At 64.5% G+C, this 57,377-nt stretch carries 52 protein-coding genes and 1 pseudogene (1 of these 53 cut by a window edge); 31 read left to right on the top strand and 22 right to left on the bottom strand.

Annotated elements, in window-relative coordinates; genetic code table 11:
- Positions 1-49 precede the first annotated feature (49 nt).
- From AB0H22_RS10865 to AB0H22_RS10840, 6 genes are all read left to right on the top strand, one after another.
- A complete protein-coding gene (locus AB0H22_RS10865; RefSeq protein WP_180752140.1) occupies positions 50-805 on the top strand; it encodes a TIGR00730 family Rossman fold protein in 756 nt (251 codons plus the stop codon).
- Positions 802-1,344 carry a TIGR00730 family Rossman fold protein gene (locus AB0H22_RS10860; protein WP_180752141.1) on the top strand — a complete coding sequence of 181 codons (543 nt, stop codon included), beginning with the start codon at positions 802-804 and terminating at the stop codon, positions 1,342-1,344. Before AB0H22_RS10865 ends, AB0H22_RS10860 begins: the two co-directional genes overlap by 4 nt.
- Before the next feature lie 70 nt (positions 1,345-1,414).
- Positions 1,415-3,205 (top strand): long-chain-acyl-CoA synthetase FadD6, encoded by a 1,791-nt coding sequence (gene fadD6, locus AB0H22_RS10855; RefSeq protein WP_358146593.1) that lies wholly within the window; start codon positions 1,415-1,417, stop codon positions 3,203-3,205.
- Positions 3,206-3,230: 25 nt separating this feature from the next.
- A complete protein-coding gene (locus AB0H22_RS10850) occupies positions 3,231-3,563 on the top strand; it encodes an HNH endonuclease signature motif containing protein (RefSeq protein WP_180752143.1) in 333 nt (110 codons plus the stop codon).
- Between the two features lie 214 nt (positions 3,564-3,777).
- Positions 3,778-4,602, top strand: a complete 825-nt coding sequence (gene folP, locus AB0H22_RS10845; protein WP_219603533.1) for a dihydropteroate synthase — start codon at positions 3,778-3,780, stop codon at positions 4,600-4,602.
- Positions 4,599-5,534 (top strand): glucosyl-3-phosphoglycerate synthase, encoded by a 936-nt coding sequence (locus tag AB0H22_RS10840; protein WP_180752145.1) that lies wholly within the window; start codon positions 4,599-4,601, stop codon positions 5,532-5,534. The genes folP and AB0H22_RS10840 overlap by 4 nt, the downstream gene beginning before the upstream one ends.
- A gap of 8 nt (positions 5,535-5,542) precedes the next feature.
- Here the strand turns inward: AB0H22_RS10840 and AB0H22_RS10835 are convergent, their stop codons facing one another.
- Positions 5,543-6,034, bottom strand: a complete 492-nt coding sequence (locus AB0H22_RS10835; protein WP_358146592.1) for a pyridoxamine 5'-phosphate oxidase family protein — start codon at positions 6,032-6,034, stop codon at positions 5,543-5,545.
- A gap of 47 nt (positions 6,035-6,081) precedes the next feature.
- Here AB0H22_RS10835 and AB0H22_RS10830 point away from each other — a divergent pair, with 47 nt between their 5' ends.
- From AB0H22_RS10830 to AB0H22_RS10820, 3 genes are all read left to right on the top strand, one after another.
- A complete protein-coding gene (locus tag AB0H22_RS10830) occupies positions 6,082-6,387 on the top strand; it encodes a DivIVA domain-containing protein (RefSeq protein WP_180752147.1) in 306 nt (101 codons plus the stop codon).
- Complete coding sequence (locus AB0H22_RS10825; protein WP_358146717.1) at positions 6,377-6,967, top strand: DNA-3-methyladenine glycosylase I; 591 nt, start codon at positions 6,377-6,379, stop codon at positions 6,965-6,967. Before AB0H22_RS10830 ends, AB0H22_RS10825 begins: the two co-directional genes overlap by 11 nt.
- A 121-nt stretch (positions 6,968-7,088) precedes the next feature.
- Positions 7,089-7,256: a DUF3117 domain-containing protein gene (locus AB0H22_RS10820; protein WP_005059648.1), complete on the top strand. Its 168-nt coding sequence runs from the start codon at positions 7,089-7,091 to the stop codon at positions 7,254-7,256.
- A gap of 41 nt (positions 7,257-7,297) precedes the next feature.
- Here the strand turns inward: AB0H22_RS10820 and glgA are convergent, their stop codons facing one another.
- Positions 7,298-8,476 carry a glycogen synthase gene (glgA, locus tag AB0H22_RS10815; RefSeq protein ID WP_180752148.1) on the bottom strand — a complete coding sequence of 393 codons (1,179 nt, stop codon included), beginning with the start codon at positions 8,474-8,476 and terminating at the stop codon, positions 7,298-7,300.
- Positions 8,477-8,567: 91 nt separating this feature from the next.
- On the opposite strand from glgA, the gene glgC reads away from it, so the two are divergent.
- On the top strand, positions 8,568-9,782 hold the full coding sequence (gene glgC / locus AB0H22_RS10810) for a glucose-1-phosphate adenylyltransferase (protein WP_180752149.1): 1,215 nt from the start codon (positions 8,568-8,570) through the stop codon (positions 9,780-9,782).
- Positions 9,783-9,807: 25 nt separating this feature from the next.
- On the opposite strand, the gene AB0H22_RS10805 is transcribed toward glgC, so the two are convergent.
- The 5 genes and pseudogenes from AB0H22_RS10805 to AB0H22_RS10785 all read right to left on the bottom strand — a co-directional run bounded on the left by AB0H22_RS10805 (position 9,808) and on the right by AB0H22_RS10785 (position 14,528).
- Positions 9,808-10,482, bottom strand: a complete 675-nt coding sequence (locus AB0H22_RS10805; RefSeq protein WP_358146591.1) for an isoprenylcysteine carboxylmethyltransferase family protein — start codon at positions 10,480-10,482, stop codon at positions 9,808-9,810.
- A 12-nt stretch (positions 10,483-10,494) separates the two neighbouring features.
- Complete coding sequence (locus AB0H22_RS10800) at positions 10,495-12,117, bottom strand: ABC transporter (RefSeq protein ID WP_180752151.1); 1,623 nt, start codon at positions 12,115-12,117, stop codon at positions 10,495-10,497.
- Entirely contained in the window at positions 12,114-13,019 is a 906-nt protein-coding gene (locus AB0H22_RS10795; RefSeq protein ID WP_358146590.1) for an ABC transporter ATP-binding protein, read from the bottom strand. The genes AB0H22_RS10800 and AB0H22_RS10795 overlap by 4 nt, the downstream gene beginning before the upstream one ends.
- Positions 13,016-13,660 carry a TetR family transcriptional regulator gene (locus AB0H22_RS10790; protein ID WP_358146589.1) on the bottom strand — a complete coding sequence of 215 codons (645 nt, stop codon included), beginning with the start codon at positions 13,658-13,660 and terminating at the stop codon, positions 13,016-13,018. The genes AB0H22_RS10795 and AB0H22_RS10790 overlap by 4 nt, the downstream gene beginning before the upstream one ends.
- Before the next feature lie 159 nt (positions 13,661-13,819).
- Positions 13,820-14,528: pseudogene (locus AB0H22_RS10785) on the bottom strand (O-methyltransferase).
- Positions 14,529-14,641: 113 nt separating this feature from the next.
- On the opposite strand from AB0H22_RS10785, the gene sigE reads away from it, so the two are divergent.
- The 4 genes from sigE to tatB all read left to right on the top strand — a co-directional run bounded on the left by sigE (position 14,642) and on the right by tatB (position 17,852).
- A complete protein-coding gene (sigE, locus tag AB0H22_RS10780) occupies positions 14,642-15,412 on the top strand; it encodes an RNA polymerase sigma factor SigE (RefSeq protein WP_358146588.1) in 771 nt (256 codons plus the stop codon).
- Positions 15,413-15,522: 110 nt separating this feature from the next.
- Entirely contained in the window at positions 15,523-15,954 is a 432-nt protein-coding gene (gene rseA, locus AB0H22_RS10775) for an anti-sigma E factor RseA (protein ID WP_358146587.1), read from the top strand.
- Positions 15,955-15,963: 9 nt separating this feature from the next.
- Positions 15,964-17,442, top strand: coding sequence for a trypsin-like peptidase domain-containing protein (locus AB0H22_RS10770; RefSeq protein WP_180752156.1), 1,479 nt, complete (start codon positions 15,964-15,966; stop codon positions 17,440-17,442).
- A complete protein-coding gene (gene tatB / locus AB0H22_RS10765) occupies positions 17,442-17,852 on the top strand; it encodes a Sec-independent protein translocase protein TatB (protein ID WP_180752157.1) in 411 nt (136 codons plus the stop codon). Before AB0H22_RS10770 ends, tatB begins: the two co-directional genes overlap by 1 nt.
- A 4-nt stretch (positions 17,853-17,856) precedes the next feature.
- Here the strand turns inward: tatB and AB0H22_RS10760 are convergent, their stop codons facing one another.
- The gene (locus AB0H22_RS10760) at positions 17,857-18,993 is read right to left on the bottom strand and encodes a P-loop NTPase (protein ID WP_358146586.1); all 1,137 of its coding nucleotides are present in this window, start codon (positions 18,991-18,993) and stop codon (positions 17,857-17,859) included.
- Between the two features lie 23 nt (positions 18,994-19,016).
- Positions 19,017-20,291 (bottom strand): lytic murein transglycosylase, encoded by a 1,275-nt coding sequence (locus tag AB0H22_RS10755; RefSeq protein WP_180752158.1) that lies wholly within the window; start codon positions 20,289-20,291, stop codon positions 19,017-19,019.
- Positions 20,292-20,622: 331 nt separating this feature from the next.
- On the opposite strand from AB0H22_RS10755, the gene AB0H22_RS10750 reads away from it, so the two are divergent.
- Entirely contained in the window at positions 20,623-21,573 is a 951-nt protein-coding gene (locus tag AB0H22_RS10750) for an oxygenase MpaB family protein (RefSeq protein ID WP_180752159.1), read from the top strand.
- 23 nt (positions 21,574-21,596) lie between these two features.
- Entirely contained in the window at positions 21,597-22,562 is a 966-nt protein-coding gene (locus tag AB0H22_RS10745) for a CoA ester lyase (RefSeq protein WP_358146585.1), read from the top strand.
- On the opposite strand, the gene AB0H22_RS10740 is transcribed toward AB0H22_RS10745, so the two are convergent.
- Entirely contained in the window at positions 22,559-23,239 is a 681-nt protein-coding gene (locus tag AB0H22_RS10740) for a DUF4190 domain-containing protein (protein ID WP_358146584.1), read from the bottom strand. The two genes, AB0H22_RS10745 and AB0H22_RS10740, sit on opposite strands and share 4 nt — an antisense overlap.
- A gap of 158 nt (positions 23,240-23,397) precedes the next feature.
- On the opposite strand from AB0H22_RS10740, the gene AB0H22_RS10735 reads away from it, so the two are divergent.
- The 6 genes from AB0H22_RS10735 to AB0H22_RS10710 all read left to right on the top strand — a co-directional run bounded on the left by AB0H22_RS10735 (position 23,398) and on the right by AB0H22_RS10710 (position 29,060).
- Positions 23,398-23,919: a general stress protein gene (locus AB0H22_RS10735; protein WP_180752162.1), complete on the top strand. Its 522-nt coding sequence runs from the start codon at positions 23,398-23,400 to the stop codon at positions 23,917-23,919.
- Positions 23,920-24,117: 198 nt separating this feature from the next.
- Positions 24,118-25,533: an extracellular solute-binding protein gene (locus AB0H22_RS10730; RefSeq protein WP_358146583.1), complete on the top strand. Its 1,416-nt coding sequence runs from the start codon at positions 24,118-24,120 to the stop codon at positions 25,531-25,533.
- Positions 25,530-26,441: a sugar ABC transporter permease gene (locus tag AB0H22_RS10725; RefSeq protein WP_180752164.1), complete on the top strand. Its 912-nt coding sequence runs from the start codon at positions 25,530-25,532 to the stop codon at positions 26,439-26,441. Before AB0H22_RS10730 ends, AB0H22_RS10725 begins: the two co-directional genes overlap by 4 nt.
- Positions 26,438-27,280, top strand: coding sequence for a carbohydrate ABC transporter permease (locus AB0H22_RS10720; RefSeq protein WP_180752165.1), 843 nt, complete (start codon positions 26,438-26,440; stop codon positions 27,278-27,280). The genes AB0H22_RS10725 and AB0H22_RS10720 overlap by 4 nt, the downstream gene beginning before the upstream one ends.
- Positions 27,281-27,282: 2 nt before the next feature.
- Positions 27,283-28,467 carry a sn-glycerol-3-phosphate ABC transporter ATP-binding protein UgpC gene (gene ugpC / locus AB0H22_RS10715; RefSeq protein ID WP_358146582.1) on the top strand — a complete coding sequence of 395 codons (1,185 nt, stop codon included), beginning with the start codon at positions 27,283-27,285 and terminating at the stop codon, positions 28,465-28,467.
- A complete protein-coding gene (locus tag AB0H22_RS10710) occupies positions 28,464-29,060 on the top strand; it encodes a suppressor of fused domain protein (RefSeq protein ID WP_358146581.1) in 597 nt (198 codons plus the stop codon). Before ugpC ends, AB0H22_RS10710 begins: the two co-directional genes overlap by 4 nt.
- A 12-nt stretch (positions 29,061-29,072) precedes the next feature.
- Here the strand turns inward: AB0H22_RS10710 and corA are convergent, their stop codons facing one another.
- Positions 29,073-30,167: a magnesium/cobalt transporter CorA gene (gene corA, locus AB0H22_RS10705; RefSeq protein ID WP_180752168.1), complete on the bottom strand. Its 1,095-nt coding sequence runs from the start codon at positions 30,165-30,167 to the stop codon at positions 29,073-29,075.
- 96 nt (positions 30,168-30,263) lie between these two features.
- On the opposite strand from corA, the gene AB0H22_RS10700 reads away from it, so the two are divergent.
- The 5 genes from AB0H22_RS10700 to AB0H22_RS10680 all read left to right on the top strand — a co-directional run bounded on the left by AB0H22_RS10700 (position 30,264) and on the right by AB0H22_RS10680 (position 35,748).
- Entirely contained in the window at positions 30,264-30,875 is a 612-nt protein-coding gene (locus tag AB0H22_RS10700) for a MarC family protein (protein ID WP_358146580.1), read from the top strand.
- An 84-nt stretch (positions 30,876-30,959) separates the two neighbouring features.
- A complete protein-coding gene (locus tag AB0H22_RS10695; protein ID WP_180752274.1) occupies positions 30,960-32,102 on the top strand; it encodes an NADP-dependent malic enzyme in 1,143 nt (380 codons plus the stop codon).
- Between the two features lie 27 nt (positions 32,103-32,129).
- Complete coding sequence (locus tag AB0H22_RS10690; RefSeq protein ID WP_358146579.1) at positions 32,130-32,975, top strand: glycine betaine ABC transporter substrate-binding protein; 846 nt, start codon at positions 32,130-32,132, stop codon at positions 32,973-32,975.
- 91 nt (positions 32,976-33,066) lie between these two features.
- Positions 33,067-34,338, top strand: coding sequence for a serine hydrolase domain-containing protein (locus AB0H22_RS10685; protein WP_358146578.1), 1,272 nt, complete (start codon positions 33,067-33,069; stop codon positions 34,336-34,338).
- Between the two features lie 138 nt (positions 34,339-34,476).
- A complete protein-coding gene (locus tag AB0H22_RS10680) occupies positions 34,477-35,748 on the top strand; it encodes a serine hydrolase domain-containing protein (protein ID WP_358146577.1) in 1,272 nt (423 codons plus the stop codon).
- A gap of 6 nt (positions 35,749-35,754) precedes the next feature.
- Here the strand turns inward: AB0H22_RS10680 and AB0H22_RS10675 are convergent, their stop codons facing one another.
- The 3 genes from AB0H22_RS10675 to AB0H22_RS10665 all read right to left on the bottom strand — a co-directional run bounded on the left by AB0H22_RS10675 (position 35,755) and on the right by AB0H22_RS10665 (position 38,205).
- Positions 35,755-36,588 carry an SDR family oxidoreductase gene (locus AB0H22_RS10675; protein WP_180752172.1) on the bottom strand — a complete coding sequence of 278 codons (834 nt, stop codon included), beginning with the start codon at positions 36,586-36,588 and terminating at the stop codon, positions 35,755-35,757.
- A gap of 48 nt (positions 36,589-36,636) precedes the next feature.
- A complete protein-coding gene (locus AB0H22_RS10670; RefSeq protein ID WP_358146576.1) occupies positions 36,637-37,467 on the bottom strand; it encodes an SDR family oxidoreductase in 831 nt (276 codons plus the stop codon).
- Positions 37,468-37,563: 96 nt separating this feature from the next.
- Positions 37,564-38,205 carry a methyltransferase domain-containing protein gene (locus AB0H22_RS10665; RefSeq protein WP_180752174.1) on the bottom strand — a complete coding sequence of 214 codons (642 nt, stop codon included), beginning with the start codon at positions 38,203-38,205 and terminating at the stop codon, positions 37,564-37,566.
- Between the two features lie 244 nt (positions 38,206-38,449).
- Between AB0H22_RS10665 and AB0H22_RS10660 the strand changes: the two genes are divergently transcribed.
- On the top strand, positions 38,450-39,604 hold the full coding sequence (locus AB0H22_RS10660) for a helix-turn-helix domain-containing protein (RefSeq protein WP_180752175.1): 1,155 nt from the start codon (positions 38,450-38,452) through the stop codon (positions 39,602-39,604).
- Between the two features lie 7 nt (positions 39,605-39,611).
- Here AB0H22_RS10660 and AB0H22_RS10655 read toward each other — a convergent pair whose 3' ends face one another.
- The 4 genes from AB0H22_RS10655 to AB0H22_RS10640 form a co-directional block, all read right to left on the bottom strand.
- Positions 39,612-40,928 (bottom strand): lipase family protein, encoded by a 1,317-nt coding sequence (locus AB0H22_RS10655; protein WP_180752176.1) that lies wholly within the window; start codon positions 40,926-40,928, stop codon positions 39,612-39,614.
- A 335-nt stretch (positions 40,929-41,263) separates the two neighbouring features.
- The gene (locus AB0H22_RS10650; RefSeq protein ID WP_358146575.1) at positions 41,264-42,580 is read right to left on the bottom strand and encodes a lipase family protein; all 1,317 of its coding nucleotides are present in this window, start codon (positions 42,578-42,580) and stop codon (positions 41,264-41,266) included.
- Positions 42,581-42,679: 99 nt separating this feature from the next.
- Positions 42,680-46,438, bottom strand: a complete 3,759-nt coding sequence (locus AB0H22_RS10645) for a multifunctional oxoglutarate decarboxylase/oxoglutarate dehydrogenase thiamine pyrophosphate-binding subunit/dihydrolipoyllysine-residue succinyltransferase subunit (RefSeq protein ID WP_358146574.1) — start codon at positions 46,436-46,438, stop codon at positions 42,680-42,682.
- A 163-nt stretch (positions 46,439-46,601) separates the two neighbouring features.
- Positions 46,602-47,357: a hypothetical protein gene (locus tag AB0H22_RS10640; RefSeq protein ID WP_180752179.1), complete on the bottom strand. Its 756-nt coding sequence runs from the start codon at positions 47,355-47,357 to the stop codon at positions 46,602-46,604.
- 359 nt (positions 47,358-47,716) lie between these two features.
- Here AB0H22_RS10640 and AB0H22_RS10635 point away from each other — a divergent pair, with 359 nt between their 5' ends.
- Together AB0H22_RS10635 and AB0H22_RS10630 are read left to right on the top strand one after the other, a co-directional pair.
- The gene (locus AB0H22_RS10635) at positions 47,717-49,000 is read left to right on the top strand and encodes a multidrug effflux MFS transporter (protein ID WP_180752180.1); all 1,284 of its coding nucleotides are present in this window, start codon (positions 47,717-47,719) and stop codon (positions 48,998-49,000) included.
- Positions 49,001-49,021: 21 nt separating this feature from the next.
- Entirely contained in the window at positions 49,022-50,491 is a 1,470-nt protein-coding gene (locus tag AB0H22_RS10630) for a DHA2 family efflux MFS transporter permease subunit (protein ID WP_180752181.1), read from the top strand.
- On the opposite strand, the gene AB0H22_RS10625 is transcribed toward AB0H22_RS10630, so the two are convergent.
- From AB0H22_RS10625 to AB0H22_RS10610, 4 genes are read right to left on the bottom strand one after another with little or no spacing between them, the layout of a single operon-like run.
- Positions 50,441-50,794 carry a nuclear transport factor 2 family protein gene (locus AB0H22_RS10625; RefSeq protein ID WP_180752182.1) on the bottom strand — a complete coding sequence of 118 codons (354 nt, stop codon included), beginning with the start codon at positions 50,792-50,794 and terminating at the stop codon, positions 50,441-50,443. The two genes, AB0H22_RS10630 and AB0H22_RS10625, sit on opposite strands and share 51 nt — an antisense overlap.
- Positions 50,791-52,179, bottom strand: coding sequence for an FAD-binding oxidoreductase (locus AB0H22_RS10620; protein WP_180752183.1), 1,389 nt, complete (start codon positions 52,177-52,179; stop codon positions 50,791-50,793). Before AB0H22_RS10620 ends, AB0H22_RS10625 begins: the two co-directional genes overlap by 4 nt.
- Positions 52,180-52,199: 20 nt before the next feature.
- Complete coding sequence (locus AB0H22_RS10615) at positions 52,200-55,634, bottom strand: TM0106 family RecB-like putative nuclease (RefSeq protein WP_358146716.1); 3,435 nt, start codon at positions 55,632-55,634, stop codon at positions 52,200-52,202.
- Positions 55,635-55,671: 37 nt separating this feature from the next.
- On the bottom strand, positions 55,672-56,223 hold the full coding sequence (locus AB0H22_RS10610) for an LppP/LprE family lipoprotein (RefSeq protein ID WP_358146715.1): 552 nt from the start codon (positions 56,221-56,223) through the stop codon (positions 55,672-55,674).
- A gap of 90 nt (positions 56,224-56,313) precedes the next feature.
- On the opposite strand from AB0H22_RS10610, the gene AB0H22_RS10605 reads away from it, so the two are divergent.
- Positions 56,314-57,377, top strand: partial view of a DEAD/DEAH box helicase gene (locus tag AB0H22_RS10605; protein WP_180752184.1) — the 5' portion only. 736 nt of this gene lie beyond the right edge of the window; 1,064 of the gene's 1,800 nt are visible here — the first part of the coding sequence; its start codon is at positions 56,314-56,316; the stop codon falls past the right edge of the window.

Below are 57,377 nucleotides of genomic sequence, written 5' to 3'. Positions count from 1 at the left end.
GTAAGGCGGCGTGTCGGCGGGGCCGGTCAGCGGCCCCTAGGCTGGCAACGTGCCAGAAAGCCCCGAACCCCAACTGCACGGACCGGTTCAGCTACGCCGTGACCGCTGCGAGAACGTCACCGCCGACCAGCGATTGCTGGATACCCGCGATACGACCACCTGGAACCACACCGATCCGTGGCGGGTGCTGCGCATCCAGGGCGAGTTTGTGGAGGGTTTCGACGCTCTCGCGGAAACCCCCAAGGCGGTAACAGTTTTCGGCTCGGCCAGAACGAAGCCAGATTCACCTGAATACCGGCTCGGTAGCGAGCTAGGCGTTGCCCTTGTCAAGGCCGGATACGCCGTCATCACCGGCGGCGGACCGGGCGCCATGGAGGCCGCCAACCGCGGTGCCAGTGAATCGGGCGGCTACTCGGTGGGCCTGGGCATCGAGCTGCCGTTCGAACAGGGCCTCAACGAATGGGTGGACCTGGGTATCAACTTCCGCTACTTCTTCGTCCGCAAGACGATGTTCGTCAAGTACGCGCAGGCCTTCGTCTGTCTGCCCGGCGGATTCGGCACGCTCGACGAACTCTTCGAGGCGCTCACCCTGGTGCAGACCCGCAAGGTCACGCGTTTCCCGATCATCCTGCTCGGCACCGAGTACTGGTCCGGGCTGCTCGACTGGATCCGCGGCACGCTGCTGCCCGCCGGCAAGGTCGGCGAACAGGACATCGCGCTGCTCTCGGTGACCGACAGCATTGAGGAGGCCATCGAGATCATCGTCAGGGCCGAGGCGGCCAACGGGAATGGAGCACGCTCATGAGCCACTCGGTCTGCGTGTACTGCGCCTCCGGCCCGCGCCACCCCGAACTGCTCGACCTGGCCACCCGCTTGGGCGCCGCCATCGCCGAACGCGGATGGACCTTGGTATCCGGGGGAGGGAACGTCTCGGCCATGGGGGCCGTCGCCCAGGGAGCCCGGGCGTCGGGTGGACGGACCATCGGCGTCATCCCGAAGACACTCGTGCACCGCGAGGTTGCCGATACCGACGCCGACGAACTCATCGTCACCACCACCATGCGCGAACGCAAGCAGATCATGGAGGACAGGTCCGACGCCTTCATCACGTTGCCCGGCGGAATCGGCACCCTCGAAGAGATCTTTGAGACCTGGACGGCCGGCTATCTGGGATTACATGAGAAGCCGGTGGTACTGCTTGACCCCGACGGTCACTACACCGGGCTGCTGCGCTGGCTCGACGAACTTCAGGACAAGGGCTACGTGTCAGCTCCTGCCCGGGACCGGCTGCTGGTGCACACCGATATCGCGTCTGCCCTCGACGCGTGCAAACCGATGGATTGACGAGGACAGGTCGTTCGTCAACAATGCGGTGAGCCATTTCCTACTGGGCGGTAAGAACAGGGAGAACTAGATGTCCGCACGCAGCGCTATTCCGTCGAACGCCCGCGAGCGGGTCCGACTGACCGAAGTGCTCGCGCAGCTTCCGGGTATGGCCCTCGATCTGCCGATCCTGGTGCGTGGCGTCCTCAGCGGTATCAAGTACAACCCCAAGGCGCGCTGGTCGATCGGTGCCTTGTTCGCCGATCGAGCCGCCAAGCACGCCGACCGGGTGTTCCTACGCTTCGAGGGCAACGACATCACCTACGCCCAAGCCAACGCCACCGCCAACCGGTACGCCGCCACGCTGGCCTCCCACGGTGTCGGCCGGGGCGATGTGGTGGGCATCATGCTGCGCAACTCCCCGCAGACCGTGCTTCTGATGCTGGCCACCGTGAAGCTCGGTGCCATCGCGGGCATGCTCAACTACAACCAGCGCGGACATGTACTCGCGCACAGCATCGGATTGCTCGACTCCAAGATGCTCGTCACCGAGGCCGAATTCGTGGATGCCGTCGGCGAATCCGGCGCCAACGTGGTCTCCCAATTGACCGCCGATGAGCTCGACCGGCTGTCGGTCCTGGCGCCTACTACCAATCCCGCCGCCACCGATGCGGTGATGACCAAGGACCGGGCGTTCTACATATTCACCTCCGGCACCACCGGACTGCCGAAAGCCAGTGTGATGACGCACTATCGGTGGTTACGCGGCATGTCCGGTGTCGGCGATATGGCGTTGCGCCTACGTCCCAACGATGTGCTGTACAGCTGTCTGCCGCTGTACCACAACAACGCCCTTACCCTTGCGGTTTCCACCACCATCAACGCCGGAGCCACCCTGGCCATCGGACGGTCGTTCTCGGTATCGCGATTCTGGGATGAGGTCATCGCCAGCCGCGCAACGGCTTTCATCTACATCGGCGAACTGTGCCGGTACCTGCTCAACCAGCCGGCCAAGCCGACCGACCGGCAGCACAAGGTGCGCGTCATCATTGGGAACGGCCTACGGCCCGAGCTGTGGGGCGAATTCACCCACCGTTTCGGCATCAAGCGGGTGTGCGAGTTCTACTCGGCCAGCGAGTCCAACACCGCCTTCGTCAATGCGCTCAATATCGACCGGACGGTGGGGATCTGCCCGATGCCCATCGCCTACGTGAAGTACGACGTGGAGACCGGTGAACCGTTGCGCAACGCGAAGGGCTTCCTGACGAAGGTCGGGGCCGGGGAGGCGGGCCTGCTCATCAGCAAGATCACCAGTCTCGCGCCGTTCGACGGATACACCGACCCGACCGCGAGCGAAAAGAAGCTGGTGCACGACGCCTTTAAGAAGGGCGACACCTGGTTCAACACAGGCGATCTGATGCGCAATCTCGGCTGGGGCCATGCGGCGTTCGGCGACCGGCTCGGTGACACCTTCCGGTGGAAGGGTGAGAATGTCGCCACCACCGAGGTGGAGGGCGCGCTCGATCACGACGACTCGATCGAAGAGGCCACGGTGTTCGGGGTGGAGGTGCCGGGCACCGACGGTCGCGCCGGTATGGCCGCCATCAAACTTCATGATGGTGTGGAACTCGATCTAAAGGCCCTGGGCGACAAGGCGTATCAAAATCTGCCTGCCTACGCGCTGCCGCTGTTCATCAGGATCGTGGACAGCCTGGAGCACACCACCACCTTCAAGAGCCGCAAGGTTGAGCTGCGCGACGAGGCCTACGGCGAGGCGGTGACCGATCCGCTGTATGTGCTGGCCGGTCGTGCCGAAGGCTACGTTCCGTTCTATCCCGAGTACGCGGCCGAGGTAGCGGCCGGTCAGCGTCCCAAGGGATAGGCGCTCAAGGGTTTACTGTTCCAGCGTGGGAGTCACCCGTCGGGTACGTGCGGCGCGCCGCCGTCAGCGACGGGTACGGCTTGCCGACAACGACCTGACCGATGCCGAATGGTCGGCGTTGATGGACGCCTGGGGTGGCTGCGCGTACTGCGGTGAAACAGGGGCTCCGCTGCAACGTGATTGCGTTCAGGCGATCTCACGCGGTGGGCGGTACACCCGATCCAATGTGGTGCCCGCCTGCGCATCGTGCAACGCCAGCAAGTGCAATGCGGAAGTGACCAGCTGGATGCGGCGTAAACGGCTCGACGAGACCGCTTTCTTGCGTCGCTACGTGGAGGTCACCCGCGCGCAGGCCTAGGCGGTGTACACGCCGCTCGGGGATGCCGAGCACGTCGGCGCCCCCGCGCTGCAGCGTGCATTTCTTGCGCCGAGCGTGAAGCTATGGCGGGAAATCGGCCGAAATCTCGCCATGACTTCACACTCGGCGCGAGCGTGGAGGGCCTGGCCTGCACAATGAGGGCGTGCAGGAGACGTTCTGTGGACGACCCGTCCGCACCGATCGCGCCCTCATCATGGCGATCGTCAACCGCACACCCGACTCCTTCTACGACCGCGGAGCCACCTTCACCGACGAGGCCGCCCAGGCGGCCGTGCACAAAGCGGTAGCCGATGGCGCGGATGTTGTAGACATCGGTGGAGTCAAGGCCGGCCCGGGGGACAACGTCGACGCTGAGGCCGAGATCGCCCGCGTGGTGCCCTTCATCGAATGGGTGCGGGATACCCATCCAGACCTGCTGATCAGTGTCGACACCTGGCGTGCCGCGGTGGCGGACAAGGCCTGCGCGGCCGGCGCCGACCTGATCAACGACACCTGGGCGGGGACCGATCCCGATCTACCCGGTGTGGCGGCCGCGCGGGGTGCCGGGCTGGTTTGCTCGCATACCGGTGGTGCAGTGCCGCGTACTCGGCCGTTTCGCGTCAACTATGGGTCTGAAGTCGACGGCGTCGTGCGTTCCGTCATCGCCGAAGTGACCACCGCCGCCGAGCGGGCGGTAGCGCTGGGGGTTGCCAGGGATGCGATTCTGATCGATCCGACCCATGATTTCGGCAAAAACACGTTCCACGGGCTCGCTTTGTTGCGCCAGGTAAACGATCTCGTTAATACCGGGTGGCCTGTGTTGATGGCGTTGAGCAACAAGGATTTTATCGGGGAGACTCTTGGTGTGGGACTGACGGAACGACTCGAGGGCACTCTTGCCGCCACCGCGCTGGCGGCGGCGGCGGGTGCCCGGATGTTCCGGGTGCATGAAGTCGGACCCACCCGTCGCACGCTGGAAATGGTGGGCTCCATCGTCGGAACCCGTCCTCCGGCGAGAACTGTAAGGGGGCTGGCATGACCCATCAACTGGCCGAGACTGTTGGAATCGACCCGAGCTGGCTCGACACCCACAGCTGGAACCGGCCTGAGTGGACAATCGAACAGCTCATCGCCGCGAAGAAGGGCCGCACCGTTTCGGTGGTGCTCCCCGCGCTCAACGAGCAGGAGACCGTCGCGGCCGTCGTCGACACCATCAGCCCGCTGCTGGGTGGTTTGGTGGACGAGCTGATCGTGCTCGACTCAGGCTCCACCGACGACACCGCGATCCGTGCGGTGTCCGCTGGAGCACGGGTGGTCAGCCGTGAACAGGCACTGCCCGAAGTGCCGCCCAATCCCGGCAAGGGTGAGGTGCTGTGGCGGTCGGTGGCTGCGACGACAGGCGACCTGATCGCGTTCGTCGACTCTGATCTCATCGACCCCGACCCGATGTTTGTGCCGCATCTGCTGGGTCCGCTGCTGCTGCATTCCGGTGTACACCTCGTCAAAGGCTTCTATCGGCGTCCGCTCAAGGTGAGCGGGGCTGAGGATGCCAACGGTGGTGGACGGGTGACCGAGTTGGTGGCCAGGCCCATGCTGGCCGCACTGCGGCCCGAGCTGAGCTGCGTGGTGCAGCCCTTGGGTGGCGAGTACGCGGGAACCCGTGAACTGCTGTCCTCAGTGCCGTTCGCGCCCGGGTACGGCGTCGAGATCGGCCTGCTCATCGACACCTATGACCGGCTCGGACTGGGGGCGATCGGTCAGGTGAACCTCGGCGTGCGCAGCCACCGCAATCGGCCGTTGGTCGAACTTGGGGTGATGAGCCGGCAGGTGATGGCGACCATGTTGTCGCGGTGCGGTATCCCCGACTCTGGGGTGGGAATCACCCAGTTCTTCGCCGACGGCGACGGGTTCACCCCGCGCAGTTCGACGGTCTCGCTGGACGACCGCCCACCCATGAACACTCTGCGCTGACGGGGGCCTCAGGCCTTTCGGATCTCGCGCTCGCCTGCGGCGGGCGACCAGACGGTTACGGTCATGTGGCCGTCCTCCAGGCGTACGGCGGATGCTCCCTCGATATCGGCGACGTAGAACGGCGCGAACCGTCGCCCGCGCAGGTCGAATCCGATAGCCGCGTAGAGATGTTCGGCGAACGCGATATGCAGGTCCAGGTCTTGTTCGTCGCGCACCGTGCCCCAAACCTTCGCGTCACCCTCGCTGACCTGGGTGTCGACCGTAGCGGTGTGCAGTTCGAACCGGGGATCACGGGCCAGGTCCGCGAGCTTCGTGGTGCCCGGCATGCCGCCGACGATCAAGCGGCCCGCGAAGACCCGTGGTTCCATCGGACTGATCCGGGGAGCGCCGCTGTGTCGAAGCGTCGACAGGAAGCAGAGATTGCGTGTCGCGGCATGCCGACGGGTGAAGACTCCGGCGATCACGGGAGCCCGCTGTGTGAACTCGTTCCAGGAGACCACGTGCCGATGCTACGACGTTGTCGGACCTCGCTGGCAAGATCGGTGTCGTGACGTTCGCTCTGACGTATCTGCTGGTTCTCATCGCGGTGGCCGCTGTGCTGTTCGTGCTGGGCTCGACGCTCTTCGGTCGCGGTGAGGAGTTGCCGCCCCTGCCCAAGGGCACCACGGCGACCGTCCTGCCCGCTGAGAAGGTGACGGGTGCAGATGTGGATGCCGTCAAGTTCTCCCTGGTGTTCCGCGGCTACAAGGCCAGTGAGGTCGACTGGGTGTTGGACCGGCTCGGCCGGCAGATCGACGAGCTGCGCGCCGAGCTCACGGAGGCCCGGGGCGCGGCCAATGCCAATGCCGAGTAAGGAGCGCACCCGGTGTGCCTGGGCGGTCGACCTACCGGGGTCGACGCTGTACGCCGATTACCACGACAACGAATGGGGACGCCCGCTGTACGGGCGTGACGCCTTGTTCGAGCGGCTGTGCCTGGAGGCGTTCCAGAGCGGTCTGGCCTGGATCACCATCCTGCGCAAACGTGAGGGCTTCCGGCGCGCGTTCGACGGGTTCCAGCCCGAGAGGATCGCCCGGTATGGCGACAAGGATGTCGCCCGGCTGATGGCCGATGCGGAGATTGTGCGGAACCGCGCCAAAATCGAGTCATCCATCTCCAACGCCCGTGTCGTCCTCGACCTGGACACCGATCTTTCGGACCTGCTGTGGTCGTTCGCACCGAAACGCCGCGCCCGGCCACAGCATCTTTCCGACGTGCCTGCCGTCACCGAAGAATCCAAGGCGATGGCCGCCGAACTCAAGCGCCGCGGCTTTCGTTTTGTGGGCCCTACCACGGCATATGCGCTGATGCAGGCCACCGGGATGGTGGACGATCACCTGCGGTCCTGCTGGGTTCCGCGAGCCGATACAGCCCCCTCCGAAGGGCCCAGTTGAGGGTCTGGTGTCCCCAGATACCCGCATAGGGAAGAATGGTCCAATGAAACGGCAGCTCAGATAGGGAACAATAGTCTGAGATGCCGAACACCCTTGGGTGGAATTTGGAGGGAGCAACACGATGGCGGCCATGAAGCCCCGAACAGGCGACGGTCCTCTCGAGGCTACGAAAGAGGGACGCGGGATCGTCATGCGCGTGCCGCTGGAAGGTGGCGGTCGGCTGGTGGTCGAGCTGACCCCCGATGAAGCTGCCGCGCTCGGCGACGAGCTCAAGAACGTCACCAGCTAGGCCCCCGTAAGCGGGAGGTCCCCCACCTCACTGCCTTCGGGCTAGCTGCAGACTTTCTGGTAGATCTGCAGCGTCATCTCCGCGATGTGCGCCCACGAGAACTCCTCGATACAGCGGGCTCTGCCGGCGTTGCCGAACTCGGTGGCACGGGCAGGGTCCGCGACCAGAGCGTTGACCGCATCGGCGAGCCCCGTCTCGAACGCCGCTGCCTCACTGCTCTCGTACGCCACCAATGTCCCGGTGGTGCCATCGGCGACCACCTCAGGTATCCCGCCGACGCGCGACGCTACGACTGCCGTACCGCAGGCCATCGCCTCAAGGTTCACGATGCCCAGCGGTTCGTAGATCGACGGGCAGACAAGAACCGTTGCCGCGGAAAGCACTTCCCGCACCTTGCGGGTGGGCAGGAACTCGCGTATCCAGTGCACGCCCGGCCGGCTCGCGGCCAACTCGGTGACGGCGCCGGTGATCTGCTCGGCGATCTCGGGGGTGTCCGGCTCGCCCGCGCACAGGATCAATTGGATCTCGGGGGCGAAGCGGTGTGCGGCCGCCACCAGATGCGCCAACCCCTTCTGCCGGGTGATCCGCCCGACGAATACGACAATCGGACGCGTTAGATCCACGCCCAGCTCCGCGAGTACCGACCCTGGTTGGGTAATTGCCTCCGCCGGATCCACCGGGTACCAGGTTGCGGTGTCGATTCCGTTGCGCACCACATGAATCCGGTTGGGATCCAAATCGGGATAGGTCACCATGATGTCCTCGCGCATCCCACTGCTGACCGCGATGACGGCGTCGGCGGCGTGTATCGCGGTGTGCTCCACCCACGACGACACCCGGTATCCGCCACCGAGCTGTTCGGCCTTCCACGGACGTCGCGGTTCCAGGGAATGCGCGGTCAACACGTGCGGGATGTCATGCAGCAGCTTGGCCAGATGTCCGGCTAGGCCGGTGTACCAGGTGTGCGAATGCACCACCGTCGCACCGGCGGCCGCGGCAGCCATCACCAGATCGGCCGACAAGGTCGTCAGCGCCGGATTGGCGCCGTCCAGTGCGGGATCGGGCCGATGCACCAAGGCGCCGTCGCGGGGAGCGCCCATACAGTGCACGTCGACATCGCACAGTGTGCGCAGCTGAGCCACCAACTCGGTGACGTGGACCCCGGCCCCGCCGTACACCTCGGGTGGGTACTCCCGCGTCATCATCGCCACCCGCGTCATGCCACGACCGTAGTAGGTGGCTCGGACGCCCGCAGGCCCGCCAGGGGTGTAGCGCTGGCCGCTTGTGCCGAGTGCCGATAGGTTGATTGCTATGAGGGCATCGCCACACGTTCTGGGGATCGTGCTTGCCGGCGGTGAGGGCAAGCGGCTGTACCCGCTGACTGCCGACCGCGCGAAACCGGCGGTGCCCTTCGGAGGTGCCTATCGCCTCATCGATTTTGTGCTGAGCAACTTGGTCAATGCGCGGTTCTTGCGGATTTGCGTTCTGACCCAATATAAGTCGCACTCACTGGACCGGCACATATCGCAGAACTGGCGGCTGTCGGGTCTGGCGGGGGAGTACATCACGCCGGTCCCCGCACAGCAGCGACTCGGCCCGCGCTGGTACACCGGCAGTGCCGACGCCATTCACCAGTCGCTCAACCTGATCTACGACGAGGATCCCGAGTACATCGCAGTGTTCGGTGCCGATCACGTGTACCGGATGGATCCCGAGCAGATGCTCGACTTCCATATCGACAGTGGTGCGGCCGTCACGGTCGCGGGAATCCGCGTTCCCCGCGCGGAGGCCACCGCATTCGGCTGCATCGACGCCGACGACACCGGCCGGATTCGGGAGTTCATTGAAAAACCGGCGGATCCTCCGGGCACCCCGGACGATCCGGACGCCGCGTTCGTGTCGATGGGGAACTACATCTTCACCACCAAGGAACTCGTCGACGTCATCCGCGCGGATGCCGAGGACGACCACTCCGATCACGATATGGGCGGCGACATCATTCCTCGGCTGGTGGCCGACGGACGCGCCGCGGTCTATGACTTCAACACCAACCTTGTGCCCGGCGCCACCGAACGCGATCACGCGTACTGGCGCGATGTGGGAACCCTTGATGCGTTCTATGACGCGCATATGGATCTGGTGTCTGTGCACCCGGTGTTCAACCTGTACAACCGTCGTTGGCCGATCCGCGGTGAATCGGAGAACCTGGCGCCCGCCAAGTTCGTCAACGGCGGCTCCGCGCAGGAGTCGGTGGTCGGTGCCGGAAGCATCGTTTCAGCGGGGTCCGTCCGCAATTCGGTGCTGTCCTCGAATGTCGTCGTCGACGACGGCGCCGTTGTCGAGGGCAGTGTGTTGATGCCCGGTGTACGAGTGGGCCGTGGCGCGGTGGTGCGGCACGCGATTTTGGACAAGAACGTGGTTATCGGTGTGGGCGAACAGGTCGGTGTCGATATCGAACGTGACCGTGAGCGGTTCAATGTCAGCGCGGGCGGCGTCGTCGCCGTCGGCAAGGGCGTCTGGATCTAGGAACCCTGGTGCTGGGCGCGCGGCCTCACCACACCAGCGGCACCAGGCGGCTGCGCACCTTCTCGGTGTATTCGTCGTACCCCTGCAGATCGTGGCGCAGCATCTTCTCCTCGTCCAGGATCCGCACCACCAGCGAGGCGAAGGCCGGAATGATCGCGAGCAAGCCCCAATACGAGCCCAGCGCCAACGGCATACCCACCAACATCACCAGTGAGCCGGTGTACATGGGGTGGCGAACCAGCCCATACAGCCCGGTCGAGGTAACGGTCTGCCCGGACTCGACGGTGATGCTCGCGGCCGCATAGTTGTTCTGGGCCACCACCAGCGTGGCCGCACCCAGCCCGACGATCACCAGTACCTCGCCGACTATCACCAGCCAAGTCGGCACATGTGACCAGCCGAACCGGTGATCGAAGGCGCTCACCACGACGAGCGCCAGGAACGAGCTCAGCAGCACCGTGACAGCGAACTTCTGCACCGGGCGAGTCTCCGCGATGGGGCCGCCGTGTAAACGACGCTTTAGCACCGCAGGATTCGTCGTGGCCAGGTAGATCGAGGAGATCACCGAGCTGATCACGAAGATCGCCAGGAACACCCAGGCCTGCCAATAGGCGAATGTTCCCGCGGGCCAGAACAGCGCCGCGCCGAACACGGCGAGGACGATGATGCCCGAAACAACAGCTTGTACAGCAGTTTTCATGATTTTCCTTTCTCAGATCGCGTCACGACGGCGATAGATCTTGCCCGCGCCTGCGGCGAGCCCTGCACCGATCGCGACGAGGATGAACATGGTGAGCCATGGGTACTCCACGGGAGCGCTGACCCGCATCACCGGTGACAGCTTCACCATCCAGGAGGGGAGCTGCAGTATTCCGGCGTAGAGCATGCCGACGGAGAACGCGACCACGAGCCAGCCAATCCAGCTCTGCTGCACGGCAACCGCCATGGCCGCGATACCGCAGACGACCAGTAGGGCGGGAATCTGTGCCAGCCCGGCGAGCGTAAGGCGCCACACCAAATCCGGATTGTGCAGCGTCGCGGCAGCGCCCAGGCCGCCGCCTAAACCGGCGATCGCCATGAGCAGCGCACTGCCCAGTGCCGTCACTCCTACCGCGGACAACAGCCAGTTCCAGCGTGACACGGCACGGGCCAGTACCGCCTCGGCGATACCCGACTGTTCATCCTTGGCGAGCTTCACGATCGCCGACACCACATATGCGGTGACCGCGATGGCGAGCACCTGGTTGAAGGTGGCGAAGATGCTGTCGAGGCCGTGTGTCTTGAAGGCCCGGGCCAGCAGCGGATTGGTGTCGATGGATTCCCGCAGGCTCCTGGCCATCGAGCCGAATGCCATACCGCCCAGGAAGACTCCGACCGCCCAGCCTGTCAGCAGCCCGCGTTGCAGTTGCAGGTTGAGCGCGAACACGGACCCGATCTCGGGAGCATTGACATTCTCGCCGCGGGAGGGCAGCACCCCTGCGTCGTATTGACGATGCCCTTCGAGTACATGTGCGGTCGACATCAGCGCCAACGCGATACCCACCAACAGCAGGAAGGGCCACCAGCGCAGGTCGACGAACGGTCGCATCTGCTGGGCCCACGCGAGGGGCGAGAACCAGCTCAGCGCGCTGCCCTTGTTATCGATGATGTCGCCGAGTCCACGAACCACTACCGCCGCGGCGAGGGCCGCCATGGCGACGCCGCTGGCTGCCCGGGAGGTGCGCCACAACTGTGATGTGACTGCTGCGACTCCGGCGAAAACCATGGAGGCCCCGGTGATTCCGAGACTTATCCCCAGGCTGTCGGCGAAATCGAATCCCGCCGCGGACAACGCGACCGTCATCGCGACGGCCAGGACGGCGTTCATCAGCCCCACCACAATGAGCGCCGCGTAGGTGCGCGCCTGGTGGCCGATTACCGCCGACATGACCAGCTCGGCACCACCGGATTCCTCTTCGGCGCGGGTGTGGCGGATTACCGTCAGGATGGACATGATGGCGGCGGCGGCAATCATGACGGTCATCAGTTCGTTGGCGACCATGACGCCGACATCGGTCTCGTCGACTCCAAAATTGGGTCCACCCATGATGATTCCGGCCGGCGTCTTCATCATGGTGACCCGCGCCATGCGGTCGGCGGACGTCGGATACATCGACTTGAAAGCCAGCGGTGTATAGGTCATGAGGAGGGTCAGCCAGCCCACCCACATACAGATCCGGAATCTGTCGCGGCGCAGCGCCAACATGATCAATGTGCCGGTACCGGTCAGGGGGTGTCTGGGGGTGCCGTCGGAAATCGGTCGGCGGATGGGGAGGGTTGCGAAGTCGGTACTCACCGGGCCACGCCTTGATACTCGCGCATGAAGAGTTCTTCAAGCGATGCGGGCGCCACCGTGAGGTCGACGATCCCGAGAGTTGCCAGCTGTTCCATGGTGCGGTCCAGGTCACTGCGATCCACCGTGAAGGAGGCCCGATTACCGCCGATGGTGAGATCGCGGAGCTGCGGAATGGATTTGAGCCCTGAGGGATTGGCCAAGGTGCGTACCGTGACCGATGTCCGCATGAAATGTCGCAGCTCGGCCAGGGGGCCGGAGAGCACCGTGCGACCGGCGCGCACAATGGTCACCCGATGGCACAACTTCTCCACCTCGGCCAAGATGTGGCTGGACAGCAAGACCGCGCAGCCCCGCGCGGCCACCTCGGCGACGCACTGTTGGAATACCGTCTCCATCAATGGATCTAGGCCGGAGGTCGGCTCGTCGAGGATGAACAGCTCGGCGTCGGAGCAGAACGCGGCGATGAGCGCGATCTTCTGTCGGTTGCCCTTGGAGTAAGTGCGTGCTTTCTTGGAGGGGTCAAGTTCGAAACGCTCGATGAGTTCGTTGCGTCTTGGTAGTGAAATATGTTCGGAGCCACGCATCCTGGTGAGGAAGTCGATCGCCTGTCCGCCGGTGAGGTTGGGCCACAAGGTGACATCTCCGGGTACGTAGGCGATGAGCCGATGCAAATCGACTGCATCGACCCACGGATCGCCGCCGAGGAGCTGTACCGTGCCGGCGTCGGCGCGTAGCAGGCCGAGGAGTACCCGGATGGTGGTGGATTTCCCGGCGCCGTTCGGCCCGAGGAAGCCGGCCACCTCGCCGTGGGCGACCGACAGATCGAGCCCGTCGAGCGCCTTGGTCTTCCCGAAGGACTTCGAGAGGCCGCGTATTTCGACGGCAAAGTTGGCGTGGGTCACTTCGAATCTCCTTCGTTGAGAGGGTTCTCCTGCTGTGCGGCAAAGGCATCGAGCATGGTGGGGTCGGTCATCAAACCTTCGGTGTAGATCTCGATCGCGGGGAAGATCAGCTCATCGGAGTAGCGGCGCAAAATCGTGCGCAGATCGTCGTCGGGGTACATCTGCACATAGATCGCCAGGGCGCCCACACCGGTCAATGACACCCACAGCGCCCGGCCCTTGGGGTCGCGGCTCGGTTTGATGGTGCCGGCCCGCACCCCATCGTCGAGGTACTGCTCGGCGTCATGGATGGAGCGCTGCAGGAACGCGCGGCCGGGTTCACCTCCTGACTGCACGCTGTGCAGCAGGTACCTGACCATCGGCGCGAACGATTCGATTTCGTCAAGGGCGTCGAGCCAGACTTTCGGGTCGTTGGAGGTCAGGGTGCGCGACTTCTCGGAGCGGATGTACTCCAACAGGTATCCGTCGACCGCCTGTCGGAGGCCTTCCTTGGATCCGTAGTGATGGATCACCAGCCCGGGGCTGACACCCGCCGCTTCGGCGATCGCGCGCACGCTCGCCCCGAACCCCTGCTCACCCCACAGCTTGATGGCGGCATCCCGGATTCGGGCGGTGGCGGTGAGATCCTCGGGTGAACGCATGTTTAGTAGATTAAACACGCGTTCAGTCGAGCGTCAAGCATCTAGCTGTTGAGGGATTCGTGTCTTTACGAAAACGGTGCGAAAGGGTGCGCCGAAACTACGGTTTCAGCGTTATTTCGCGATTGGCCCGCGGAACGGGGCGTGTCGGCGACCGGATGTTCAGTCGCGGGTGGCGGCCAGCAGGCCGTCACCCAGCGGAATCAGCACCGCGGTGAAACGGCCGTCATCGGCGATGATGCGTGCCGCCTCGCGAACTCCGACTACGTCGGGATCGTTGGCCCCTGGATCTCCCGCGCGCCCACCGGCGGATGCCCCATGGATCACAACCGCCCCACCTGGGCGCAGCAGCCGAATACCTCCGGACAGGAAGTCGGGCTGATCGGCCGGTGCGGCATCGATGACAAGCAGGTCATACGACTCATCGGCCAGCCGTGGCAGCACCTCTTGGGCGCGCCCGCCGATCAGCCGGGTGCGCGACGGTGCGATGGCTGCTTCCGAAAAAGCCTGCTTGGCGCTGCGCTGGTGCTCGGGCTCCAGGTCAATGGTGGTGAGTACGCCGTCCTCGCGCATCCCTGAGAGCAGCCACAAGCCGCTGACCCCCGCGCCCGTGCCGACCTCGACGACGGCCTTACCGCCGGATAGACGTGCGAAGACGCTGAGAAGAGCGCCGACCGCTGGTGTCACCGGGTTCGCGCCCAGGTCAACGGCACGTTCCCGGGCGGCGACGACGATATCGTCTTCGGAAATGGCGCCCTCGGCGTGGCTGACCATCGCCTCGACGTGGGATCGATCTGCGCTGCTGGTCACGATTCGATCCTGTCGAGCTGGAGGGGGATCTGTCCTGCGACACGCCGAACTCACGAAGGATCGGCCGGTTTCTCGTTCCGGAAACCCCTGCTGAGATCGGATCGAGACCGCATTCTCAGGAAGAGTTAAGTTAGCTCATAAGTGCCCCACACCTCGGTGGTAGAAGGTCATGACATGTCGCGATCCATCCTGAACGCAAGCCCGGCCACGGGGACCCACACAGGGAATAACACCGATGGCACCTGGGTTGACCGGGCTGACAGCCTCCCCGCCGGGGCTAAGGCCGTCAGGACCGAACAGGAGGAACACGCGATTTCGCTCACGACTATCAGCGAGTCGGCCGAATACACCGACTTCGTCGAGGCCACCGATCCCGCCGAACTATCCGGGACCGCAGTATTCGACGCCACCGGAGATCAGGCAGCCATGCCGTCTTGGGACGAGCTGGTTCGCGAGCATGCCGACCGCGTGTACCGCCTGGCCTATCGTCTCGCGGGCAATCAGCAAGACGCCGAGGATCTGACCCAGGACACCTTCATCAGGGTTTTCCGCTCGCTGCAGAACTACCAGCCCGGCACCTTCGAGGGATGGCTGCACCGCATCACCACCAACCTCTTCCTCGATATGGTTCGCCGTCGCGGGCGCATCCGCATGGAGGCCCTGCCCGAGGACTACGACCGCGTGCCGGCCACCGACCCGGATCCTGAGCAGATCTACCACGACGCTCATCTGGGCGCCGAGCTGCAAGCTGCACTGGACTCGCTGGCACCGGAGTTCCGTGCCGCAGTGGTGCTGTGCGATATCGAGGGTCTGTCTTACGAGGAAATCGGCGCCACCTTGGATGTGAAGCTCGGTACCGTCCGCAGCCGCATCCACCGCGGCCGGCAGGCGATCCGCGAGTACCTGGCCGCTCACTCGACGTCCGCGCTTGCGGCCGCCGAGTAGCACACGACACCGTTCGTGCAGGTTGGTACGCAATGAGTACATTCACGCGCTACATTCGAGGTAGGTCGCAGCGAGTTCGCCGACCGTTCCGGATCGAAGGGAGCGTCGCCGTGGTGGATAGCGGCTCGTTCCGCCGGGCGTTCTCAAGTTTCTCATCGTTCTCGCGGCTGCCGTCCCCATTCGCCTCGCAAAGTGAGGCACCGGTAGGTGCTCCGCGGCAGTTCGGGTCCACCGAGCATCTCTCGTCAGAGGCGATAGCGGCGTTCGTGGATGGCGAACTACGGATGAGTGCGCACCTGAGGGCTGCGCACCACCTGTCGATGTGCCCCGAATGCGCGCTGGAGATCGATGCACAGCGCCAAGCGCGCAGCGCACTGCGTGATTCGGGGGGGATCCGGGTGCCCGGTTCGTTACTCGGGTTACTCAGCCAGATTCCACATATTCCGCATGAGGCGACATCGCCGCGACCGTCATCACATGACGGCGACTTGCCGCCCGCGTTAGCCAGTGATGAGGTGCGTCGTCGCCGTAAGCGCCGGTAGGGTGAGCCGGTGACCGCAAATCAGGACACCGCTCCTCGGTTGGCGCCGCGCCCGGTTGACCGGCCGCCCGTCGATCCGGCTTCGCAGCGGGCTTTCGGCCGTCCTTCGGGGGTATCCGGTTCGTTCCAGGGGTTGGACAAGTACCGAGACCAGGGGGAGTACACACCAAGGGTCGGGCCTCCCGACCCGGTGCTGGCGCAGGCTTTTGGACGGCCCGATAACACCACCACTTCCTTGCAACGCCATCCCGCTGACGCCGGCAAGCTCAACGCCGCTGACGAGGGCCCGGACGCCGCCGAGGATCCATGGCGCGACCCCGAGGCGCAGGTCCAGCTGGGCAGGCCAGGGGTCACCAAGGCGCCCATCGCGGTGTCCGGTGCAGAGGCACCGAAGCTTGGTGTGCGTGATGTCCTGTTCGGTGGTCGGGTTTCGATACCGGCGCTCGCCATCCTCGCGGCGATTGCCCTATTGATCGGCTTGGTCGGCGGCATTGTCGGCCGCAAGACGGCCGAGGTGGTGCAGGCATTCACCACCTCGAAGGTCACGTTGACCACCGATGACAGCACCCAGCCCGACGAGTCTCGCTTCACCGCGGTTGCCAATGCGGTTAAGGGTGCGGTGGTGACCATTGAGGCCAGCTCGGATGACGAGGTGGCCCAGGGCTCGGGAGTTGTCATCGACCCCAAGGGCTACGTCGTCACCAACAACCACGTGATCTCTGATGCCGCTAAGAACCCCGGCAAGTTCAAGATCGAGGTCATCTTCAACGACAGCAAGAAGGTGCCCGCCAACCTCGTGGGACGTGACCCGAAGACGGACATTGCGGTGCTGAAGGTGGATAACGTCGACAATCTGGCGGTGGCCCGCCTGGGTGACTCCGACAAGGTGGCAGTTGGTGCCGAGGTCATCGCGTTCGGTTCCCCGCTGGGTCTGCGGAGCACCGTGACCAGCGGCATCATCAGTGCATTGCATCGCCCGGTGCCGCTCTCGGGCGAGGGCAGCGACACCGACACGGTGATCGATGCTCTCCAGACGGACGCCGCCATCAACCACGGCAACTCCGGTGGCCCGCTCATCGACATGAAGTCTCAGGTGATCGGAATCAATACCGCCGGAAAGTCACTGAGCGACAGCTCAAGTGGCCTCGGCTTCGCGATTCCCATCAACGAGGTGGCCGATGTGGCGCAGACGCTGATCCGCGATGGCAAGGTCGTGCACGCGACACTGGGCATCAGCACTCGCACGGTCAGCAATGCGACCGCGACGGGCGCCGAAGTGGCCAATGTCAAGGCCGGCAGCCCCGCCGAGAAGGGCGGCATGCTGGAGAACGACGTCGTCGTGAAGGTCGGTTCTCGTACGGTGGCCGATGCAGACGAGTTCGCGGTCGCGGTGCGGCAGTTGAAGATTGGGCAGGAGGCCACCATCACGGTGCTGCGCCAGGGCCGCCCGGTCGAGCTCAAAGTCACTCCCGGCCCCGATAGCAGCTAATGTTTGGCAGCGTCGGCTGGGGGGAGCTATTGGTCCTTTTGGTCGTGGGGCTCGTGGTGCTTGGCCCGGAGCGGCTGCCCGGTGCGATTCGGTGGACCACCGAATCGCTGCGGAAGGCCCGCGATTACGCCAGCGGTGCGACGGCCTCATTGCGTGAGGAGCTGGGGCCGGAATTTGACGATGTGCGCAAGCCGCTCGCCGAACTGCAGAAGCTGCGCGGTATGACGCCACGTGCTGTCATCACCAAACACCTTCTGGACGGCGATGATTCGGTACTGAACTCGCTTACCCAACCGCTCGAGGACGTGAAGAAGGCAGTGTCGGAGCCGGGGCCTACGCCGGTTGTCAACCCCGAGCTCACCAAACCCGCGGAGCCCGGCCCGGCCCGCTTCGACGCCGACGCGACGTAGGAACTTAGTTGCGTCGGGCGGTGTCGATGTTCAGCGACATGCCCGCCAGCCCGCGGCTGCGTGTCGAAAGTTTGTCCGCCACCGTCCGGAGGGCCTGGCCCGCAGCCGAATCCGGCTGACTGAGCACAATCGGCACCCCGTCGTCGCCGCCCTCGCGCACCGCGGGGTCGAGTGGGATCTGGCCGAGTAACGGCACTTTCGTACCCACCACTCGAGTCAGGCTCTCTGCGACCTTCTCGCCGCCACCGGACCCGAAAACCTCCATGCGTGAGCCATCGGGCAACACCAGCCAGGACATGTTCTCGACCACGCCGACGATGCGCTGACGGGTTTGCGTCGCGATCGCGCCCGCGCGCTCGGCCACCTCGGCGGCGGCCTGCTGCGGCGTCGTTACCACCAGGATCTCGGCGCCGGGAATCAGCTGGGCAACCGAGATCGCCACGTCCCCGGTACCCGGGGGTAGATCCAGTAGCAGCACGTCCAGATCGCCCCAGAACACATCGGCCAGGAACTGCTGCAGTGCACGGTGCAGCATCGGTCCGCGCCACACCACCGGGGTATTGCCCTGGGTGAACTGAGCGATCGAGATGACCTTCACGTCGTGGGCCACGGGGGGCAGGATCATCCGCTCCACCTGAGTGGGGCGATCGGAGGTGCCCATCATGCGCGGCACCGAGTGGCCGTAGATATCGGCGTCGAGCAGGCCCACCGACAGGCCCTTGGCCGCCATCGCGACCGCGAGGTTGACTGTGACACTTGACTTTCCGACGCCGCCCTTACCGGATGCCACCGCGTATACACGGGTGAGGGAGCCGGGCTGGGCGAAGGGGATGACCGGTTCGGCGCTGTCGCCGCGCAGCTGTTTACGCAACTCGGTGCGCTGATCGTCGTTCATGACATCCAGCTGCACCCGCACGGTGCCCACGCCGTCGACATCGGCGGCCGCTTGGGTTACCCGCTCAGCGATCTCAGCCTTCTTCGGACATGCGGAGGTAGTGAGGTAGATCCCGATCTCGACGTTATGGGCGTCATCGAACGTGATGTCCTTGACCATCCCCAATTCAGTGATGGGACGGCGAAGTTCGGGGTCGATGACCCCGGCGAGTGCGCTTCGCACTGCCGAGGTGAGCTCGGATGTCACTACCCGAGTCTAGGGCGTGCCGATCAGGGCTTTGGCGCTGCCGGTGCGGGAGCCGGTCCCGGAGGCGGGCCGATCGGCTCAAATGGCACCGGTGGCGGGGGCGGGGCGAACGGATTGAACGGCTGTGGGGCGGGAGCCGGTGCGAACGGGTTGAAGGGTTCGGCCGGCGGCGGGGCGAACGGGTTGAAGGGTTCGGCGGGAGGCGGCTGCGCACAGAAGATGACGCACGGCGACTGAGGCGCCTCCGGTGCCGGTATGGCTCCTAGCGGGCCCACGACGCCTACCCGGTCGGGTGTCAACGGGGTGACGATCGGTAGTTGTGCCAGCGGATCGTTGGGGGAGAGCGCGGCGACATCGGCCACCGAGCCGGGGCCGAGCCCGCGGGACTCGCCGCCGAGGTGAGCCTTGCGCTCGGGGGCAACATCGGCAGCGGTCAGCAACGGCAGGTTGAGTGGGATCACGCCGGTGGCGTACCCGGCCGCCCAGGCCAGCACATTCTGCGCATAGGCCACTGAGTTGTTGTAGCGCAGGATGGCCGACATCACCTGCGTGCGATCCCGCAAATTCAATCCGCCGCTGCACAAATAGCGGGCGGCGGCCAGACTCGCGTCGAAGACGTTCTGTGGGTCGGCCTTTCCATCGCCATCGCCGTCGGAGGCGTAGTGGTTCCAGGTGCTCGGGAGGAACTGCATGGGCCCCATGGCCCGGACGTACACCTGAGCGGCCTGGTTTTGGCTCTTCTCATGGTCGACGATGACCTCGTTACCCGGGAGGGTGCCGTCGAGGCTTGGGCCGTAGATGGGACGGACCACGCGGCCCTTCACATCGGTGGCGCCATTGTTGGCGTGGCCCGATTCGATCCGGCCGATACCCGCCAGCAGGTTCCAGCTCACTCCGCAGCCAGGTGTGGCCTTGGCCATCATGCGTTCGGCGTTCTGATAGGCGTCCAATGCGATCTTCGGGATGCCAAGTCCACCAGGGGCCATCACGATCGCCGGTGGAGGTGGAGCGATCGCAGCGGTCGGCACGACGCGGTATTGGGTCGGCGGGCGCGTCACGGTGACCAGGTTCAGCGGACCCGCTTCCGCCTGTGCTGCGACCGCAGAGGCCATGGGGATCGGGACAGGCACGACGGCTTGGCCGCTGACCTGGGCACTGCTTGCGGCCACGGCCGAGCCGACGATCACCAGCGCGCTGAGGCCCCCAACCCGAAGCCACGGCACGTGGGCATCTTTGGCGCGGTGGACCGCGTCGCGGGCATGGTTTACCGACGTCGCAACCCAACCCGGAAGCTCCACCCGGTCCCTTCCCTTGGGCCCCTAATCTCTCGGGTCCCTGCTCGTACCTCCGGGTCCCATCTGTCGCACTCATTCTGACCTATGCGCGCGTGACGGATGTGACCGATGTGAACCGGAGCAACCATACCGGTGAGATGACGGACGGGTTGCAAAATGGGCAAACCCCAGCGAATCCCGGATCACCACCGAATAGGGCCTGAGCATGCCGAGTTCGGTCGAGGGCGTGCGATGGAAAATGGGCGAGTGGCTATCTTCGGCCCGCCGGCTGCCCGTTCAACTGACTTACAGTCAGTGTCTAGACGTAAACATAATGAGTTGGTAGCGTGAGCGCATGACTGCATCACCGGACGTTGCCGTCCATTGGGAACTCGGTTCGGATCGTCCTCGCGAGGACTACGGCTTCTTCGGGCCGGATTCTCCGACGTGGAAGGTGTGGACCAGCCCGACCGCGCTGATCGGATTCCAGCGCTCGGTGGTGCTGGAACATTTCGAGCCCCATTTGGCCGCGGCCGTCGCGGATTCCGCAGGTATCTACCGCGATCCCCGTGGGCGGATGGACGGGACCCTCGCCTACTTCCTGATCGTCGCGACGGCCGATTCGAAAACCGCCGTTGAGGCCTCCGAGCACCTGCAGAAGGTCCATGCCCGTTCCAAGGGCGTCGATCCGGTCACCGGTAAGCGGTACAGCGCCAACGATCCGGCCTCGCAGCTGTGGATTCACGTCACGGGCTGGCATTCGGTGCTCAAGTGCTACGAAATGTTCGGTCCCGGACCGCTCAGCCCCGCCGAGGAGGACCGCTATTGGTCCGAATGTGTGATCGCAGCTGAACTGCAGACGGTTAACCCCGCCGATGTCCCGCGTTCCCGTGACGAGGTCCGGCAGTACTTCGCCGATATCAAGCCGAGCCTGTGCACCTCAGAGCGGGCGCACAATGCCATGCACTATCTGCTGCGTACCCCGCGGAGCAACAGCAGCCTGAGATTCTGGGCAGTGAGCAGGTTGATGGCCCCAGCGACTATCTCGACGTTGCCGCGGTGGATGCGGGAGCTGGGACAGTTCGATCAGCCCGGGCTCGTCGACGCGGCATACCGGCCGTTGGTCTCGGCAGCCATGTCGATCGCCAGCATCCCGGCGATCGAGGATTCGATCGCGCGATTTGCCAAACTGCCGATGACCGCCACGACGCTGCGTGATTTCCACGCGGCCAAGACCCCTGTCCGGCCCATCACCCTGACACCGGCGGAAGCCAAGGACAGGTACGGGAGGCGAGCCACCGCCTAGGGCGGGCTCTAGTCTGGCTAGCTGTGACAGCAGCCGCTCCATATCGTCCCCGTCGCACCACCCTCGCGGTCCCCGGCAGCAGCCAGAAGATGATCGACAAGGCGAAAACCCTTCCGGCGGACGAGATTTTCCTCGACCTCGAGGATGCCGTCGCCGCCCCTGCGAAAGTGGAGGCGCGTCAGCGTATTGCCGACGCGCTGAACGCGCCGGGGTGGGCGGGGCAGTTGCGGTCGGTTCGTGTCAACGACTGGACCACCGAGTGGACTTACGCCGATGTTGTAGCCGTCGTTTCTCAAGCGGGTGCCAACATCGACAACATCCTGCTGCCCAAGGTGGTGGACGCCTCGCATGTGACGGCGCTGGACCTCCTGCTGACCCAGGTGGAGCGATCTCACGGACTCGAGGTGGGGGCAATCGGCATCCAGGCGCAGATCGAGAACGCCGAAGGGCTCACCAATATCGACGCGATCGCTTCGGCAAGCCCGCGCGTGCAGTCACTTGTCTTCGGCCCCGCCGATTTCATGGCCAGCCTGGGCATGCGCACGCTGGTGGTCGGGGAGCAGCCGCCCGGTTATGACGGCGAGGCGTACCACCACGTGCTGATGACCATCCTGGTGTCCGCGCGTGCCCACGGAATCGACGCCATTGACGGCCCCTACCTCAAGGTGCGCGATGTCGATGCCTTCCGGGTGGCGGCGAGCCGTTCCGCCGCACTGGGTTTCGACGGGAAATGGGTGCTGCATCCCGCGCAGGTCGAGGCGGGCAATGAGATCTTCAGCCCCCGTCAAGAGGACTATGACGGGGCCGAGCTCATCCTGGACGCCTACCAGTGGCACACCTCAGTTGCCGGCGGTGCACGCGGTGCGGTGATGCTCGGTGACGAGATGATCGACGAGGCCAGCCGCAAGATGGCGCTGGTGATCGCGGGTAAGGGACGCGCTGCGGGTATGGCGCGGCAAGCGCCCCCATTCGAGCCGCCGACGGGCTAGTAGGAGCCCGATGAGCTGCCGCCGTGTGAGGCGATGCCGATGATGAGGAACAACAGCCCGAACAGCACGACGGCGGCGCTGATGACGATGCCCGTGATCGCGAGGCCCTTACCGTCCTGTGGTGACGTCTTGAGCTGGCTGAGCGCGATGAAGCCCATGATCAGCCCCGCCACCGATCCGAGACCACAGGTGAAGGGCCCCATGACCGACGCGATCAGCGATCCGATGGCTAGCCCGTTGGTGCCGCCGGTCGGCGCGTATGCGCCATACCCGTACGGGTCGGCGTACCCGGGCGCTGGATATCCCGGATAGCCGCCCGCGGCGGGGTATACCGGTGGTGGGTACGCGCCTGGTTGCCCCGACTGATACGGGGGGTAGCCCTGGCCGTACTGAGGATACGGCGGATATGCGGGAGGTGCCGTCGGATACTGCGGAGGCGCGGTGGGATACGCGGGTGGAACGGCCGGGTAGGAGGGTGGGGCACCGGGTGTCTCCCATGCCGGTGGGATGCTCGGTGGCACCTGGTAGGCCGAGGAGGCAGAATCGGCCGGAGGCGCGGACCTTTCCAGGGACGGATACTCGTACCCCGACGATGTCTCCCCCGACGAGGCGTCGGGCGAGGTGTTGGGGCCGGTGCCGGTGCCTGTCTCGAAGGGTTCGCTGCCCGGGGAAGTCATGGCGCCAACCTAGCGCATCTAGGGCGCTCCTGGCCGCGCTGCGGAGCGGAAAGCCGCAGGTAGCGGTCAAAGGGGCACCAACTGGTGCCGCCGGGCGTTAAATGACTGCTAGCTAGTGCGCCACCATGCATCGCCGACTCTCCAGGAGGACCGAACTCGTGGGACAACCACTCACACCCGGCCAACCACCCCGCTCGTCGTCACAGCGTTCCCCGTTGGCTTCCCCACTGTCTTTGCCGACACCGCCGCAAGGCTGGCCCATCGGTTCGTACCCGACATACGCCGAGGCCCAGCGCGCCGTTGACTACCTGTCGGACCAGCAATTCCCGGTCGAGAACGTCACGATCGTCGGAGTGAATCTGATGCAGGTCGAGCGGGTGACCGGTCGTTTGTCCTGGCCCAAGGTGCTTGGCGGCGGCATGGTCAGCGGGGCGTGGCTGGGCTTGTTCATCGGCCTGGTGCTGGGGCTGTTCAGCACAAATCTGGCGGGCTCGCTCATCGTGGGACTCACTGTCGGGTTGGTGTTCGGATTGGTCACCGCCGCCGTGCCGTATGCGATGACAAGAGGCACAAGGGATTTCGCATCGACCATGCAGCTTGTTGCGGGGCGGTATGACGTGTTGTGTGAACCGGGTCAGGCCGAGGCCGCGCGCGATATGTTGGCCAAGCTAGCTATCTAGTCGGCACCTGCGCGGCGCCGTGCGGCGCTGGCCTGCGGTGTTACCAGTGGCTCGGGAATCGGTCGGCGAGTGGGACTCGCGCGCCGAACATGTTGCATGTCACCTGGTTTTAGCTCTACGGTTGCCGCGCGGGACGGGTGTGCCCGCCGTGCGGGCACACGGAGGTGCCGAGACGCGTCAACGGACCAGGAGGCGGTCGTGCTGGAGTCGTCGGCCGGATGGTTCCGACGTAAGGGTGTGGCGCTGGGCGTCACCTGCCTGACGCTGGCCTCGCTGACGGGATGTGCCCGCTCCGACGATGACATCGTCATCCGCTTCTACACGCCGGCCAGTGAGGCCGGAACCTTCACGGCCGCCGCGCAGCGATGCAATGCGCAACTCGGTGGCCGGTTCACCATCCGGCAGGTCAGCCTCCCGAAGCGGGCAGACGAGCAACGGTTGCAGCTTGCCCGCCGGCTGACCGGTAACGATCGCACGCTGGACCTCATGGGCATGGACGTGGTCTGGACCGCCGAGTTCGCCGAAGCAGGTTGGGCACTGCCGCTTTCCGATGACCCGGCGGGCGTGACCGAGGACAATGCCCAGCGCGATACGCTCGCGGGCCCACTGGAGAGTGCTCGGTGGAAAGACAGGCTGTACGCCGCCCCGTTGAGCACCAACACTCAATTGCTTTGGTACCGCAAGGATCTGGTACCCGAGCCGCCGACGACATGGGATCAGACGGTGCAGGAGGCGGAGAGCCTCGCACGATCGGGCGGACCGAGTTGGATTGCGCTGCAGGGTAAGCAGTACGAAGGCCTGGTAGTTTTGTTCAACACACTGCTGACCAGTGCAGGCGGCTCCGTTTTGGGCGATGACGGTAAGACGGTCACTCTGACCGATACCCCCGAGCATCGCACCGCCACCGTCACTGCGTTGCGGATTATCAAATCGATCGCGACTGCCGACGGTGCGGACCCATCGATCACCCAGACCGATGAGGGCACAGCGCGTTTGGCATTGGAACAAGGTAAGGCCGCTTTCGAGGTCAATTGGCCGTTCGTGATGGCCAGCATGATGGAGAACGCCATCAAGGGCGGGGTGCCGTTCCTGCGTCTGGACAGGCGCCCGGATCTGACCGGCGCGATCGGCGATGCGGGCCGATTCGCGCCAAGTGATGAGCAGTTCACCGCCGCATACGAGGCGACCAATGCGGCACTCGGTTTCGCCCCCTATCCGGCGGTGTTCGCCGATCGGCCCGCCAGGGTCACCATCGGCGGACTGAATATCGCGGTCGCTAGGACAACGCGGTACAAGGCGCAAGCCTTCGAGGCGCTGAACTGCTTGCGCAGCCGGGAGAACCAGAAGGCGACGGCCATCGAAGGCGGATTGCCCGCGGTGGACTCCTCTCTCTACGACGATCCTGAGTTCCAGGCCAAGTACCCCGCGTACGCGATCATTCGCGAGCAGCTCGCCACCGCGGCGGTCCGTCCGGCCTCGCCTTATTACCAAGCGATCTCGACCAGGGTCTCGGCGGCACTGGCGCCGATCACCGCGATCGACCCCGAGCGCACCGCCGACCTGTTGACCGATCAGGTGCAGAAGGCCGTCGACGGGCGGGGGCTGATTCCATGACTCAGGCGTCGACCCAGCTGTCCCGCTCCGAGGGCAAGAAGGCCGAGCGCCGGCTCGGACTGCTGCTCATCGCGCCGGCCGCGATCCTGATGATCGCGGTCACCGCATATCCCATCTGCTACGCCGTGTGGCTGAGCCTGCAGAAGTACAACTTCGCCAGCCCCCAGGATCGCAAGTTCGTATGGTTCGACAACTACGTCACGGTGTTGTCGGACAGGTACTGGTGGAGCGCCTTGGTCGTGACACTTGTCATCACAGTGATTTCCGTGGTCATCGAGCTCACGCTCGGGATGGTGCTTGCGCTGGTGATGCACCGGACCATATTCGGTAAGGGGATCGTGCGCACCGCGGTTCTGATCCCGTATGGGATCGTCACCGTGGCAGCGTCATACAGCTGGTACTACGCCTGGACTCCGGGCACCGGATATCTGGCAAATCTCCTTCCCTCGGGCAGCGCGCCACTGACACAACAGATTCCGTCGCTTGCGGTGGTGATCTTGGCCGAGGTGTGGAAGACCACACCGTTCATGGCGCTGCTGTTGTTGGCAGGGCTGGCGTTGGTACCCGACGATTTGTTGAAGGCCGCTCAGGTCGACGGCGCCAACGGCTGGAGCAGGCTGATCCGCATCACCATCCCGATCATGAAGCCCGCGATTCTCGTTGCACTGCTGTTCCGTACCTTGGATGCGTTCCGGATATTCGACAACATCTACGTGCTCACCGGGGGTAGCAACAACACGGGATCGGTGTCGATTTTGGGGTACGACAATCTGTTCAAGGCGTTCAATGTCGGGCTCGGATCGGCGATCAGTGTCCTGATCTTCCTGTGTGTGGCCGTCATCGCGTTCATCTTCATCAAGGGTTTCGGCGCCTCGGCGCCCACCGCGGACGGTGAGGACGGACGATGACTGTGCACGACCCGCGCCGGGCTCGGCAGTTGTCGGGGTGGTTGATCGCCGATGTGCTGGTGCTGTGTTACGCGTTGGTGCCGGTGCTGTGGGTGCTGAGCCTCTCGCTCAAGCCCACCTCGACGGTCAAGGACGGCAAGTTCTTTCCATGGCCGGTGACCTTCGACAACTATCGGGGCATTTTCAGCGGCAACGTCTTCACCTCGGCGCTGGTGAACTCCATCGGTATCGGGCTCATCGCGACGGTGATCGCCGTCAGTGTGGGCACCATGGCGGCCTATGCGGTGGCACGGCTGGACTTCCCCGGGAAAAAGGCACTCGTCGGTGCTGCCCTGCTCATCGCGATGTTCCCGCAAATCTCGCTGGTGACACCAATTTTCAATATCGAGCGCTCCGTCGGTCTGTTCGACACCTGGCCGGGTTTGATCATCCCTTACATCACCTTCGCGCTACCTCTGGCCATCTATACGCTGTCGGCGTTCTTCCGTGAGATCCCTTGGGAATTGGAGAAAGCCGCCAAGATGGATGGCGCCACACCGGCCCAGGCGTTCTGGAAGGTGATCGCTCCGTTAGCCACCCCCGGCATCGTCACGTCCGCGATCCTGGTGTTCATCTTTGCGTGGAACGACCTGTTGCTGGCGATCTCGCTGACGGCCACGGACCGGTCCATCACCGCTCCAGTGGCCATCGCGAACTTCACCGGCAGTTCGCAATTCGAGGAGCCGACCGGGTCGATTGCGGCGGGCGCCATCGTGATCACGGTGCCGATCATCATCTTCGTGCTGATATTCCAACGACGGATCGTCGCCGGATTGACCTCCGGTGCGGTGAAGGGTTAGCAATGGCTGAGATTGTGCTCGACCAGGTGTCCAAGACGTACGCGGACGGTTCCCCGGCGGTGCAGGATGTCACGCTGAGCATCGCCGACGGCGAGTTCATCATTCTTGTCGGGCCGTCCGGCTGCGGTAAGTCGACGACGCTGAACATGATTGCCGGACTTGAGGACATCTCCTCGGGCGAGCTCACGATCGCCGGCGAGCGGGTGAACGAGAAGGCGCCCAAGGACCGCGATATCGCGATGGTGTTCCAATCGTATGCGTTGTATCCACATATGACGGTGCGCCAGAACATCGCATTTCCGCTCACCCTGACCAAGATGAGCAAGGCCGATATCAAAGCCAAGGTCGACGAGGCCGCGAAGATTCTGGATCTGACCGATTATCTGGATCGCAAGCCCGCCAACCTCTCCGGTGGACAGCGGCAGCGGGTGGCGATGGGCCGCGCGATCGTCCGCAGTCCCAAGGCATTTTTGATGGACGAGCCGTTGTCAAACCTCGACGCCAAGCTGCGGGTGCAGATGCGCACCGAGATCGCGCGTCTGCAAAAACGGTTGGGCACCACCACCGTCTACGTCACGCATGACCAGACCGAGGCGATGACGCTTGGGGACCGGGTGGTGGTGCTGCGCGCCGGAAAGGTGCAGCAGGTTGGTGCGCCCCAGGAGCTGTACGACACCCCGGCCAACCTGTTTGTGGCCGGCTTCATCGGATCGCCGGCCATGAATTTCTTCCCCGCGACGCTCACCGATGTCGGTGTGCAGCTGCCTTTTGGCGAGGTGACTCTGGATGCCCAGGTGTACGCGAATATTGCTGCCAAGAAGGCCGGGTCCCTGGGAGGGGATGTGATCGTGGGTATCCGGCCCGAGCAGTTCGAAGACGCCACGTTGGTCGATACCTACAAGCGGATCACCGGGTTGACGCTGACGGTCAACGCCGATGTGGTGGAGTCACTGGGCTCGGACAAGTACGTGCATTTCACCACCGAGGGTGGGGCCGCCACGTCCGCCGAACTCACCGAGCTGGCTGAGGAGTCCGAGGTCGGCGAGAACGAATTCGTGGCAAGGCTCTCCGCGGCATCGAAGGTCGTGGAGGGACAGTCCATCGAGCTGATCATCGATACCGGCAAGCTGGTGATCTTCGATGCGGAGTCGGGGGAGAACCTTTCCCTCGTCGCCGACAGCGAGTGAATTCCGACGAGATAGTCCGCACCGTGCGGGCGCACCTGGCCGGTTATTTTGCGGGTCTTGGCGCGGGGGAGCCGGATTCGGCCTCCGTCACCTTCCTGGGGTCCGAACCCTATGAACTGCTGCGCTATGGCCCCGACGATGCCGGGGTGACGCATTTCGTCTCTGCGGGAGCCGCGCGGCATCCCATGAAAGACCCGGGGGAGATGCTGGTCTCCGATGAGCTGGGTCCGCGTGCTGAGGTGCTGATCAGCCTGAGAGGCAGTGTATTTCCCGGTCTGGTCCGGTCACTCGCGGTGCTGGCCGCGTCGCCCGCGGTGGAGGGGTTGGTGCTGGCCGAGGATGCGCTCGTCGATCTTGGTCAGCCGTTATGGGATGGGCAGGCGTACACCGCCGTGCTCCTGCAGCTCAGCGACGTCCCGGATCTTTCCCTGCCCGAACCACTCTCGCCCGTACGGTTCATCGCGGCGGTTCCCATCACGGCCAATGAGGCCGCCTGGGTGCGACTCAAGGGAGCCGATGCGCTCCGGGATACGTGGCGGCAGGCCCATATCGACGTGATGGATCCGTCACGCGCCCACGCGCAGCCGTCCTAGCCGACGCCGCGGTCACAGCCAGCGGTTGCGGCGCAGAGTTCGGTACACGAACGTGCAGGCGCTCACCATGACCAACAACACCACCGGGTAACCCCAGGGCTGATGCAGCTCGGGCATGAAATCGAAGTTCATGCCGTAGATCCCGGCGATCATGGTGGGGACGGACACGATGGCGACCCAGGCGCTGATCTTGCGCATATCGGTGTTCTGCTGCATCGCCACCTTGCCGACTGCGGCGTTCACCAAGGAGGTGAGCATCTCGTCGTAGCTCGAGATCTGGTCGGCGGCATGGGTCTGGTGATCCAGCACGTCACGCAGGTAGCGGCGAACTTCCTTGGTGATCAGGTCGTTGTGATCCTGTGTGAGCTTGCTTAGCGCGACCGACAGCGGGCTGATCGCCCGGCGCAGCTCTACTACCTCACGCTTGAGCATGTAGATGTGTTCGATATCGGTCGCCGATCGCGGAGAAAACACGTTCTCCTCCATGGAATCGATATCGTCTTCCACCAGATCGGAGACCTCGAGGTAGGAGTCGACGACTCGGTCGGCGATGGCGTGCATGACGGCGTATGGGCCAAGCCGCATGTGGTCGGGGTCGGCGTCCATCTGGGCGCGCACTTTCGCCAGGCCGCTGTGGTCGCCGTGGCGCACCGTCACTACGAAGTCGCCGCCGACGAAGATCATGATCTCGCCGGTCTCCACGATCTCGCGTGCGGTTGAAATTGATTCGTGCTCAACGTAGTTGACAGTCTTGAGGACCAGGAACAGGGTGTCGTCGTACCGCTCCAGCTTGGGACGGTTGTGCGCATGCACGGCATCTTCGACGGCCAGTCGGTGCAAACCGAACGGGCCCGCGACGGCTTCCATCTGATGTTCGTCGGGTTCGTGCAGACCGACCCAGACGAACCCACGATCCAGTGAACGCACCTTCTCCAGCGCGGCCGTCGGGGTGTACTTCCCGGGCAGGCGTACCCCGTCGACGTAGACGCCGCAATCGACGATGGCACGCGCGAGGGGAACCGGGATGCGTTTGGCGTCCGTCAGTGGTTCGCGGCCGCGGATAGGTGAACGCAACGACGACGGATTGACCGACGGAAATCGCGCCATGATGTGGGCTCCCTGCTCGCGAACCAATCCTTCTGCGGAACCGTTCTGCGCGATGGTAACCCGCGCACCTTAAGGTTGGCCTGGGACACTGAGATCGTGATCTTCGACGTCGCGGTGTTCACCTCGGTATTCATCACTCTGGTGGTCATCATGGATCCCCCGGGTGCGGTACCGGTCTTCCTGTCGCTGACAGGCCGTCTGCCCGCCACCGAGCGGCATCGGGCCGCCTGGCAGGCTCCGGCGGTCTCGTTGACCGTCATCTCGATGTTCGCGATCGGCGGCCAAGCGATCCTGGGCTATCTGCATATCGGTGTCCCCGCCCTGCAGGGCGCCGGTGGCCTGCTGCTGCTCATCACCGGCCTGTCGTTGTTGATGGGCGGGGCGACGAGTCAGGACGCCGACAATGGAGTCAACGTTGCGCTGGTGCCACTGGGCACCCCGCTGATGGCGGGGCCCGGGGCCATCGCGGCGACCATCATTGCGGTCCGTCAAGCCGAGGGACGGGTGGGTACGTATCTGGCTATCGGTGCCGCGATCCTGTGTGTGCACCTGGTGCTGTACCTGACGCTGCGGTTCTCGACGGTGCTGATCAGGGTGCTTCGGGAGGGCGGAATCATGCTGTTGGCCCGAGTGGCGGGTCTGCTACTGGCCGCCATCGCGGTACAGATGATCGCCGAGTCGGTGCGCGGTTTCGTGGCGGGCGCGTAACACGCGGCTCACAGATCCAGAGTCGCCACGTGTGACCTCCGGGTCGGCCAGTAGTCTCACGCTGTGACCGCCTCCGATGTTGTCGTGACCGATGAAGAGATTTTCGAAGCACATATCGATGGAAAGCTCTCGGTAGAGCTCAGGTCGCCGCTGGACACTCAGCGCGCGCTCTCTATCGCCTACACCCCCGGTGTTGCGCAGGTATCGCGGGCCATCGCCGCCGACCCCAGCCTGGCTAAGAAGTACACCTGGGCGCATCGCCTGGTCGCCGTGGTCAGCGACGGTAGTGCGGTGCTCGGGCTCGGAGATATCGGTCCGTCGGCTTCGCTGCCTGTCATGGAGGGCAAGAGTGCCCTGTTCAAGACCTTCGCCGGGCTCAACTCCATCCCAATTGTGCTCGACACCAAGGATCCCGACGAGATTGTCGAGACGCTGATCCGCCTGCGCCCGACGTTCGGTGCGGTCAACCTCGAGGACATCTCTGCCCCGCGCTGTTTCGAAATTGAGCGCCGAGTGATCGAGGCGCTGGACTGTCCGGTGATGCACGACGACCAACACGGCACCGCGATCGTGGTGCTCGCCGCGCTCATGGGCGCCTCGCGGGTACTGGGCCGGGACCAGAAGTCGCTCAAGGTGGTGATTTCGGGTGCGGGTGCGGCCGGGGTCGCGTGCGCCAAAATCATGGTGGCCGATGGCATTACCGATGTGACGGTGCTGGATTCGCGCGGGATCGTGCACAGCGGTCGCGATGATCTCAATGAGAGCAAGACCGAGCTGGCCGCGATCACCAATCCGCGCGGGTTGACCGGAGGTGTCGCCGAGGCGCTCGCGGGAGCCGATGTGTTCCTGGGTGTTTCGGCCGGAAAGGTCGATGAGTCGCTTATCGCGACCATGGCAGACCAGAGCATCGTCTTCGCGTGCTCCAACCCGGACCCCGAGATTCACCCGCATATCGCGGCCAAGTACGCCGCGATCGTCGCGACTGGGCGCAGTGATTTCCCGAACCAGATCAACAACGTGCTCGCCTTCCCGGGCGTGTTCCGCGGGGCGCTGGACGCCGAGGCTACGAAGATCACTGAGCGGATGAAAGTGGCTGCGGCCGAAGCAATCTTCTCGGTTGTGGAACCGGACCTGGCGCGCAACAAGATTGTGCCCAGTCCGCTGGATCCGCGGGTTGGTCCCGCCGTTGCGGCGGCGGTCCAGGCTGTCGCGCACGAGAGCGACTGATCCCGTTTGATTTTTCGCGCGTGGGCTGTGGGGCTGCTGGTCGCAGTGGCCGTGCTGGCCGGCGGTGTTGGATGCTCCGATAACGGCGGCCCTGCACCGTATTTGACGGTGGTCACCACAAATGATCCGCAGTACCGGGTGCTTGCGCATATCTATGCGGCCGTGGTGAAGGCCACTGGTATCGACACCAAGGTGCGTGAGAGCGCTGATCCGGTAGCGGAGCTGGACACTGGGATCGCGAGTGTCGCACCCGGATTCACTGGAGCGGTGTTGCGTCAGTTCGCGCCGCAGCAGCGACCCAGTGGGGACGTGGAGGCCACCTATACGGCCATGATCGCGGCGCTGCCCGCCGGTGTCGCCGCCGCCGACTACGGGACCGCCGAGGATCGCCCCGCCCTGGCCGTCGCAGCCGCCTCGGTGAGTGCCTCGTCCAAGCCCACCCTGGTGGCCTTGGCTCGACATTGCGATCAGCTGGCCCGCGGCGGGCAGGTTGGCCGGGGGTCCGTGCCGGTGCCGCGTATCGGGCCGTGCGAGACCGGCGTGCCCCGCGAATTCGCCAACGGTGGTGAACTTTTCGCGGCGCTCAAACGTGGTGAGATCGCGGTGGCCTGGACCAGTACCGCCAGCCCGAGTCTGCCCGTCGACGGCGTGACGCTGCTCGACGACGAGAAGGACTGGCTTCCTGCTAACAGCGTCGTGCCGCTGTACCGGCGCAATGAGCTGACCGAGCCGCAGGTGTTGTCGCTCAACAAGGTTGCGGGCGAGCTGACCACCGGAGAGCTGGCGGCGATGACCCGGGAGGTTTCCGGGGGAGGCGACCCCGGCCGCGTGGTGGACACCTGGCTCAATGACCACCAGATTCTGGTGCGCTAGTCACTCTGGGCCTCATGACCTGCGAGAACGTCATCAGCGATCAGATCGTGACTTGACCTCTCTATTTGACACGTGCTACTCACATCTGACTATGGCGATCCCACTGGGCCCCAATGTTGCGGCCACTGCACCTGCACGTAGCGACGAGCTGTACCCGGGTGACCAGCCCGGATTGCGGCTGCCCAACGGAGTGGAGGGCTGGGCGCGGCCCGAGCTCGCCTCCGTCGTCCGGACATTTGAGTGGATGTTCACGAAGTACCGCCTCGGCGGTGGCGGTCTGAGCGTCTACGTGGACGGCGAACCGGCCTTGGACATCTGGGCGGGTGCGGCCGCCTCCGGGCAGGGCTGGACACGTGATACCGGTGCTCTCGTCTTCTCTGCCTCGAAGGGCATTGCCGCCACCGTGATTCACCGCCTGGTCGACCGCGGCCTGCTTACCTATGACGCTCCGGTCGCGCGGTACTGGCCGGAGTTCGGCGCCAACGGCAAGTCGTCGATCACTGTGCGGCAGGTGCTCGATCACCGCGCTGGACTCTCCCGCCTCGAGGGGATCGCTTACCACGCAGAGGAAGTCGCCGATCATGAGTTGATGGAGCAGCGCCTCGCCGCGGCACCGGTCGACAAGTTCTATGGCAAGCGCGCGTATCACGCACTCACCTTCGGGTGGCTGCTCGCCGGCCTGGCGCGGTCGGTTACCGGCATGGACATGCGCGAGCTGTTCCGCACCGAGATCGCCGAACCGCTTGGGGTCGATGGGATCCATCTCGGCCGCCCCCCGCGCACCTCACCGACCAAGGCCGCGTCGATGTACCCCTTCCTGGACCCCCTGGTGCGCAGGCCCCTCGTCGGCCGGGTGCTGCCGACGGTCATACGTGCCATCGACCGCCTTCCTGGTTTCGAAGGCGCCATCGGCACGATGTACGAGCCAGGGATGGAGCGGATTCTCGCCGATGACGGCACCCTGACCGCGGCGCTGTACGACATGCAGGCGCCCGCCGCTAACGCGGTGGCCACTGCGCCCGCCCTGGCCAAGATGTACGCGGCCCTCGCCGGTGGCGGCACCGTCGAGGGGCGTGAGTTTCTCTCGTCGGAAACCGTTGCCGGACTTGCCCGTGAACCTAATCTGAGTATCGACCACACCATCGGGTTCCCGATGGGAATGCACCTGGGGTATATGTCGTTGCCGATGAGCGGATTCCGGAGTGGATTCGGCCATATCGGGCTCGGTGGCTCGATGGGCTGGGCCGACCCGAAGCGCAGGATCTCGGTTGGATTCGCGCACAACCGCCTGCCGGCGACCATGGCACTGGATCAGATCGCGTTCGTGTTCCTGTGGCCACAAATCATCAAGGCCGTCGGCTGAGGATGAGCCGCTCGGGCGAAGACCAATAGCCGAGGTCGTGAAGCGCCCTCAATCGGTGAGCGTCGATTAGGTATCTGTCCCGACATCTGTTCGGACACCCTTGTCTTCACGCCAAGTACCTGGTACTCACTGTTACTTATGGCACAACCCCACGGCCTCGATGACGCTGCCGCCGAACCCAACCGCCCGCAATTTTCCTACCCGCCCCTGGAACGAGGTCTAGAGCTGCCGCCGGGGGTGAATGGTTGGGCCCGCCCCGAGTTTCGAGGGGTGGTGCGGGTCTTCTCTCTGGCCTTCACCCGATACCGCGTCGGGGGTGGCGCCATCTGTGTGTACGTGGACGGCGAACCGGTTCTCGATCTCTGGGCCGGTCAGGCGCAGAAGGGCGAGCAGTGGACGCGGGATACCGCGCCGGTCATCTTCTCGGCGTCCAAGGGTGTCACCGCGACGATCATCCACCGGCTCGTGGACCGCGGCCTGCTCGAGTATCACGCTCCGGTCGCCCGCTACTGGCCCGAGTTCGCGGCCAACGGCAAGGGGGCGATTACCGTCGACGAAATCCTGTCTCACACGGCGGGATTGTCGCGGCTGACGGGTATCGCGAACAGCTACGAGGAGATGTTCGACCCCGACCTGATGGCGGACCGGCTTGCTGCGGCCCCGGTGGACACATACTTCGGTAAGCCCGCCTACCACGCCCTGTCGATTGGCTGGCTCATGGGACGGCTGGCCAAGGCCGTCACCGGCAAGGAGCTGGAGGAGCTGTACCGCACCGAGCTCGCCGAGCCGCTCGGGGTCGACGGAATCCACTTCGGCAAGCCGCCGGAGTATGCGCCCTCGCAGCCGGCCGCGCTGACACCACATTTGGATCGCGTGGCGCGGTCTGGTTTCATTCGCCGCGCTGCGCCGCCTGTCATGGGAGTGCTGGACCGGGTGCCTGGAGGCAAGGGTGCCGCGTCCACGCTGTATATGCCGGGTGCCGAGATGCTGCTGGCCGATGACGGCCATGCGAGTGCGCCGACGATGGATATGCGCTGCGGTGCGGCCAGTGCCTGCTGTGCCGCACCGGCGCTGGCCAAGCTCTACGCCGCGCTGGCCGGTGACGGCAGTGTCGACGGGACACGTCTGCTGTCTCCGGAGATCACCGAGGGGCTGGGACGCAAGAACAGCTACCGGATTGACCACACGTTGGGCATACCGATGGGTTGGCACCGCGGGTATCACTCCCTGGCGGTCCCGGTGATCGGTGGCGGCTTCGGGCATATCGGGGCGGGCGGTTCCTTCGGATGGGCCGATCAGAAACGGAAGATCTCCGTTGCGGTCGTGCACAACCGGCTGCCCAGCACGATGATCTTCGACCAGGCCATCATCGGCACCTTCTTGCCGTCGATCATTCGTGCGGCCCGGTAATCAGCGCTACTTCGTAGGCTTGGGCAGCAGGTAGCGCGTAAACAGGGAGAAGATGTCCTGGTAGCGCGCTCCGGTGACTCGAACGATCACGTCGAGGATCTTGGCATCGGGGCCGACGAGCACGCGGGGCTTCTTCTTGCGGACGGCGGTGAGAATGATGCGTGCGGCCGCTTCGGGGCTGGTGTTCGCCAGGTACTTGTCGAACAACGCGGCCCCGGCCTTGACGTCGTAGCCCTCCGCGGCGGTGGAGTTGCGTGCGATGGCGGTCTTGATCCCGCCTGGGTGCACACAGGTGACCGCCACCGGCTTCTTGCCGATGATCATCTCCTGGCGCAGCGATTCGGTGAAGCCGCGGACCGCGAATTTGGCGGCGTTGTAAGCACTTTGGCCGGGCATCGAGAGGACGCCGAAGAGGCTGGAGACATTGATGACGTGGCCGTCGCCGGAGGCGATCAGGTGCGGCAGGAAGGCCTTGGTGCCGTTGACCACACCCCAGAAGTCGACATCAATGATTCGCTCGATGTCCTTGAACTGGCTTTCCTCCACCTCGCCCTGATAGGCGATACCGGCGTTGTTGTAGATCTGGTTGACCTTGCCGAAATGCGCCTTAATGGCATCGGCGTACAGCAGGAAGGCTTCGCGCTCAACGACATTGATGCGGTCGGCGCGGACTTCGGCGCCCAGCGCCTTGACCTGGCGTTCGGTTTCGGCGAGTCCCTCGGTATCGACATCGCTGATGGCAATCTTGGCGCCGGAACGGGCCAGCTCGATGGCCAGGGCGCGTCCAATGCCGGAGCCGGCGCCGGTAACCACGGCGACCTTGCCGCTGAAGCCTTCCATGTGTGTCTCCTTGTTATTAGACGAGCGTCAAATAGTCAGACTAGCGCGTCAGTTGGATCGCTTGGGTAGCAGGAACCGCTCGGCGACGAGGAAAACGTCCTGGTAGCGCGCGCCCGTCAGCCGGACCAGGAAGTCGATCACCTTGGCGTCCGGCCCGACGAGTACGCGCGGCTTTTTCTGGCGCACGGCGGTCATGATGATTCGAGCTGCCGCCTGCGGGCTGGTCCGGGCCACCCGATCAAACAGTTTGGCGAATTCCGCGTGGTCATACCCCTCGGCCATGGTCGCGTTGCGGGCCACATTGGTCTTCACCCCTCCGGGGTGTACGCAGGTGACGGCGACGGGCTTCTTGCCGACGATCATTTCCTGGCGCAATGCTTCGGTGAAGCCGCGGACCGCGAATTTGGCGGCGTTGTAAGCGCTTTGGCCGGGGGCCGCCATGATGCCGAAGATGCTGGAGACGTTGATGACGTGGCCGTCGCCGGAGGCGATCAGGTGCGGTAGGAAGGCTTTGGTGCCGTTGACGACGCCCCAGAAGTCGACGTCGACGATGCGTTCGATGTCCTTGAACTGACTGACCTCGACATCGCCGTGGAAGTCGATTCCGGCGTTGTTGTAGATCTGGTTGACCTTGCCGAAGTGCTCCTTGATGGAGTCGGCGTATAGCAGGAAGGCTTCGCGTTCAACGACATTGATGCGGTCGGCGCGGACTTCGGCGCCCAGCGCCTTGATCTGGCGTTCGGTTTCGGCGAGTCCCTCGGTATCGACATCGCTGATGGCGACCTTGGCGCCGGAACGTGCCAGCTCCACCGCTAGCGCCCGCCCGATACCCGAACCGGCGCCGGTGACGACGGCGACCTTCCCGTTGAAGCCCTCCATTGAGCTCTCCTCAAGATTTACGTTGCGAGGCGTATGTCAATCAGTGAGGGTAGCCGATGGTGCCGCGGTCTTGTCAGGGCAGCTGGCCGATGACAGTCACGTCTTGAGACCCACGCAGATCCAGTCCACCGGGACCAGGGGAGGCGTGAAGGGGCGCGCCACCGGACGGTGCAGGACGACGTCGAATCCGGCACCCGCGAACACCTGCTGCATTTCGTCGGCAGTGGGGAAATGTGCCGGGCCACGCTCGCTGGTTCCACGCCGCATCCACCGGCGCTCTTTCGGGCAGATTGTCGCGACTGAGGCCATACCGCCCGGGCTCAGCACGCGGTGGAACTCCGCGAGGGCGGCGGGTTGGTCGAAGAAATGGAACGCCGATGTGGTCACCACGGCGTCGAGAGTGGCGTCCTCGAACGGGAGTTCTTCTGCGGGCGCCTTCTTCCACTGGACCTTGGTGGACCGGGCCCTGGCCTTGGCGAGCATGCCGTCGGACATATCGACGCCGAAGACCGAGTCTGATTGCAGTTCGACCTGGATGCGTGACGCCAGTATCCCAGTGCCACAAGCGATATCGGCAATACGTTGGGCGCCGTGTGCACGTAATTGCTCGATCGTATCGGCCTGGGCCGGGCTGTAGACATGGCGCTGCACGAGTGGAAAGTTGTACACCCGCGACATCACGGTCCAGTACCGCGTAACCAGTTCGTTGAGTGAACGCCGTTGAACGGTGGTTGGCATGCTCTGGAACCTAGGAGCGATCGAGGGGAACGTCCGCGACTCGGCGGGATCTTGTGAAAGATACGAGCCCAACCGGCGAGAGCTATGACCGGTCCCAAACACCGTCTCGTCCTGCGGATAAACCTGTGAGCAAACCTCCAAACTCCTTTGCCGGACGGTAGGGTGCGCAGTGGTCTCGCGGATGCGATCTGTGAGCGGTACAGGTGTTCCACAAAGCAGTGGGAGAAGGTTGGGGTCCGCTGGTATGACGGCGTCGCTCAGTGATCGGTTCATGCGCCAGCTGTCGGGGGCGGTGCGCCGCACGGTGGACTGTTTCGCTGCCGAGGTGCCGTACTACGGGATGCTGCCACGAGAGGTTCTCGATGGTGAGATCACCGAATTCACCAAGCAGAACTTCCGGATTTTCGTCCGGGTCCTGTTGGAGTCGCGGCCACCGACTGAGGACGAGTTAGCAGGGCCGATCCTGGCGGCATCACGACGGGCGCAAGAGGACATCCCGCTCCCAGCGCTCCTGGCCGCGTACAGCGTTGCCGCGCGGGTCGGCATAGAGACACTGCGGGAGTTGGCAACCCCCGACGAGGTCGGTGAGGTATTGGCGATCAGCGTACAGCTGCAGAGATACCTGCAGTTGATGGTGCCCGCGGTCACCGCCGCGTATCTCGAAGCGCGCCAAGGTCTTTACGGTGCGACAACGGAAGCCCGGCGTGACTTATTCGATGCGTTGGTGAAGGGGACCCCGTGGGCGGAGGCGGCCGAGCGGGCGAGTGTGACATTGGCGCTGTCGTACAACGTGCTGTTCCTGTACATGCCGGAGCCGGCGGGGAATACGGTGGTGGCCCGGCGTCGAGCCCACCGCGTGCAGGACATCGTCGATCAGTACGCACGCGAGCCCGTGCTCACCTCCCTGGACGGCCGCGGTGGCACCATCTTGTTGCCTGCGGTGGGCAAGGTGGAATCGCTGCTGCCGTTGTTCTCCGACGTCGCCGGGGGGCCCGTCACGCTCGGGGTCTCCGATGTGGCCGATCCCGGCGAGATTGCCGTCGCCGCGGCCGAGGCACGCGAATTGGCGCTGCTCGCGCTGAGACTCGGTCGGGTGCCGGGCACGTACCGGCTCTCCGATCTACTCCTTGAGTACCAGATCACCCGCCCGGGCAGAGCCCGTGACCTGCTCGCCGCGACGGTCCTACCGCTCACGGCGCACCCGCACCTGCAGCAAGCTCTCAGTGCTTACCTGCAATACGAGCACGGGCGGCAGCTTGCGGCTAAATCGCTGCACGTACATCCCAATACCCTCGACTACAGGCTGCGCCGGGTCGCCGAACTCACCGGCTTGGATCCCGCCCAGCCGTCGGCGGCGCGGATTCTCGCGGCCGCGCTACTGGCCGTGAAGGCTCACTGAGTCCGGTTCAGAGCCGCCCGGCGAGGAGCTTCACGACCGCCACAAGCTGTCGGACGTACATGATCAGAGCGCGGGGCGAGAGGGCCGTCGAGAACACCGTTCGGATATCGGGTGGTGCCGGTAATGTCTTGCCGCGCATACGTTCATCGAGCCAGCCGAGCGCATCATGACCGCCGGACAGTAACAAAAAGACGCGCTCGCTGGCTCGGTCGCGCCGGTAGGTGACATGTGCGCCGCCGGCGATGTAGTCCTCGGCAAGTTGGTCGGTGCTGGAAACCGGCAGGAGTACGTCGTGGATCGAGTGGTAGAGGTAAATCGGCGCGGTGGGGGTGCGCAGCCCCAGCGTCATCGCGTCGGTGAGGGCGGCGATCTCCGGCATGTCCATCACCTCTTCGAGGGGACGGTCGAAGATTTTGTTGAAGTTGAGAAATGGCCAGTACAGCAGTGCCTGGATGACGGTAAGGCGTTCGGCCTTCTCGACCATCCGGCGGCCTCTCTTGGTGAGGTGCTTCTGCAGGAACTCTTGGATGGAGGGGCTGACCCGCATCATGGCCGCCAGCACGATGATGATGAGCCCGGAAGAGTACTGGCCGCTGAGATGGTGCATGAGGGGGCCGGGTTGGGGGGCGGGCGCGCCGATCAGTGCCCCCACGAGGTTGAGTTCGGGCGCGTACTCGCCGGCGAGTTCGGCGGCCCAGGCGGTCGCGTTGCCACCGGCCGAATAACCCCACACTGCTGTCGGTGTTTGGGTGGACAGTTGCGGAATGCCGTCCTCGCCGGATGCGGCAATGGTGGCGCGCAGTGCGTCCAGCACGTGGTAGCCGGGTTGTTTGGGCGCCATCCAGAGACCCTTTGGCCCCTCGTGGTCGCTGATGGTGACGATCCATCCTCGTTGGAGTGCGGCTACTGCCAGCAGGAACTCGTTCTGTGACTGGTTGATGCCGAAGGTGCGGTGCTGCAGGTAGTAGGAGGGGAATCTTTTAGGGGTGACGGCATCGATCGCGCTCTGGAAGGCAAGCAGTGGCGCCGCCTCTGTCGCATTCTTCGGGACGAGCACCGTGGTTACGGTCGTCTCGGGAGCCTCGTGTAAATCGGTGCTGCGGTAGAGCACCTGCCATGCGTGCAGTTTCAGGGGGATGAGTCCGAATAACCCGATCTGGACCCGCCTGCGTCGCAGGGGTGTTCCGGGTGCGGTCTTCTCCCAGCCGTCCGGCGGGAGAAAGAACGGGTCGTCTGGGGACGGCAGTGGTCTGCCGAGTTGCATCGGCCAGGCCTCGATCGGCGGAGCCGCCGGGGTCGACGTGGGCGCAGTGCCGGCTGTCATCTGGCTCCTGTCCTTGTTGTGGTCTTCCCGTCCGAATCATTGAGCGACGTCGATAGTAAGAACCGCGGATTCGCGCAGCGTATTCAACAAGAATGGTTCATGCCAATGAATCGTCGTCGAATCGGGGTTACCCCCTAAGGTGCTCATCGGACCTTGTAGTTCGTCACCGATGAGGCAAACGGTCGAAGTCAGTCTTCGGGCACTCGATATTCCATTGGGACGGCGATCATCACTGCCCAGTGGGTTGTTAGCAGCCGACGGCTAGAAAAAAAGAAATCTTATTCTATTTCTTGGTTAAGTTCTCGAATCGAGGGAATTGCGGCGCCGTGTGACGGCTACAGACGGCCGAGTAGTAGCTTCACCGTGCCCCATTGCCATCGCAGCTGGCTCCACACCGCCCGGGGGGTGAGGGAGGTCGAGAGGACCGTCTGGACATCCGATGTCGGCGGTAATGGTTTACCCGCTAACCGCTCGGCCAACCAGCCGAGTGCGTCGTTGACGCCGAGTATGGCCAGCAGAATGTGTTCGGTGCTCCGGTCGCGGCGGTAGGTGACATGCGTGCCGCCCACGATGTAGTCCTGCGCCAGCTGATCGGAGGCCGCGATCGGAAGTAGCTGGTCATGGATGGCGTGATATAGGTAGACCGGCGCGCTGGGTGCGCGTTGCCCCAGTTCCATTTCTTCGGTGACTCTGGCGATTTCGGGCGCCTTCATCAATTCTTCGATGGGCCGATCGACGAAAGTGTCGAAGTTCTTGAATGGCCACCGTAAGACCGATTCCGCGAGACTTACCTCCGCTGCCTTGGCGATGATCTGACGCCCCCGCAGGGTCAGGTGCCCACCGAGGAACTCGAGCGTGCTCGGGTGCGCCCGCGTCATCGCGGCCAGTACCGGTGGGATTAGTCCGGAGGCGAATCTGCCACTGTGCTTCTGCACGAGCGCGCCGGGCCGGGCCGCGGGAGCACCAAGCAGCGCTCCGACGACATTGAGTTCCGGGGCGTAGACGGGTGCCATCTCGGCAGCCCAGGTGCTCGCTGTCCCGCCTCCGGAGTACCCCCAGAATCCGACGGGAGCATCGGTCGGGAGCCGGGGTATGCCATGCGCGCCGCCGGCGTTCAAGGTTGCGCGCACGCCGTCGAGGACGTGATACCCGGGCTGCCTGGCCACCATCCATAGTCCTTGTGGCCCTTCGTGATCGCTAACCGAAACCACCCAACCTCGGGCGAGTGCGGCCACCATCAACACCAGTTCGTTCTGGGTCTGGTTGAGGCCGAATGTTCGGGGAAGCAGCCCATAGGAGGGGAAGGCTCGTGGTGACACCGCATCGATGGCGCACTGATAGGCCAGGACCGGTGACGTCTCGCGGGCATCGCGGGGCACCAGCAATGTTGTCACTGTGGTCTCGGGTGCGCCGTGGAGATCGGTGGTGCGGTAGAGCAGGTGCCAGGCCTGCAGGCGCAGAGGGACTATGCCGAATAAGGCGATACGAATTCTCCTGCGCCGCAGTACGGTTCCTGGCAGCGTGTTCTCCCAGCCGGGCGGAGGAAGGTAGAAAGGATCCTCGGGCGAGGGTCTGGGCTTGCCGTTAAGCGGTGGCCATTCCTCGACCGGTAGCGTGATCGGTTCGATTGCGGGTGCGGGCTTGGCCGTCATTGGTGCAGCGTATTGAACACGCGCGCAACGAGGCAGGGGTCCGGTAATGAATCAGGCCCACCCCCTAAGGGGCGGGCCTGATCTTGGGTTCGCTCACTCCTACTCAGATGTGGGAGCGAATGCCTCGTCGATGATCTCCTGCTGCTCGACGGCATGCACCTTCGATGAGCCGGAGGAAGGTGCAGACATGGCACGCCGGGAGATCTTGGTGAGACCCGTCAGACGCGGTACCACCTCGGGCAGGTTCAGGCCGAAGGTCGGCCACGCGCCCTGGTTGGCAGGCTCTTCTTGCACCCAGACGTACTGTGTTCCATCGGGATACCGGCCGAGAGTCTCCTCCAAGCGGTAGCGCGGGATGGGGTACAGCTGCTCGATGCGCACGATCGCAACGTCGTCGCGCTTGTCGGCGTTCTTACGTGCCAGCAGGTCGTAGTACAGCTTGCCGCTGGTCAGCAGGATCCTGCGGACCTTGCTGCGATCACCGACACCGTCTTCGTAGCCGGCCTCTTCGAGAACCGATCGGAACTTGCGGTCGGTGAAGTCTTTGATATCGCTGACCGCGGCCTTGTTGCGCAACATGGACTTCGGCGTGAACACCACCATCGGCCGGGTGATGCCGTCCAGGGCGTGCCGGCGCAATAGGTGGAAGTAGTTGGCGGGTGTGGACGGCATCGCCACCGTCATCGAGCCCTCGGCGCACAGCTGTAGGAACCGTTCGATGCGGCCCGAAGTGTGATCGGGGCCCTGGCCTTCGTGGCCGTGGGGGAGCAGTAACACCACCTCGGAGAGCTGACCCCATTTGGCCTCTCCCGACGAGATGAACTCGTCGATGATGGACTGTGCGCCGTTGACGAAGTCACCGAACTGCGCCTCCCACAACACCATTGCGTCGGGATTGCCCACGGAATAGCCGTACTCGAAGCCAACGGCAGCGTATTCGGACAGCGACGAGTCATGCACCACAAGACGCCCACCGGTGGGGTTGCCCCCGGTATCGGTGCCAACCAGCTGCAGTGGGGAGAACTCGGTGCCGGTGTGCCGGTCGATGATCACCGCATGGCGCTGGGTGAAGGTGCCGCGCTTGGAGTCCTGGCCCGTGAGCCGCACCACCTTGCCCTCGGCGACGAGAGTGCCGAGCGCAAGTAGCTCTCCGAAGGCCCAGTCGACCTTGCCCTCGTAGGACATCTCGCGGCGCTTTTCCAGCACCGGCTTGACGCGCGGATGCACGCTGAAGTTCTCCGGTACCGCCAGGAACGCGTCACCGATGCGCTGCAGCAGCGCCTTGTCGACGGCGGTGACCAGCTTCTGCGGCAGCTGCTGGTCTTCTTCGACCGACTCGCTGGCCCGCTGCTTGTACTTCTCCAGATCGCGAACCTCGTTGAACACCCGCTCCAGCTGGCCCTGGTAATCGCGCAGCGCGTCCTCGGCCTCCTTCATCGAGATATCGCCGCGGCCAATCAGAGACTCGGTGTAGGTCTTGCGCACACCGCGCTTGGTGTCGATCACCTCGTACATCTGCGGGTTGGTCATCGAGGGATCGTCGCCCTCGTTGTGGCCGCGACGGCGGTAGCAGACAAGGTCGATGACGACGTCCTTGTTGAACTGCTGCCGGAAGTCGACGGCCAGTCGAGACACCCAGACGCACGCCTCGGGGTCGTCCCCGTTGACGTGGAAGATTGGCGCCCCAATCATTTTCGCGACGTCGGTGCAGTACTCGCTGGATCGCGAATGCTCCGGTGCGGTGGTGAAACCGATCTGGTTGTTGACCACGATGTGAATGGTGCCGCCGGTCCGGTAACCGGGGAGGTTGGCGAGGTTCAGGGTTTCGGCAACCACGCCCTGTCCGGCGAATGCGGCGTCACCGTGCAGCATGAGGGGCACCACCGTGAAGCGGCCGCCGTCGGTGCCGACGTCGAGGACATCCTGTTTGGCCCGCACCAGGCCTTCCAGCACCGGGTCCACGGCCTCCAAGTGCGAGGGGTTGGCCGTCAGGGACACCTCAATGTCGTTCTCGCCGAACATCTGGATGTAGGTGCCGGAGGCGCCCAGGTGGTACTTCACGTCACCAGAGCCGTGCGCGAGCGCCGGGTTCAGGTTGCCCTCGAACTCGGTGAAGATCTGCGAGTACGGCTTGCCGACGATGTTCGCCAGCACGTTGAGGCGGCCGCGGTGCGGCATACCGATGACCACCTCGTCGAGGCTGTGCTCGGCACTCTGGTCGATGACGGCGTCCATCATTGGGATGACACCCTCGGCGCCCTCCAGCGAGAACCGTTTCTGTCCAACATATTTGGTGGCCAAAAAGGTCTCGAACGCCTCGGCGGCATTGAGCTTGGAGAGGATGTACTTCTGCTCGGCGACGGTGGGCTTATCGTGCTTGACCTCGATGCGGTCCTGTAGCCACTTCTGCTGTTCGGGCTCCAGGATGTGGGTGTATTCCACTGCGGCGTGCCGGCAGTACGCGTCGCGCAGCACCGAGAGCACATCGCGCAGCTTCATATACTCCTGACCCTTGAACCCGGAGACCTTGAACTCGCGGTCCAAGTCCCACAGGGTCAGACCGTGGGTGAGTACATCCAAATCGGGGTGGCTGCGGAAACGGGTCTTGTCCAGACGCAGCGGATCGGTATCGGCCATCAAATGGCCCCGGTTGCGGTATGCCGCAATCAGTTCCAGCACCCGAGCGTTCTTGTCGAGGATCGAGTCGGGGTTGTCGATGCGCCAGCGCACTGGCTCGTAGGGGATGCCCAGCTCACGGAAGATGTCGTCGAAGAAGTCGTCGGAGAGCAGCAGCTGATGCACCGTGCGCAGGAAATCGCCGGATTCGGCACCCTGGATGATGCGGTGATCGTAGGTGGACGTCAGCGTCATGAGCTTGCCAATGCCCAGATCGGAGATGCGCTCCTCGCTGGCGCCCTGGAACTCCGCGGGGTACTCCAGCGCGCCGGCACCGACGATGGCACCCTGACCGCGCATGAGGCGGGGCACCGAGTGCACGGTGCCGATGGTGCCCGGATTGGTCAGCGAGATCGTGACCCCGGAGAAGTCCTCGGCCGTCAACTTGCCGTCCCGTGCGCGCCGCACGATGTCCTCGTAGGCGGTGATGAACTGGCCGAAAGCCATTGTCTCGCAGCCCTTGATGGCGGCCACGACAAGGGTGCGGTTACCGTCCTTGCCGGGCAGGTCGATAGCCAGTCCCAGGTTGATGTGAGCGGGCGTTACGGCCGTGGGCTTCCCGTCCACCTCGGCGAAATGCCGGTTCAAGTTCGGGAAGTTCTTGACGGCCTGAACGATGGCGTAGCCCAGCAGATGGGTGAAGGAAATCTTGCCGCCGCGGGTGCGCTTGAGGTGATTGTTGATGACGATGCGGTTGTCGATCATCAGTTTCGCGGGGATGGCCCGGACGCTGGTGGCGGTCGGAATCTCGAGGGAGGCCGACATGTTCTTGACGACGGCTGCGGCAGCGCCCCGCAGCACCTGGGTCTCGTCACCTTCCGCTGTCGGCAGCGGAGCGGCGGCCGGTTTCGGTACGGCGGGAGCGGGGGTCGGCGCAGCTGCCGGTGCGGGAGTCGCCGGTGCGGCGGGCGCGGGTGCGGCGGGCGCGGGTGCGGCGGGCGCGGGTGCGGCGGGCGGTGCGGCAGGCGCGGGTGTTGCAGAGGTCGGTGCGGGGGCGGCCGCTTGACCGTTGGCCGCGGCGCCGGCCGATTCGGTCACCGGCTCGGCTATTGATTCGGCTCCAAAGTCGGACAGAAATTCATGCCAACTGGAGTCCACCGACGCCGGGTCCTCCTTGAATCGGCGGTACATCTCCTCGACCAGCCATTCGTTCTGCCCGAATTGGGGATTTGAACCGTTCACGGCAGTCTTCGCCTCTTTCCTTGTGCAACCCATATGCGACCGGTACCAGGCTAACGCGTCGCCATTGGGGGCGACATGTCACCGTTCCATGACAGGGGCGACATCATCGGCGCCGATAGTGACCGGAGCACTGCCCGGCGGTGAACACGCGACGTCAGGGGTGCTAGCGCCCGGGCGCGACCAGACGCAGCTGCGCCGGCCACGACTTTGGGGGCGACCCAAAGGCATTACGCGCGTTGGTGATTATCCGTTTTCCGATGAACCGGTTGCCACCGGCCCCGATGACGGCGCCGATCCCGGCGGGTAACAGCTTGCCGAATGCCATTGCCCCGCGTTTCACCGCGAACTTCTTGGTGAACCGTTTGAGCAGGGTGGCGTTCAAGTGACTGAGTGCGGGGACCGGCAGGGTCGAGGTGGCTTCGGCCAGCCAGCCGCCTCCGACGGTGCGCTCCTTGCCCAGCACATCGGAGACCGTTGTCTCTCCGTCCTCGCCCAGCAGGACCGCGAGCACCAGTGTGTGCCGGTGCTCGACCTTGGCGAGCTCGATGTCGTGGACGGCGGCCAGCGCGAGAGTGAACAACGATGTCGCCTCGAGGAACAGAACCGCCTCACCGGCGGTCGCCGACAGCGCGGCCAGCGTGCCCACCCCCGGGAATGCGGCGGCGGCACCGACCGCTGCGCCACTGCCTATCACCGTCGCCAGGTACCGTTTCTCCAGCATCGCGATGAGGTCCCGCGGTGTGGCATCGGGGTGGGTGGCGCGCAGCTTCTGCACATACGCGCGGACCGCGGGCTCCTGAACCTTGGTGCTCTGATCCAGGATGAGCGAGAGCAGCTTGCCGGAGGCCCCGGGTTTGGACTCCTTACCCTTGCCTCCCAGCGCGAGCTGTCGCTGCTGTTCGGTGATGCGAGTGCTCATCGGCGTGTGTTCCTTAGTCGGTGGGGTCCACTGGTGCGAGCGAAGTTCCATCCTCACAGTAGTGAAGACGAATGACGCGTGTCTTTCGTTCCTTGCGTGGCGGCTCAACGAGGTGTTTTGCATGACATTTTTGAGTGTGCGATGCATTTGTTCACACAGTGATTTGGCTGGTCGGAGGGTCGGTTGATAGGTAACCTGAGACGGTCTTGCAGGCGACCCCGCTTGTGGTGGGGAAACGGGGATTCGGATGATCTTGAGCAAAGTCGATGCGCTAGGAATCGCGGGCGGGGGCATCTCCGGTGCCACACCTGCCCGTGAGACACAGCTCACATTTGTTAGACGAGGGAAGGATTTATAGCGTGCGTGCGCTGAGCACTGAGGTGACTGCTGCCCGGACCGAGAAGACCACGGACGTCGCGACGGACACTCCGACGCCGGTCGGTTCGGTGTCGGCGCCCTCTACACGTCTGGGCAGAGCGTGGCTCATCACCGTGCTGGGCGCGATGGTTGCCTTGGGGCCGCTCACCATCGACATGTACCTGCCGGCCCTGCCCGATATCGGGTCGGATCTGCACGTCAACTCGACTCTCACGCAGCTGACACTCACTGGAACACTGGTGGGGCTGGGACTGGGGCAGCTGTTGGTCGGGCCGCTGTCTGATTCGTTGGGTAGACGCTTGCCGTTGATCGCCGGGGCGGCCCTGCATGTCGTGGCGTCGCTGGCCATCACCATGGCTCCGAACATCGTGGTGCTGGGTGTATTGCGGGCGATTGAAGGGGTGGGCGCCGCGGCAGCGATGGTCGTGGCGATGGCGGTGGTGCGCGATCTGTACACCGATAAGGCCGCGGCCACCGTGATATCCAGACTCACCCTGGTGATCGGTATCGCGCCGATTCTGGCCCCGTCGCTGGGCGCCGCCGTGCTGGTGCACGGCTCGTGGCAGAACGTGTTCGCCGCACTGTCCTGTCTTGGGGTGTTGCTCCTCATCCTTGCCGTGGTGGCGCTGCCGGAGACGCTGCCGCCGGCAGCACGGCGGCCGCTGCATGCGCGGTCGATTCTGCGGACCTATCGCGATCTGTTGCGCGACAAGGTGTTCGTGGTTCTTGTGCTTGTCGCCGGGCTCTCGCTATCCGGTTTGTTCGCGTACATCTCGGGTGCGTCCTTCGTGTTGCAAGGCCAATACGGCATGAACCAGCAGGTTTTCGCCATTGTGTTCGGTGCGGGCGCCATTGCGTTTGTCGCGGCCTCACAGCTGAATGTGGTGTTACTCAACCGATTCGAACCGCAGCAGATCGTGCAGTGGTGCTTGTCGCTGGCCCTGATTCCGGCGGTGGTGTTGCTGGTGCTGGCCGGGCTCGGCATCGGAGGGCTCGTCGGATTCGTGGCTCCGGTGTGGACGCTGATGGCGTTGATGGGATTCGTCATCCCCAATGCCCCGGCACTGGCGTTGTCCCGGCACGGTGAGGCGGCCGGTACCTCGGCGGCAGTGCTGGGTGCGGCGCAGTTCGGTGTGGGTGCGGTGATCGCGCCACTGGTCGGGGCGCTGGGCAACAACGCACTGGCCGTGGCTATCGTCATGACGATCGGGGTGGTGCTGGCCTTGGCCGGGCTGGCCATGGTGAGAAACCGCGCCACCGCCTGACCACCGACTAGATCGAGGCCTATGCAACCCGAGTACCCGCGTCCGTGGAGGACGTTGTGGGTGGTGCTGTTCGGGCTGTTCATGATCCTGCTCGACTCGACGATCGTGTCGGTCGCCAATCCCGCCATCAAGGCCGGTTTCGGTGCCGACTACTCGGCGACCGTGTGGGTGACGAGCGCTTACCTCCTTGGTTACGCGGTGCCGCTGCTGATTACTGGGCGGCTGGGGGATCAGTTCGGGCCACGATCGATGTACCTGGCGGGGCTGGCCGTGTTCACCGCCGCCTCTCTGTGGTGTGGGCTGGCCGGATCGATCGGCATGCTCATCGCCGCGCGTGTGGTGCAGGGCGTCGGTGCGGCGATGCTGACACCACAGACTTTGACGGTGGTGCAGCGGGTGTTCCCGCCGGAGCGACGCGGTACCGCGATGGGGGTGTGGGGTGCGGTCGCGGGGATCGCGACCCTGGTCGGTCCGGTAGCCGGTGGGGTGCTGGTCGATGGGTGGGGCTGGCAGTGGATCTTCTACGTGAACGTTCCGGTGGGTGTGCTGGGAATGATCCTGGGCGCGATCTACATTCCGCGGATGCCGACACGTCCACATCGGTTGGATCTGCGCGGTATGGCGCTTTCGGCAGTCGGTATGTTCGCGTTCGTCTTCGCCCTGCAGGAGGGGGAGAGCTTCCACTGGGCGCCGGGCATCTGGGTGCTGATGGTGGCCGGTCTGGCGGCGCTCGGCGTGTTTGTGTGGTGGCAGTCCGCGAACCGCAACGAGCCACTGATACCGCTGCGGTTGTTCGCGGACCGCAATTTTTCGTTATCTGGTGTGAGCATTGCGTCGATGAGTTTCTGCGTGATCTCCACCAGTCTGCCGATGATGTTCTACACGCAACTGGCGCTGGGTTTTTCGCCGACCAAGGCGGCGTTGACGCAGGCCCCGACGGCGATAGTGAGCGGGGTCTTGGCGCCGCTGGCCGGGTGGCTTGTCGATCGGGTACGTCCGTCGATACTGATCGGCGGTGGCATCTCGTTGATGATCTCCTCGACGCTGTGGTGGACGGCGATGATGCGGCCCGAGACGCAGATGTGGCAGCTTATGCTGCCCGCGGTGGGTATCGGCGCGGCCATGGCCTGCATATGGGGTCCGTTGGCCACCACCGCAACCCGGAACCTGCCGGCTGCGGTGGCGGGCGCGGGCTCGGGCGTCTACAACACTCTGCGCCAGACCGGCGGGGTGGTGGGTAGTTCGGCGATGGGCGCGTTGATGTCCGCGCGGCTGGCTGCTGAAATGCCTTCGCCGCCGGGCGGATCTTCAGAGCACGTGGGGGCGCTGCCAGAGTCGTTGCGCGCGCCGTTCTCGGCGGCGATGGCGCAGTCGATGCTGCTGGGGATTGTCGCGTTGGTGGTCGGTTTGGTGGCCGCGCTGTTCATGCGGCCCGCCGGTTCAGAGGTAGGTGCCGTGTCCCTCGATCACGGTGTCCCCGTTGAAGATTAGGACCTCATTCACCAGGTCACCCCGGTGGTTCCGGTAGTTGATGACGAGAGCTTGCACGCCCACGTAGACGTTGACGGGTTCAAAGTGCAGATCCGGGTTGCTCTCGAGTGCCGTGGACCAGTAGGCGCGTATCGCCTCCTTGCCCTTGGCGACGCCGCGGCTGTCGGGCACAATCTGCGCGGCATACGGCGAGGTGAAGACCGCGTCCTCGTGGAAATGCGCAAGCACTGCCTCGACATCGTGAGCATTCCACGCAGCGAACCACGCTTCGGTGAATTCATCGGGGTCGACTGCGCGTCTCATCGTTGGTCTCCGACTGTGCTGCTTCCTGCCGGGCTTCGCCCGCTCGTGTTGTCTTCTTCCGCGCTTCGCCCGAATAGCACCGCGGGGTTGAGGAATCCGGTGGGATCGAAGGCCGTCTTGACTGCCCGCATGGCGGCGATATCCCCGGGCGTGCGGGCCATACCGAGGTAATCGCGTTTGAGTGTCCCGACTCCGTGTTCGGAGCTGACGTTGCCGCCCAGGGTGGCGATGAGCGTCATCATGGGCTGATACAACGTGGTGGAGTCGGGGCAGCGCAACACATTTAAATGCAGGTTGCCTTCGCCTACGTGGCCGAACAGCACGGGGATCGCGTTGGGAACCGTCTCGGCGATCAGCGCAGCGGCGCGCCGCTCGAACTCGCCGATATGTGTCAGCGGGAGTGCCACATCGAATTTCAGCGGTGGGCCGTATGTGCCCAGCGCTTCGGCGATGGATTCGCGTACCTGCCATAGGCGTTCGCGGGAGGTGGCGTCCAGGCCGACGGCCGCCTGCTCTGCCACTCCGGCGGCGTCCAGGGCTTCGGCCAGGTCCTCGGTGGGATCGCTATCGCGAGCGAGTTCGATGAGCAGCAGCCAGGGGTTGTCGACCGGGCTTGGTACGCCCAACCGGGAGTCCATGAGTTCCAGCGCGGCGATACCGTTCAGATCGCGGAAAATCCGACTGGCTTCCACGAGCTGATCGAGATCATCAAATCCGGTGATCGCGGCAACGCGGTGTTTAGGAACCGGATGTAATCGCAGTTCGAGGGCTGTGATGACCCCGAGGGTGCCCTCGGCCCCGACGAATAGGCTGGTCAGATCGTAGCCCGTGTTGTCGGCGCGAACATCGCTGTGACGCTCCATGATTGAGCCGTCGGGTAATACGACCTGGACACCGATCACCTGCTCACGCATGTTTCCGTGGCGGACGGTGCGCAGCCCGCCCGCGTTGGTGGATGCCATACCGCCGACGGTGGCCGAATCGCGTGATCCGATGTCGACACCGAATTGCAGGTTCTCCCTGGCGGCTGCCTGCTGCAAGGCCGCGAGGGTGACTCCCGCGCCGACCCGGACGCGTCGATCGACGGTGTCGATGGGGCCGATATCGGTGAGCCGTTCGGTGGACAACAGCACATCGTCGTGCTCGGGGACCGTCCCGGCGACCATCGAGGTGCGCCCACCCTGGGTTGTGACGGACTGCCTGTGTTCCTTGCAGGTCTCCAGGACCGCGGCGACTTCGTCGGCGGACCCGGGGCGCGCCAGGATGCTCGCCTTACCGCTGTATCGCCCGGTGTGATCGATGACTCGTCCGGCGAGCACGTCGGGGTCGGTGCTGACGTACCTGTCGCCGACAATCTGAACCAGGGCATCGACGAGCGCGGACATGGGCTCAGTCTGGCACGGCGCTACCGCGTTGGATCCGGGCTTAGCGCCAGGAACGCCCCGAGTTCCACCAACCCGTCAGGCGTGGCCGGGAGGTACTCGGTCAGCGCGGGGGAGCGCACGATGGTCGCCTGGTACTTGGCTCGGCTGATCGCTACATTCAACCTGTTTCGGTTGAGCAGGAATGACATGCCGCGAGGCACGTCATCAACGGCGGATGCGGTCATCGACACGAACACCACCGGCGCCTGTCTGCCCTGGAACTTGTCGACGGTCCCCACCAACACCCGGTCCAGTCCGGCGGTGGCCAGCGTGGCCCGCAACGTCAGCACCTGCGCGTTGTACGGCGCGACCACCAACACATCGGACTGTTCCAACGCTCGGCTGCCGGACTCGTCGGTCCAGTTCGTACCGATCAACGCGCCTATCTCGGCGGCAATAGCGGAAGCCTCCTGCGGGCTACTGGTCGCATTGCCCTGATGATCGACCAGGACCGTCCGCACTCCCGGGGTCTGGCCCGCCAGCACGCGCACAGGCGCCGCAGACTCAAGTTCCCCGTCATAGGACAGCTGCGAAACCCGTTCGCATAAAGCCGGATGCATACGGTACGAGCGTTCCAGGAAGTATCCACGGGTCGCGGGCAACGCACCGTTTCCTTCGACCAGCCAGCCCAACGCCGAGCCGTCGACGGGTTCGGGATGCACACCCTGAGACACCTGCGGCAGCTGCTGGGGATCGCCGAGCAGCAGCAGGTTCCGTGCGGAACGCGCTACCGCAAGCGTGTTCGCCAAACTGAACTGGCCGGCCTCGTCAATCACCAGCAGGCGCAACGCGCCGTCGGGTACCCGCCCCACATTCGCGAAATCCCATGCGGTGCCACCGATCACTGCCCCCTCGCCGGCGTGGGAGGCGATGAATCCGGCGTAGTCGCTGTCCCGAATCTGCGTCCAGGCAGCTTCTCCGCTGTACGGAGACGCCTTCTTGGCGACGCGCCCGGGCGGGACCCCCGCCGCGACCACTTGGTCGAGGAGGTGTTCCACGACGGCATGCGATTGAGCGACCACGCCGATCAGCCATCGGTCCTGTGTCACCAGTTCGGCGATGACATGTGCCGCGGTGAAGGTCTTGCCGGTTCCCGGCGGTCCATGCACGGCAAGGTATGAGGAATCCAGGCCTCGCAGCGCGGTGGTGATTGCTCCGGCATACCCGTTGTCACCTACCGTCGGCAGCTCACCACCACGGGGGTTGCGGCGCAAGAGGATATCGAGAGAGGCGGTCGTGGGCGTAGCGGGCAGCCCATCGACGACGGCGGCGGCGACCTCCTCGATGGCGGCCTCCAGCGCCTTGGTCATCACCGGCGATCCCGGTGCCAAAGCCATTGGCATTGTGTGAAACGGCTCGCCGTTCTTGGGTGTGAGCTCCTGAATCGTCACATCGACGGGTACACCACCGGACTCGGTAATCTCGACGACACTCGCCGACCCGGCGGCGCGTCGGTCGGGATCTCCGTCGCCTAGCCCCGCCGGGGCCGGCGGCTCATAGAGTGCGTAAATGCTGTCGTCGAGGACGCCACCGGCAAGGTCGCCCGTCACCCTCACATGTCGTCGGAGCTTGCGCTGATTGCCCGATTTGTGCCAGTCCTCAACCAGCTCGGCGCTGTCGATGATGAAAACACCTGCGGTATCGGCCCACTCGTCGACAGGGTTGTTCAGCCTGTCGAAGTGGCTCCACCAGAACGGTTTACGTTCCCGGGTGTGATACCCGCGCGCTGCCGACACCATGGCGACCGCCGTCTGGTCGGCACTGCGATCCGCTGGGCCGGAATCACCCACGAACGCCGCCAGGGCCAGGCCGACCGCGTCGGGTTCCGGCTCGGTTTCCTCGGCCACGGAACCCGAGGAGGACAGATGGGTGACGCCGTGCTCGAAAGCCCGCATCAGCAGCCAATCCCGCAGCTTGCGGGTCGATGCGCAGTCATAGCGGTTGTATTCGGCGATCGAGTCCAGCACCTCCTGCGCCGCCGGATCGCCGTTATCGCGCAATGCGCAGTACCGCGCATACTCGGTGATCGAATCGGTCGCAGTAGTCACCTCGCCGGAGCGCTTACCGTCCATGAACAGGGGTTCGAGGGCCTTGAGGCCGTAGCCGCTCGAACCCGACCGAATGCTCTTGCGTACCAACGGGTAAAGATCGACCAGCACGTTATCGCGCAGTAAGTCGTCGATCTGTTCCTCGCCGACGCCGTATCGTCCGGCCAGGCGCAGCAGCGCGGTCTTCTCATATGCCGCGTAGTGGTAGATATGCATCCCCGGATTGCGGTGTCGACGCTTGGCCACCAGGTCTAGGAACGCAACCAACGCCCGACGCTCACTACGGCGATCGTGCGCCCAAATCGGCCGGAACTTCTCGTTTCCGGATCGGTCGTATTCGAGCACCCCGAACAGATACTCCAGCCCCCACTGCACACCGTCCTCGGTCCACAGCGGATCACCCTCGAAGTCGAAGAAGATGTCTCCGGGGTTCGGTGCGGGCAACGTACCCAGCGGAACCGGGTCGGCCACCTCGAACTGCGGTGTACCGCTTTCTCGTTGGCGAACCTGTAAGCGGGCTTGCGCGGTGAGCTGCTGCAGGCTGCGTGCCGACAGATCGGCGACGGGCTCGGTGCGCTCGGCCAGCTCCACGACGGTGCTGACCTCAGCCTCCAACAGTGCCGCACGCTGGCTGACTCGCAGGCCGGCGACCAGCAGCAGATCATCGGTGCGCTCGACCTCGGGCCCGCAGGCCGGGCAACGGAAGCAGGCACGCACGGTGTCATCGGCCCAGTCCACCGGCACACCGCCCGCCAGATGGCGATCAAGCAAGTCCTGCAACTGGATTCGCCGCTGCCGGTACACGCCTACCAGATCGGCCACCGGATAGTCGACGGTCGACCGGTCGCCCAGAATCAATCGCACCTCAGCTGACACCGGCACACCCGTCGCCGCCAAACTGTCGGCATAGGCGGCCAATTGCAGCAAGGCCGTCACCTTGGCACTGCGGGCCAGCTTGGTGTCACAAACCCGGTACACGCTTCCGCCGTCGGAAACGCCCTCACGCACCACGAAGTCCGCGAAACCAATAAACCGACCGTCGAACATCGCGGCCTGGTAGACGACGGAATGCCCCTCGCTGAAGGCCTGTCGAGTCTGTGCGGCGACCGCGCTCAGGCCGTCGAGCGTGAATGTGGGGAAGGGAATACTGGCCACCCCGGCGCCGAAACGCTCCCGCAATTCGGCAAGGTGATGGGCTTCGTGGGCGTCGCCCAAAGTCGCGGTACGCGCCAGTAGTTCATCGTCACGCGGAGGTGCCGGTCCCCAACCGAGCTTGGCATCGAACGCCCGCAACAGGGCGTACTCGCAGCGTGCAGCGGAAGCGAGATCCGAAGCGCTGTAGACGACCCGGCCGTCGAGGACGAACACCCGCATCACTGTAGGTGTTGCCACCGACGAATCGGCGTTACCGAGGTGCTGCCGCTTGGACTTTCTCCACGCCAGAACCGTTCCAGCGGAAGGACACCACGCTCTCCAGGCCAGGTATGCCGTTGGAGAAGTTGAGCACCACAGTGTCTAAAGTGCTCGCCGACAGGTCGATGGCGTTGTAGCCGTAGGTGTCGGGAACACCGTGGGAGATCACATTGCCCAGGTGGAAGAACACGGCGCGGGTACCGGAGTCCCCCGAATGGTTAGTTCCCGTACCGGCGGTGACGATGACCGCCGACAGCGGAGCGCACTTGCTGTAGTTCCCCGCGACTGGCACCGGATTCCACGTGGCCTCGCTGCTATTGGGCCCGGGGGGAAGCAGGGCGATGGCCGCCGCGACCGCCGGGTCCTTCACGTTTACCGCGCAGTCGTCTTTGGTCGATGGCGGTGGCTTTGGCCGGTCCGCGGCGCCCGCGGCCGATGGCGGGGACGTGATGGTGTTGGTCGGGGTCTTGGACACCGTGGTGTCGCCACCGGTGCATGCGCAGGCGAGCGCTGAAAGCGAGACGATCGCGGCTGTCAGAACCATCCTTCGCACGGCCCCGCACACTACCGACTTTTACCGAAGATTCAGCGGAGGCGGGAGTTGTGCGAAGTTGCGCTTAGACTTCTTAACGCCATGACCTCCACAGACAACCCCACGCCCGACACCGGCGATTCGATCGCACCCCGTGCGGATGACGCCGTCACCTTCGCGGACCTGCAGATCGCCCCCGCGGTGCTGCGTGCGGTGTCCGACGTGGGATACGAAACACCCTCGGCGATCCAGGCCGCCACCATCCCCCCGCTACTAGCAGGTTCGGATGTGGTGGGGCTGGCGCAGACGGGCACCGGGAAGACGGCGGCGTTCGCCATCCCGATTCTCTCAAAAATCGACTTGACCTCGAAGAACACCCAAGCGCTGGTCCTCGCGCCCACCCGTGAGCTGGCCTTGCAGGTCGCCGAGGCTTTCGGCCGGTACGGCGCACATCTGCCCAAGTTGAATGTGCTGCCGATCTACGGCGGTCAGTCCTATGTGGTGCAGCTGGCCGGGCTCAAGCGGGGCGCCCACATCGTGGTCGGAACCCCCGGGCGTGTCATCGACCACCTGGAACGCGGCACCCTCGATCTTTCGCATCTTGACTACCTGGTGTTGGACGAGGCCGACGAGATGCTGACCATGGGCTTCGCCGAGGATGTCGAACGCATCCTGGCCGATACCCCCGAGTACAAGCAGGTAGCCCTGTTCTCGGCCACCATGCCCGCGACCATCCGGCGGCTGACCAAGAAGTATCTGCACGATCCGGTCGAGATCAAGGTTGAGGCGAAGACCTCCACCGCCGAGAACATCACCCAGCGCTTCATCCAGGTGGCCGGACATCGCAAAATGGACGCGCTCACCCGGATTCTCGAGGTCGAGACCTTCGAGGCGATGATCGTGTTCGTCAGGACCAAACAGGCCACCGAGGAGGTGGCCGACAAGCTCAAGGCGCGCGGGTTCTCTGCGGCCGCGATCAACGGCGATATCAACCAGTCCCAGCGCGAACGCACCATCAACGGACTGAAGAGCGGTGCCGTTGACATCCTCGTCGCCACTGACGTCGCCGCGCGCGGCCTGGACGTCGAACGCATCTCCCATGTGCTGAACTACGACATCCCGCACGACACCGAGTCGTATGTCCACCGCATCGGCCGCACCGGTCG

This window comes from Mycobacterium sp. NPDC050853, from assembly GCF_040653875.1.
GTDB lineage: Bacteria > Actinomycetota > Actinomycetes > Mycobacteriales > Mycobacteriaceae > Mycobacterium.
This window is presented reverse-complemented; position numbering and strand designations above follow the sequence as displayed.

Bases quoted from the DNA above. Each gene is read 5' to 3' on its own strand.
- AB0H22_RS10860 (WP_180752141.1), top strand. From the start codon at position 802: ATGAGCCACTCGGTCTGCGTGTACTGCGCCTCCGGCCCGCGCCACCCC.
- fadD6 (WP_358146593.1), top strand. From the start codon at position 1,415: ATGTCCGCACGCAGCGCTATTCCGTCGAACGCCCGCGAGCGGGTCCGA.
- folP (WP_219603533.1), top strand. From the start codon at position 3,778: ATGGCGATCGTCAACCGCACACCCGACTCCTTCTACGACCGCGGAGCC.
- AB0H22_RS10840 (WP_180752145.1), top strand. From the start codon at position 4,599: ATGACCCATCAACTGGCCGAGACTGTTGGAATCGACCCGAGCTGGCTC.
- AB0H22_RS10825 (WP_358146717.1), top strand. From the start codon at position 6,377: ATGCCGAGTAAGGAGCGCACCCGGTGTGCCTGGGCGGTCGACCTACCG.
- AB0H22_RS10820 (WP_005059648.1), top strand. From the start codon at position 7,089: ATGGCGGCCATGAAGCCCCGAACAGGCGACGGTCCTCTCGAGGCTACG.
- glgA (WP_180752148.1), bottom strand. From the start codon at position 8,476: ATGACGCGGGTGGCGATGATGACGCGGGAGTACCCACCCGAGGTGTAC.
- glgC (WP_180752149.1), top strand. From the start codon at position 8,568: ATGAGGGCATCGCCACACGTTCTGGGGATCGTGCTTGCCGGCGGTGAG.
- AB0H22_RS10805 (WP_358146591.1), bottom strand. From the start codon at position 10,482: ATGAAAACTGCTGTACAAGCTGTTGTTTCGGGCATCATCGTCCTCGCC.
- AB0H22_RS10790 (WP_358146589.1), bottom strand. From the start codon at position 13,660: ATGCGTTCACCCGAGGATCTCACCGCCACCGCCCGAATCCGGGATGCC.
- sigE (WP_358146588.1), top strand. From the start codon at position 14,642: ATGTCGCGATCCATCCTGAACGCAAGCCCGGCCACGGGGACCCACACA.
- tatB (WP_180752157.1), top strand. From the start codon at position 17,442: ATGTTTGGCAGCGTCGGCTGGGGGGAGCTATTGGTCCTTTTGGTCGTG.
- AB0H22_RS10750 (WP_180752159.1), top strand. From the start codon at position 20,623: ATGACTGCATCACCGGACGTTGCCGTCCATTGGGAACTCGGTTCGGAT.
- AB0H22_RS10740 (WP_358146584.1), bottom strand. From the start codon at position 23,239: ATGACTTCCCCGGGCAGCGAACCCTTCGAGACAGGCACCGGCACCGGC.
- AB0H22_RS10725 (WP_180752164.1), top strand. From the start codon at position 25,530: ATGACTCAGGCGTCGACCCAGCTGTCCCGCTCCGAGGGCAAGAAGGCC.
- AB0H22_RS10720 (WP_180752165.1), top strand. From the start codon at position 26,438: ATGACTGTGCACGACCCGCGCCGGGCTCGGCAGTTGTCGGGGTGGTTG.
- ugpC (WP_358146582.1), top strand. From the start codon at position 27,283: ATGGCTGAGATTGTGCTCGACCAGGTGTCCAAGACGTACGCGGACGGT.
- corA (WP_180752168.1), bottom strand. From the start codon at position 30,167: ATGGCGCGATTTCCGTCGGTCAATCCGTCGTCGTTGCGTTCACCTATC.
- AB0H22_RS10685 (WP_358146578.1), top strand. From the start codon at position 33,067: ATGGCGATCCCACTGGGCCCCAATGTTGCGGCCACTGCACCTGCACGT.
- AB0H22_RS10680 (WP_358146577.1), top strand. From the start codon at position 34,477: ATGGCACAACCCCACGGCCTCGATGACGCTGCCGCCGAACCCAACCGC.
- AB0H22_RS10675 (WP_180752172.1), bottom strand. From the start codon at position 36,588: ATGGAAGGCTTCAGCGGCAAGGTCGCCGTGGTTACCGGCGCCGGCTCC.
- AB0H22_RS10670 (WP_358146576.1), bottom strand. From the start codon at position 37,467: ATGGAGGGCTTCAACGGGAAGGTCGCCGTCGTCACCGGCGCCGGTTCG.
- AB0H22_RS10665 (WP_180752174.1), bottom strand. From the start codon at position 38,205: ATGCCAACCACCGTTCAACGGCGTTCACTCAACGAACTGGTTACGCGG.
- AB0H22_RS10660 (WP_180752175.1), top strand. From the start codon at position 38,450: ATGACGGCGTCGCTCAGTGATCGGTTCATGCGCCAGCTGTCGGGGGCG.
- AB0H22_RS10655 (WP_180752176.1), bottom strand. From the start codon at position 40,928: ATGACAGCCGGCACTGCGCCCACGTCGACCCCGGCGGCTCCGCCGATC.
- AB0H22_RS10650 (WP_358146575.1), bottom strand. From the start codon at position 42,580: ATGACGGCCAAGCCCGCACCCGCAATCGAACCGATCACGCTACCGGTC.
- AB0H22_RS10640 (WP_180752179.1), bottom strand. From the start codon at position 47,357: ATGAGCACTCGCATCACCGAACAGCAGCGACAGCTCGCGCTGGGAGGC.
- AB0H22_RS10630 (WP_180752181.1), top strand. From the start codon at position 49,022: ATGCAACCCGAGTACCCGCGTCCGTGGAGGACGTTGTGGGTGGTGCTG.
- AB0H22_RS10625 (WP_180752182.1), bottom strand. From the start codon at position 50,794: ATGAGACGCGCAGTCGACCCCGATGAATTCACCGAAGCGTGGTTCGCT.
- AB0H22_RS10620 (WP_180752183.1), bottom strand. From the start codon at position 52,179: ATGTCCGCGCTCGTCGATGCCCTGGTTCAGATTGTCGGCGACAGGTAC.
- AB0H22_RS10610 (WP_358146715.1), bottom strand. From the start codon at position 56,223: ATGGTTCTGACAGCCGCGATCGTCTCGCTTTCAGCGCTCGCCTGCGCA.